This is a genomic window from Polaribacter porphyrae, from assembly GCF_002954685.1.
GTDB lineage: Bacteria > Bacteroidota > Bacteroidia > Flavobacteriales > Flavobacteriaceae > Polaribacter > Polaribacter porphyrae.
This window is the reverse complement of the sequence record NZ_MSCN01000001.1, coordinates 3,146,920-3,194,498: the sequence shown is the minus strand read 5'-3', so window position 1 is coordinate 3,194,498 and position 47,579 is coordinate 3,146,920. Positions and strand designations below refer to the sequence as shown.

Annotated in this window: 35 protein-coding genes and 1 tRNA gene; 30 read left to right on the top strand and 6 right to left on the bottom strand. The window is 29.7% G+C overall.

Translation table 11 applies throughout. The features are described 5' to 3' along the window. Positions 1-76: 76 nt before the first annotated feature. Positions 77-496, bottom strand: a complete 420-nt coding sequence (locus BTO18_RS14375) for a prepilin-type N-terminal cleavage/methylation domain-containing protein (RefSeq protein WP_105016893.1) — start codon at positions 494-496, stop codon at positions 77-79. Positions 497-588: 92 nt separating this feature from the next. Between BTO18_RS14375 and BTO18_RS14370 the strand changes: the two genes are divergently transcribed. From BTO18_RS14370 to BTO18_RS14320, 11 genes are read left to right on the top strand one after another with little or no spacing between them, the layout of a single operon-like run. After that, positions 589-942: a hypothetical protein gene (locus BTO18_RS14370; protein WP_105016892.1), complete on the top strand. Its 354-nt coding sequence runs from the start codon at positions 589-591 to the stop codon at positions 940-942. Positions 943-954: 12 nt separating this feature from the next. Then, positions 955-3,066 carry a type II secretion system protein GspD gene (locus BTO18_RS14365; RefSeq protein ID WP_226789065.1) on the top strand — a complete coding sequence of 704 codons (2,112 nt, stop codon included), beginning with the start codon at positions 955-957 and terminating at the stop codon, positions 3,064-3,066. 1 nt (position 3,067) lies between these two features. Further along, entirely contained in the window at positions 3,068-4,240 is a 1,173-nt protein-coding gene (locus BTO18_RS14360) for a hypothetical protein (protein ID WP_105016890.1), read from the top strand. Further along, complete coding sequence (locus BTO18_RS14355) at positions 4,230-4,751, top strand: hypothetical protein (RefSeq protein WP_105016889.1); 522 nt, start codon at positions 4,230-4,232, stop codon at positions 4,749-4,751. Before BTO18_RS14360 ends, BTO18_RS14355 begins: the two co-directional genes overlap by 11 nt. 6 nt (positions 4,752-4,757) lie before the next feature. Beyond that, positions 4,758-5,240, top strand: coding sequence for a prepilin peptidase (locus BTO18_RS14350; protein ID WP_105016888.1), 483 nt, complete (start codon positions 4,758-4,760; stop codon positions 5,238-5,240). After that, positions 5,240-6,646, top strand: coding sequence for a GspE/PulE family protein (locus BTO18_RS14345; RefSeq protein WP_105016887.1), 1,407 nt, complete (start codon positions 5,240-5,242; stop codon positions 6,644-6,646). Before BTO18_RS14350 ends, BTO18_RS14345 begins: the two co-directional genes overlap by 1 nt. Positions 6,647-6,658: 12 nt before the next feature. Next, entirely contained in the window at positions 6,659-7,120 is a 462-nt protein-coding gene (locus tag BTO18_RS14340) for a hypothetical protein (RefSeq protein ID WP_105016886.1), read from the top strand. Then, positions 7,121-8,395, top strand: a complete 1,275-nt coding sequence (locus tag BTO18_RS14335; protein ID WP_105016885.1) for a hypothetical protein — start codon at positions 7,121-7,123, stop codon at positions 8,393-8,395. After that, on the top strand, positions 8,383-8,742 hold the full coding sequence (locus BTO18_RS14330) for a hypothetical protein (RefSeq protein ID WP_105016884.1): 360 nt from the start codon (positions 8,383-8,385) through the stop codon (positions 8,740-8,742). Before BTO18_RS14335 ends, BTO18_RS14330 begins: the two co-directional genes overlap by 13 nt. Then, positions 8,732-9,196: a PulJ/GspJ family protein gene (locus BTO18_RS14325; protein ID WP_105016883.1), complete on the top strand. Its 465-nt coding sequence runs from the start codon at positions 8,732-8,734 to the stop codon at positions 9,194-9,196. Before BTO18_RS14330 ends, BTO18_RS14325 begins: the two co-directional genes overlap by 11 nt. Before the next feature lie 45 nt (positions 9,197-9,241). Then, complete coding sequence (locus BTO18_RS14320; RefSeq protein ID WP_105016882.1) at positions 9,242-10,369, top strand: type II secretion system F family protein; 1,128 nt, start codon at positions 9,242-9,244, stop codon at positions 10,367-10,369. Positions 10,370-10,398: 29 nt separating this feature from the next. On the opposite strand, the gene BTO18_RS14315 is transcribed toward BTO18_RS14320, so the two are convergent. Further along, entirely contained in the window at positions 10,399-11,055 is a 657-nt protein-coding gene (locus BTO18_RS14315) for an IS1 family transposase (RefSeq protein ID WP_105016881.1), read from the bottom strand. Positions 11,056-11,332: 277 nt separating this feature from the next. Here BTO18_RS14315 and BTO18_RS14310 point away from each other — a divergent pair, with 277 nt between their 5' ends. The 12 genes from BTO18_RS14310 (at position 11,333) to BTO18_RS17505 (ending at position 34,378) form a co-directional block, all read left to right on the top strand. Next, entirely contained in the window at positions 11,333-14,677 is a 3,345-nt protein-coding gene (locus tag BTO18_RS14310) for an RHS repeat domain-containing protein (protein ID WP_105016880.1), read from the top strand. Positions 14,678-14,682: 5 nt separating this feature from the next. Beyond that, positions 14,683-19,797: a DUF6443 domain-containing protein gene (locus tag BTO18_RS14305; protein ID WP_105016879.1), complete on the top strand. Its 5,115-nt coding sequence runs from the start codon at positions 14,683-14,685 to the stop codon at positions 19,795-19,797. Beyond that, positions 19,775-20,512, top strand: coding sequence for a hypothetical protein (locus BTO18_RS14300; protein WP_105016878.1), 738 nt, complete (start codon positions 19,775-19,777; stop codon positions 20,510-20,512). The genes BTO18_RS14305 and BTO18_RS14300 overlap by 23 nt, the downstream gene beginning before the upstream one ends. Before the next feature lie 358 nt (positions 20,513-20,870). Continuing rightward, positions 20,871-22,175 (top strand): DDE-type integrase/transposase/recombinase, encoded by a 1,305-nt coding sequence (locus BTO18_RS14295; RefSeq protein WP_105016877.1) that lies wholly within the window; start codon positions 20,871-20,873, stop codon positions 22,173-22,175. A gap of 292 nt (positions 22,176-22,467) precedes the next feature. Further along, complete coding sequence (locus tag BTO18_RS14290; protein ID WP_302849156.1) at positions 22,468-22,743, top strand: type II secretion system F family protein; 276 nt, start codon at positions 22,468-22,470, stop codon at positions 22,741-22,743. A gap of 146 nt (positions 22,744-22,889) precedes the next feature. Beyond that, positions 22,890-26,207: an RHS repeat domain-containing protein gene (locus BTO18_RS14285; protein ID WP_146106948.1), complete on the top strand. Its 3,318-nt coding sequence runs from the start codon at positions 22,890-22,892 to the stop codon at positions 26,205-26,207. A 5-nt stretch (positions 26,208-26,212) separates the two neighbouring features. Continuing rightward, positions 26,213-30,703 carry a DUF6443 domain-containing protein gene (locus BTO18_RS18060; protein WP_105016874.1) on the top strand — a complete coding sequence of 1,497 codons (4,491 nt, stop codon included), beginning with the start codon at positions 26,213-26,215 and terminating at the stop codon, positions 30,701-30,703. Between the two features lie 661 nt (positions 30,704-31,364). Further along, entirely contained in the window at positions 31,365-32,021 is a 657-nt protein-coding gene (locus BTO18_RS14275) for an IS1 family transposase (protein ID WP_146106947.1), read from the top strand. 28 nt (positions 32,022-32,049) lie between these two features. Then, on the top strand, positions 32,050-32,220 hold the full coding sequence (locus BTO18_RS17705) for a hypothetical protein (RefSeq protein WP_170063280.1): 171 nt from the start codon (positions 32,050-32,052) through the stop codon (positions 32,218-32,220). A 4-nt stretch (positions 32,221-32,224) separates the two neighbouring features. Continuing rightward, positions 32,225-32,662 (top strand): type II toxin-antitoxin system RelE/ParE family toxin, encoded by a 438-nt coding sequence (locus BTO18_RS14270; protein WP_105016872.1) that lies wholly within the window; start codon positions 32,225-32,227, stop codon positions 32,660-32,662. Positions 32,663-32,781: 119 nt separating this feature from the next. Beyond that, positions 32,782-33,744, top strand: a complete 963-nt coding sequence (locus tag BTO18_RS14265) for an RHS repeat-associated core domain-containing protein (RefSeq protein ID WP_105016871.1) — start codon at positions 32,782-32,784, stop codon at positions 33,742-33,744. Between the two features lie 433 nt (positions 33,745-34,177). Further along, on the top strand, positions 34,178-34,378 hold the full coding sequence (locus BTO18_RS17505; protein WP_146106946.1) for a hypothetical protein: 201 nt from the start codon (positions 34,178-34,180) through the stop codon (positions 34,376-34,378). A gap of 29 nt (positions 34,379-34,407) precedes the next feature. Here the strand turns inward: BTO18_RS17505 and BTO18_RS14260 are convergent, their stop codons facing one another. The 3 genes from BTO18_RS14260 to BTO18_RS14250 form a co-directional block, all read right to left on the bottom strand. Next, positions 34,408-34,719: a hypothetical protein gene (locus tag BTO18_RS14260; RefSeq protein ID WP_105016870.1), complete on the bottom strand. Its 312-nt coding sequence runs from the start codon at positions 34,717-34,719 to the stop codon at positions 34,408-34,410. Positions 34,720-34,723: 4 nt separating this feature from the next. Beyond that, positions 34,724-34,975, bottom strand: coding sequence for a hypothetical protein (locus tag BTO18_RS14255; RefSeq protein WP_105016869.1), 252 nt, complete (start codon positions 34,973-34,975; stop codon positions 34,724-34,726). Positions 34,976-35,227: 252 nt separating this feature from the next. Continuing rightward, positions 35,228-35,301 (bottom strand) — tRNA-Asn (locus BTO18_RS14250). A 187-nt stretch (positions 35,302-35,488) separates the two neighbouring features. Here BTO18_RS14250 and BTO18_RS14245 point away from each other — a divergent pair. Further along, a complete protein-coding gene (locus BTO18_RS14245) occupies positions 35,489-38,221 on the top strand; it encodes a 2-oxoglutarate dehydrogenase E1 component (protein WP_105016868.1) in 2,733 nt (910 codons plus the stop codon). A gap of 28 nt (positions 38,222-38,249) precedes the next feature. Next, positions 38,250-39,452 carry a 2-oxoglutarate dehydrogenase complex dihydrolipoyllysine-residue succinyltransferase gene (odhB, locus tag BTO18_RS14240; RefSeq protein ID WP_105016867.1) on the top strand — a complete coding sequence of 401 codons (1,203 nt, stop codon included), beginning with the start codon at positions 38,250-38,252 and terminating at the stop codon, positions 39,450-39,452. Between the two features lie 52 nt (positions 39,453-39,504). Here the strand turns inward: odhB and BTO18_RS14235 are convergent, their stop codons facing one another. Then, a complete protein-coding gene (locus BTO18_RS14235; RefSeq protein ID WP_105016866.1) occupies positions 39,505-40,893 on the bottom strand; it encodes a 7TM diverse intracellular signaling domain-containing protein in 1,389 nt (462 codons plus the stop codon). A gap of 166 nt (positions 40,894-41,059) precedes the next feature. Here BTO18_RS14235 and lnt point away from each other — a divergent pair, with 166 nt between their 5' ends. The 5 genes from lnt (at position 41,060) to BTO18_RS14210 (ending at position 47,507) form a co-directional block, all read left to right on the top strand. Next, positions 41,060-42,616, top strand: a complete 1,557-nt coding sequence (lnt, locus tag BTO18_RS14230; protein WP_105016865.1) for an apolipoprotein N-acyltransferase — start codon at positions 41,060-41,062, stop codon at positions 42,614-42,616. Between the two features lie 11 nt (positions 42,617-42,627). Next, positions 42,628-43,803 carry a T9SS type A sorting domain-containing protein gene (locus tag BTO18_RS14225; protein ID WP_105016864.1) on the top strand — a complete coding sequence of 392 codons (1,176 nt, stop codon included), beginning with the start codon at positions 42,628-42,630 and terminating at the stop codon, positions 43,801-43,803. 95 nt (positions 43,804-43,898) lie between these two features. After that, the gene (locus BTO18_RS14220; RefSeq protein WP_105016863.1) at positions 43,899-46,295 is read left to right on the top strand and encodes a helix-turn-helix domain-containing protein; all 2,397 of its coding nucleotides are present in this window, start codon (positions 43,899-43,901) and stop codon (positions 46,293-46,295) included. A 14-nt stretch (positions 46,296-46,309) separates the two neighbouring features. Continuing rightward, complete coding sequence (locus BTO18_RS14215) at positions 46,310-47,068, top strand: polysaccharide lyase family 7 protein (RefSeq protein ID WP_105016862.1); 759 nt, start codon at positions 46,310-46,312, stop codon at positions 47,066-47,068. Between the two features lie 67 nt (positions 47,069-47,135). Beyond that, positions 47,136-47,507: a VOC family protein gene (locus BTO18_RS14210; RefSeq protein ID WP_105016861.1), complete on the top strand. Its 372-nt coding sequence runs from the start codon at positions 47,136-47,138 to the stop codon at positions 47,505-47,507. The last annotated feature ends 72 nt before the right edge of the window (positions 47,508-47,579 follow it).

Here is a 47,579-nt window from a genome sequence, read left to right as displayed (position 1 = left end):
ATGTTTTATTATGTCTAGTCATTTTGCATCTACTTAAACTTGTATAAAATTTATGAAGAATAACAAATTTGAATCATCAATCCTTAACCACCTCCACTAACTTCTTATCTTGGTCAATCTCCCAAACATTAAAAACTCCATCACCATCAAAATCTGTAACAGCAATGGCTTTCGCCTTAAAAGAATTATTTGTTGCTTGTATTATTTCATACTCATAATTTGCAGAACCTCCATTTTTAACAGTTTTTTCAGATAGGAAATCAATGGCATTTAAATCTTTAGAATATTTAGAATACATAAAAAAGTGATTTCTTTGTAAACCATATAAATGTACCAAATGATTTTGGGCTTCTAAAGCTTTAGTTTTAGAGATTATAGGCATTAAGTTAGGCAACGCAATTAAGATTAAGATACCAATAATAACAAGAACTACAAGAAGTTCTTGCATGTTAAAGGCTTCTAATTTTTGTTTTAAATAAAGCTTTTTTTCTTTCATAAAATAGCAATACATATATTTAACTCAATCAAAAGTACTAAAATAATAATTATTTGTTATTTTTAGGTCTTATTATAATTGTTATTAAGAAAATGAAAAGATTAATTTACCCCATATTATTGCTATTTATATTCATTAGCTGTGAAGCAATTTTTATTGAAGATATTTCTGATACAAAAGTTATTCTTCTAGCTCCAACAAATAATGCTGAAGTAGTAACTGGAAGCATTCAATTTAATTGGGAAGAAGTTATAGATGCAAGCGAATATAACATTCAGATAGCATCGCCAAGCTTTAACCAAGCAAATCAAATTGTTCTAGATTCTGTAACCACATCTTCAATTATTACAAAAGAATTAGATGTAGGTTCTTATGAATGGCGTGTAAAAGCAAGTAATTCAGGTTACCAAACCAATTACACAACAAATAGTTTTACAGTTAAATAAAATATCAGTATTGTGATAAAAAAAAACCTCCTTTTATTTCTGTTTTTAATTTCTTTTTCAACTTCGTTTTTAGGTCAAGAAAAAGAAAATAGGATTGAACATTTAAAAGTAAAACTAGATAGTTTATCATCTTCGATTATTGGTTTATCCAAGAAAGTAGATTTTAGTTTAAACGATACAGAACTTCCTGTTTTTATAAGAGCAATTGCTAAAGAACATAAGCTTAATGTGAGTATTGCACCAAATTTAAGTCAGATTAGAGTTTCGCAAAACTTCTCTAACGCTACTGTAAAAAATGTATTATTACATCTATGCCAAGAATACAATTTAACTATTGAAAGTCTAGGTTCTATCTTAAGTATTAAAAAATACAATAAACCATACATACCTAGAGATATAAAAGCCATTTATGATAAAGAAAAGGATTTGTTCTCTGTAGATTTACAAAATGACACTTTATTTGTTGCCTTTAAAAAAATTACAAATATTACTGGTAAAAATTTAGTGTTTGCCCCTGGAATAGGAAATCAAAAAATCTCTTCATTTATCAAAGAAAAACCTTTTGAGAGTGCCATTGATAAAATAGCGTTTGCGAATAATCTTTCAGTTACCAAAACCAAAGACAACTATTATTTATTTGAAAGTGCCACAGCACCAAACCAAAAAGGAATTACAGACAAAAGAAGGCAAAAACCTGCACGTTATCGTAATTCTAATTTTTATTTTAAAATTCAAGATTCTTTAAAACAAATTATAGATGTTGATTTTGAAAATGTATCTATTGCATCTATTGTTAATGATATTGGTTTTGATTTAGGAATTAATATGTTTACTAGTAGCCCACTAACAGGGGCAGGGAATGCAACTGTAAAAGCATCAGATATTACTTTTGATATACTCCTTACTAAAATATTAGAAAACACAAAATTCAGTTATAAAAAAATTAATAACATCTATTATTTTGGTGATGATAAACAGGTTTCTTTAACTAGTAGTGAAACTATTCCATTGTTACATCGTTCCATAGAAATTATGAATACGCCAATTCAGAGTAATCGAAATTCATCGTTTATTGGAAATCAAGGTTTTAATACTGGTTTCAATGGGAGTCAAAATTTTAATGGAAATACTGGATTTAATCAAAATAATCAAAGTCAACGATTCAATAACAATCAGAACAATAGAAATTTAAATTCCAATACAAGAGGGAACCTTCAAAATACAAGAAATCAATCAGATGCTATTTTAGAATTGATTCCCCAAAATATTAAAGAAGGTTTAGATATCACAAGTGATGTTGAACAAAATGCTTTTCTAGTCAATGGGAACGCCCAAAAGATAGAGGCTTTTAAACGATTTTTAAAAACGATTGACAAACCTATTCCAGTAATTTTAATCGAAGTCATGATTATAGAAGTATCTAATACTACTTCTGTTACTACTGGTTTAGATTTAGGTATTGGAGATGCTCCAACAACAGATAAAGGAACAGTTTTTCCTAATGCAGACTTAACTTTAGGAGCTACAAGTATCAATAAAATTATTGGAGGGTTTAATAATTTTGGTACTTTAAACGTGGGTAAGGTTGTGCCTAACTTTTATGCTCGAATACAAGCATTGGAGTCCAATGGAAATATAAAAATTAGATCTACACCAAAATTATCCACCTTAAATGGTCACCAGGCTACTTTATCTAGAGGAGAACGCTCATTTTATGCAGTAACGCAAAGAAATACGATTGGTACACAAAATCCTGTCATTGCAGATGTAACTAATTATTTTCCCATTGATGCAGACTTATCTATAGGTATTAGACCTTTGGTTTCAGGGGATGGAAATATTACCTTAAGTATCAATGTATCTCAATCTGATTTTAACGGAGAACGAATAGATCCACAAGCTCCTCCAGGTATGAATTCAAGAGAGTTTACTTCTACCATTCGTGTAAAAGATAAAGATGTAGTCATATTAGGGGGTATTGAAGAAACCTCAAAAAATAATTCAGGTTCTGGTGTCCCTTTTTTAGCTAGAATACCTTTGATAAAATACTTGTTTAGTAAACGTGTAAGAACTGCTACAAAAAGTAAATTATCGGTATTAATTAAACCAACCATAATTTATTAAAATGATTGGGCAACTACTAAAATATGGGAATACATATACAGCCATTGAACATGCTGAACATAAAAGGTTTATTCTTTTACAACTGCAACGAAAAAAGAAAGAACTAGTACTTTTAAGAAAAAAATCTTTTCAATCTCAAGATAAAACTATCCAAGAGTTAAAAGGACAAAAGCATGTTTTTTTAGTAGTAAATAATGAACAAGTATTATCTAAAAGTATTGATTTTTTTCATGAAGATGAAAAAAGAGTAGTTAAAAATGCATATCCTAATATCAACACTAATGATTTTTATTACGAGGTTTTTAGTAAATCTAATACCTCTTTTGTTTCTATTGCAAGAAAAGATACTATAGACACTATTATTTCTGAATACCAAAAAGCAGGGATTTACGTAGTGGATTTTTCTCTTGGAAATCTAGTGATACAAAATCTTCAAAACCTACAAGATTACAATCAATTATCAACCTCTAATGCTATTGTAGCTTATGAGAATAAAGAACTTGTATCTATTAACGAAAAAGAATTAAAAAAAAACTATATCGTTAATGATTTAGATGTTGCAAATACAGAGGTTTTGTCATTGGCAGGAATAATTGCGTATTATACACAAAATGTTTCAAGCACAATTCAAAATGAGTTGTATGGTAAATACATACAAAAACGTTTTTTTGATATTGGTTTAAGAACAGGATTAGGATTTCTGTTGGTGGTCTTATTGATTAACTTTTTTGTATTTAGTCATTATAGGAATGAAGTTGGCACATTGACTGGGGAATTACAAATGAGTCTTAATTTTAAAAATCAATTAAATACACTTCAAAAACAAGTTACCCAAAAAAAACAGCTGGTTCAAAGTATGAATGCAGCTTCAAATAAAAGTATTTCAAAATATATTGATGAATTGGGTTCTTCTCTTCCAGAGAGTAATTTATTACATCAACTTACTTATCAACCCAAAGAAGGAATACAAAAGAAAGACAAACCACTTCTTTTTAAACAAAATTCAATTTCGGTTAAAGGCATCTCAAAAAATGATGTAGCATTTTCGAATTGGATATCTGCAATTGAAAAGAAAAATTGGGTTGAAGAAGTATCTATCTTAAATTATGGAAAAGGTAAAAAAAGAAGGGTTTCAGCTGATTTTGAATTCTTAATTCATACCAATGAACGATAAACAAAAAAATATCGCTTTGGTTATAGGTTTTGTGCTTCTCTTCATAATTTCCTATGTATTTTCCATTCAAAAAACTATTGATGTAAAAAAAAGTGCGAAAAGTTTGTATAAAGAAAAAGAATTACTAGAAAATGCAAGTCAACGTATCTTTTTGTTGCAGCAAGAAAACAAGTATTTAGATTCCATTTTAAAAGCTAAAGAAATTTCTATTGAAAATTCTTTTCAACAAACCTTATTACAAAAATTGAATTCTTTTCAAGCTAAAGTACCTATAGATATTATTGCTTTTAGTGAGCCTCATACTATTGAAGAAAATAGCACTCTTTTAAAAACATATTCTTTTGAAATTAAAGGCACTTTCAATGCGTTATTACAACTTTTGAACACGTTAGAAAAACAACAATTGGGTAAATTAGTTTCTGTAAAGTTTGAGAAAAAAAAGAACTACAGAAGAAATCGCGATGAATTAATAGGGCATTATTTTATTCAAAAAAGAACTCAAAGAGAATAAGAAGAGATGATTATAAGTATTGAAATCATATTTATAGTAGTGTTACTATTTCTTTTTTATCAAGATATAAAAGAGAGAAAAGTTGTGATATGGGCTTTAGTTTTAAGTTTAATTTTTGGTAGTTTCATAAATTATTTGAATCAACAACCTATTGTATTCATATCTAATATATTCATAAATGCTACATTTATAGCCTTTATTTTTGGAATATTAGGATTGTATGCAAAATTTAAAATGAAACAACGAATTTTTGATGTTTTTGGAATGGGAGATTTAGGCTTTTTTATGGTTTTAGCAGTAAGTTTACCCACATTATCTTTTTTAATGGTTTTTATCTTTTCTACTTTTTTTGCCTTGTTAGTTTTTCTTATTTTCAAGTATCGGTTTCAGCCTAAAACAGTGCCACTAGCAGGCTTACAAAGTCTTTTCCTAGCATTGGTATTGTTAGCGAATAAATTTTCATCTACTTTAAATATTTACGCTTTATAATGAAAAATCAGTTTGAAATAGCAACCAACTTATTACAATTGATTTCAAGTGAAGATGCATATCAATATCGAATTGTTCCTGTAAAAGAAACAGCTGATACTTGGGTGTTTAAAACAGATGCTACAAACCAAAAAACTTTATCTCAAGAGTTGAGTATTGTTTTTGGAAAAACTATTGAATTAGAACCAGAAGCCTCAAATGTTATTCAAAAATATTTGGAGAACAATTACAGAAGAAGAACAAAAACCAATCAGCAAAAATCACTAACCCATTCAGAAGATTTTCTGTTAAACATCATTTTTGAAGCCAAAGAAATTGGGAGTAGTGATATTCATTTTGAAATTTTTGAAAATCAAGCCAGAATACGTTTACGAATTGATGGAAAATTAATGGAACGCTATGTCATTTCTTTAGAAGAATACCCAAAGATTATTAATCGGATAAAAATAATGGCAAGTTTGGATATTTCAGAAAAAAGATTGCCACAAGATGGAAGAATTAACCTTACAACAGAAGAAGAGGATTTTGATATCAGAGTATCTTCTTTACCTACTTTACATGGAGAAAAGCTAGTCTTACGTATTCTATCTAAAAATAATGTACATGTTTTATTAGAGAATTTAGGGTTTACAAAAAATGAACTAACCACTTACAAAACAGCAGTTCAAAAACCAAATGGTATTGTATTGATTTCTGGACCAACAGGTTCTGGAAAAACAACAACGTTGTATGCCACTTTAAAGCTCTTGAATAAAAACGAAACGAATATTTTAACTATAGAAGATCCTATTGAATATACATTAGAAGGTGTAAATCAAGTGCAACTGAAACAAAATATAGGATTAGATTTTGCAAGTACATTACGTACTTTTTTACGACAAGATCCAGATGTGATTATGGTTGGTGAAATTAGAGACGTGGATACTGCAAATATGGCAATTAGAGCCTCTTTAACTGGGCACTTGGTATTGTCAACAATACATACCAATTCTGCTTGGGCAACTGTATCAAGATTAATAGATATGGGTGTTCCACCTTTTTTAATTGCAAGTACTTTAAATGTGAGCGTTGCACAACGTTTGGTTCGTAAATTATGTAACTCTTGTAAAAAAGAAACCAAAGGCCTACATCAACATAAAATTCATATAAATATATTAGATGAAATAGAAACACATTATGAAGCTGTGGGTTGTCCTAATTGTTATCAAACAGGCTATCAAGGAAGAAAGGCGGTTTATGAAATCATTCCGATTACGGAAGAATTAGTCCAAAATATTGCCAATAAAAAAATAGAAATCAATCAATATTTAAAAGACAATCATATAGCTACGTTACAAACCAATATGATAGCGCTTGTAAAAAAAGGAGTAACTTCCTTTGATGAAGTATATCCTTTTTTAATTTAATTTTGATAAAATTTGAAAAAGCAACAAAAAACATACATTTTACTTATTGCAGTGCTATTCATTTGGGGAGCAATTGGCTATCAAATCTATTCGCGTTTAAATCCTCCTACACCAGAACTCAATTTAACACAAGTTCAAAGTACATTTCAAAAGCAAAAAGTAGTAACTCAAACTCATTATGAAATTAAAGAAGAGTATAGAGATCCCTTTTTAGGAAAGTTTCCAAAAAAGAAAAAAATAATAAAAAGAAAAAAAGTAAACCCGAAGTCTAAAGTAATAATTCCTTTTCCAAATGTTGTATATAATGGTTTGGTAGAAGGAAATAAAACCAAGTCTTATATTTTAACCGTTAATAGAAAACAAGAGATTTTAAAAAAAGGAGAGACACATCAAGGGGTTAAACTTATTAGTGCTACTAAAAACGAAGCTGTGGTTCAATTCCAAAAACAGCGAAAAACTATTGTAAAGCAATAAATGAATATCTTTAAAAAAATAAAGGCAGGAGCATTACAATACGTATTGGTGATTTCTGTAATTATTGCCATTATCATTTTTGCTTTTATTTCTTTGATTTATCTTCAACAACGATTAACTATCAAACATAATTTTAGTAAAGAAGCTATTAGTAATACAATAGCCGTTTTTGATTTTATCAAAATTAAAGAGTTTCCTTATGATAAAAATAGTACGATTGAAGTTTTAGAAAACGAACATACAAATACTACTTTTCAAAAAAAGCATTGGGGTATTTTTGATATTGGTGTTGCCACTAGTACAGTAAAGAATGAATTTTTTCAAAAAGTAGCATTATTAGGCACACAAAAAAAGCAAAGAGATGCTTTGTTTCTTAAAGATAATAATACTTCACTAGTTTTAGTAGGGAAGACAAAAATTGTAGGGAATACATCTCTACCCAAACAAGGGGTAAAAACAGGAAATATTTCAGGAGTTTCTTACTATGGGAATCGTTTGATTTACGGGCAACAAAAACAAAGTAGTTCTAATTTACCAAAAATAACAAATTTAGAATCCCTCAAAACATTTTCACAACAAATACAAAGTAATGAATACGCTAATTTTGAACTAGAGGAAGGATTAAAATTACATCAATCATTTGCAAAAGAAGGATTACTATATCAAGACAATAACTCAATTTTTTTGCAAAATACAAGATTAACTGGGCAACTACTCATCGTTTCAAAATCCAAAATAATAGTGAGTGCATCAGCAACTTTAAAAAATGTTATTTTGATAGCTCCTGTTATTACCATAGAATCAAATACTAAAGGGAACTTTCAAGCGATTGCAACCAAAAAGATACTTGTTGAAGAAAATGTACATTTAGAATATCCTTCAGCATTAGTAGTTATCCATAAGGATACTCATCAAATTCAATCTCAAAGAACAAATCAAGTTAAAGAACTAAATAGTATTAAAATTCATAAAAATACAGTTGTTAAAGGAGTTTTAGTATATCAATCTGATAACATTCAAAGTAATTTTGATGCACAAATTCAAATTGCAGAAAGGGTTACTATTGTTGGTGAGGTGTATAGCTCCAAAAATATTGAGTTGCTAGGAAAAGTTTATGGTTCAGTGTATACCAATAATTTTATTATAAAAAAAAGCGGTGGTGTTTATGTAAATCATATTTATGATGGTGAAATCAACATTTCAAAACTTCCAGAGCAATATACTGGTTTGCAAATCGACCAATCTTCAAATCAAGTTGCAAAATGGGTAGATTAAAAAATACGTTTTTTCATAAAATAAAAGCATCTTCATTAACAGAAGTTATTGTAGCGACTTCTATTTTGCTGCTTGTATTTGCCATAGCTCTATTAACACTAAACAATGTAATGATGAGTACACTCCAAAAAGATACTCAAAGTATGGATACCGAAATTGAAAAACTCATTTATCAATATAAAAACCAACAACTCAAAGCACCATTATCTTATACTGAAGATGACAATACTATAACCATAGAAGAAATAATTATTGATGGAAATAAATTTATAGAATTTTCTATAAAAGATGAAATTAGAGACAAAACAAGAGCTAAAAAAATAATTGTAACTTCAAATGAAAGCTAAAAAACTAAAAGCATTTACATTAGCAGAAATGATAGTGGTATTAATTGTTGCCAGTATAGTTATTGCTATGGGTTTTTCAGTTTTAAATATGGTTCGCAAACAGGTAGTAACTATTCAAAAGAACTACCAAAAAAAACAGCAAGTGTTGTTGTTAGAATCACTTTTGCATCGTGATTTTAATTCTAATACTGCATTTTACAATATAAAAAATGATGAATTACTTCTTAAAAATACGAGAGATAGTATTACCTATACCTTTTATGAAAACTACATTATAAGGAATCAAGATACTTTTCAAATTGAGGTCCAGAATAAAGAATTATATTTAGATGGAATACAAGTAAAAGATAAAGTGATTGATGCACTAGAAATTAACTTATCAGAAAATTATGGAAGCAAGCAATTATTTGTGCAGCAAAGTAAAGATGCATCCTATTATATGAATAATGATTGAGACTTAATTTAAAACAATTAACTAAAAACTCTAAACAACAACCAATTGCCATTTCAACTAAAAAATATAGAAAAACAAAAAAAGCAAAGTGCTTCCTTTGATATTGATGCCTTATTAAAGAAGGAAATTACTTTTGGTAACTCTTTTTCGAATAAAAAAAAGGAGAATTTCTATACTGAATTGCAAGTGTTATTACATGCTGGATTAACCTTAAAAGATGCATTAGTTTTAATTTCTGAAGAACAAAAAAAAGAAAAGGATAAAAACCTATTAAAATCATTGGTAGATGAGTTAATTGATGGTAAAAATCTATCTGATGCCATAAAAAAACAAAAATCCTTTTCTTCATACGAATATCACTCTTTAAAAATTGGAGAACAAACTGGTACTTTGCAAAAAGTAACTCAAGAATTAGGTTTCTTTTACAAACGTAAAAACGAACAACGTAGAATTATTGTAAGTGCGTTATCTTATCCAATAGTAGTGCTTTGTACAGCTTTTTTAGCCATTTTGTTTATGTTGCAGTTTGTAGTACCCATGTTTGCAGATATTTTTAAGCAAAACAAGGTAGAACTCCCTTGGATTACCAAAAAAATAATGGTGGCTTCTACTCTATTTAAAGAATATTGGTGGGGCATTTTTGTGTTCATACTCTCAATAATAATATTAAAACAATTCATTCATAAAAAGGAATGGTATCTAAAATATACTTCAACAATTGTTTTAAAGCTTCCGTTAATAGGCGAGTTTATTCGAAAAGTAAAAATTGCTCAATTTACCCAAGCAATTACATTACTGACAGGTGCTAAAGTACCTTTATTAAATGGAATTCAACTCACAAAAAAAATGATTGGTTATTATCCTTTAGAAACTGCACTAGAAAAAGTGGAATCTGATATTTTACAGGGCAAAAGTTTACACCAAAGTATGAATAACTGTAAAATCTTTGATAAAAAAATGGTATCTCTTATTAAAGTGGCAGATGAAACCAATCAAAATGAAACCATTTTTAAAAGATTGACAGATCAATACAATCAAGAGATTGAATACAAATCTAAAATGATATCGGCTACTATTGAACCTTTTATCATACTAGTTTTAGGTGCAATTGTCGCTACAGTATTAATTGCTATGTATTTACCTATGTTTACATTGAGTACTGTAATATCTTAATATCTAATTACTTCTATTTTTTTAAAATTTCAACCCCAAAAATAAATTCTCAAATGAGCTTCTAAATATTCTTGATTTCTTGTAAAACAAATTGTTTTTCTAGATAATCTTTTTATGTGAGTTCTTAAATTGAGATTCATTCGCTCGATTCTATTTGTGCAATACTGAAATTGTTTGTGTATTTCTTTTGGAATTATACTAGGATATATATTCAATTTATCTGTATAAATTCTACTCGGATTTAGTAATAAAACTTTATGAACTACACTTTGTAAATTGTCTTTATTTCTGCCACCAATTCTAAAACCAATAACACTTCTCGTCTTTTGTTCTATTGCATAAATTAACCAATTCTGTTTTTTACCATTAGTAATTTTTATAAACATCTCATCAACTTCAAACTTGCATCCTAACTTATTGAAGTAAGGAACTTTAATTTGTTTACTAATCTTCAACATCCTAGATAGAACTGTATTTTTTGAAATGTTCAATACTCTAGAAATACCTCTATTACTACAACTTTCTTTTAATAAACTAACTACTAGTTTGTTTGTATTTGGTTGATATGCTTTATAAGTATAATCTGATTGAAAATACTTATTACAATTTTTACAGTAATGTCTCTGTTGGTTGTTTTGTTTACCTTTTCTAATAACATTAGAAGAAGTACACTTTGTACAATTCATAGCATTTTTTAGGTGCTAATTTAATACACTATGCGATATCAACCCCATATTTTACAGGTTCTAACAAATTTTTAATATTTCAAAGCACATAAGATACTGCTCTTTTTAGAGTGGTATATTTGTTTAACTTATTGATTTTCAATTTAAACTAGAACTCAATTTTTATAAGTGCTAATTTGATACATTACCTAAATGGGGAGAAGAAAATTTTACCATTTATGGGGATATTTATTTTAATATTTTCTTTAAATTTGGTTATTATTTAAATTTATTTGCTATGAAAAAAAAATTTTTAAGTGCTATTGCATTTTTTGTAATTAATGTGGTTTCTTCTCAAGAGATGCCTAATATTACACCTCCTTCACCAGAAGCATCAGCATTATCTAGATTTATAGAGGTTCCAGTATCTCATTATACGGGAATACCTAATATTTCTATTCCCATTTATACCATCTCTGAAAAGGGTATTCAAATTCCAATATCCTTAAGTTACCATGCAAGAGGGGTTCAAGTAGCAGATGTAGCTCCGAGTACAGGAACAGGATGGTCACTAATTTACGGAGGCAGTATTTCTAGACAAATTCGTGGAAAAGCAGATGATACAGGGTTTCCGTATGGTTATTTAGAAAACAAAAATGAATTTATGAACTATGCTAGTAGTCTTTCAGCAAGACAGGCTGTAGAGGTAAGAGAACAAGTGGATACAGGTTATGATTTTTACCCAGATCAGTTTTCCTTTAATGCTGGTGGTACAAATGGGAAGTTTATCCTGAATTATATGGATGAAGAACCATTATTGAAAACCTATGATGATGTTAAAATTAGTTATCAAAAAGGAACAGGAGGGCAACGTAATAATAAAATAGTTTCATTTAAAATTATTGATAAGAATGGAAATATCTATTATTATGGTATTTCCAAGGATGGATTTCGTGAAGGACTTGATCGTCAGGTATCAAATGGATGGACTTATTTTTACACACTTATAGATCAAGATTCTAATCAAAATGGAACTGAAACGGTTTATAGTTCTTGGAAGTTAATGGATATTGAAACTGCTTATGGAGATGTAATCAGTTATCATTATACACAGCAGTCTTTTGTAAATTACAGTAAATCTTATGATAATCATCTTGTGCCTACAGGTGCAGTAACAAATGGTGTTGGAGGAATGAATGATATAAATCAAATCTACACGAAGCTAAATAAGGTTACAAGTTACGAGAGCCATTTGGATTCTATTACTTTTAAAAGCGGTAAAGTTGAATTCACTCAAAGTTCTAATTTTCGTGATGATTACAATGGACATAGTTTAGATCGTATTACCGTGTATAATTATAATAATAAGCAAGTAAAATCTTATAAGTTAAATTACAATTACACAACTAGTTCAGAGACTTCGAATGTACTTCCTAGCATAAGATCCAATTCAACTATCTTTGCAAAATCACAAAAAAGACTGTTTTTGAGTTCCATTGAAGAAGAGGATGATATGGGTACAAAATTACCTCCTTATAATTTTACTTATAACTCAACAGTATTACCTAGCCGTTTTTCTAGTTCTCAAGATTATTGGGGGTATTATAATGGTGCCGACAATGGTCCTTTTTTACGTCTTTTTGACTATTTCCCTTTTACTTCAGATAGAAGAATTCATAAAGATAAATCAGAAGCTGGATTGCTCAAAGAAATCGAATATCCAACAGGTGGAAAAACTAAGTTTACGTACGAGAATAATATTGGATCTAGTCCAGGATATGGCTATAGTGTTTTAATACCTAATATCAATCCAAATTCAGAAAATACTATTGATTCGATTTACACAAAAAGTGATTTTGATATTACACAAGGTAGAAATTGGACAAAATCAATTACAATTCCCAAAGGTGTAGAAATTTCTTTAAGAGTGGATTGTATGCATTTTAGAGATCCAAATGATACTGTAACACCAGATTGTATATTTGAGTTTAATGCAAACGGAACTGTATTAACACCAAGTAATAACTATACTTTTTATTCACAGCATATAGGAACACCAATTGTAGGTCAGCCTAATTATGTAAATTTAAACATCAATGTAAATGCACCAACATTTCCTGGCGTATTTCCTGATTTATATTTAAACCCAGCATACGATTTTTTTATTAGATTAAAATATACTGTTAATGATGAATTACAAAGTTTGTATGCAGGTGGCAAGAGAATTAAAAGTATAGAAACTATAGATGAAAACGGAACTACAATCAAAGAATTTGAATATTCTGGAGGACAAATTGTAGGGTTACCTTCATACATTAATAAAGACAATTCAAATGGTTTTGAAGTACTTACCCATTACTTTAGTTCAGATAGTAGGTATGGTAGTTTTCAGCCTAATACAATTGGTTACACAAATGTCATAGAATATGTTGGGTCTAAAGAAGAAAACATTGGAAAAACTGAGTATTCATTTACCAATGATCCTGATAGTGGTGGAGATTATTATAATTTCCCTTACCACCCTTCTAATGATAATGAATGGATTCGTGGTAAAAACTTAAAAACCAAAATATTTAAGAACACTAATAATAACTATGAGTTAATAAAACAGATTGAAAACACCTATGATTATGGAGGGGATATTATGGTGTCTGAATTTGATAATAATTACCCAGAACATTTAGGTTTTATGGATGCTAACTTCCCTTCTGGAGCTGATTTTTTTATTGATATTCCTGTTGATCGTCGTGTTGAAAGAACAATCTCTAAACTACCCTTTTTTATGAGAGATAGAAGGCCTCTTAACGCACCTGCTAACAGTGCAGGAAGATACCGAATTTATTATGTAACAGGAGGAGTTCAAAATATTAAAACAACTACAGAGACAACTTACAATAATTCAGGTAGTTTGGATACCGAAACTACTTATCTCTACGATTACGACAATCATCATCAATTAGCAGGCTCTGAAATATTAGATAGTTATGGAGATGTACTGAAAACAGAGAATAATTATTTAATTATTGATAATGCAAACACTTTTCGCATACTTCCAACATTAATTGCTAGTTACAAAGGAAGTACAAAGCTATCAGAACAAAATACAATATATTCAAGCTTAGTGCCATTTCTTCCAGAAAAAATCCAAACCTCCAAAGGCACAAATTCTTTAGAAGATAGGATTGTTTATCATAATTATGATAGTTGGGGTAATCCTATCGAAGTAAGTAAAAAAGACGGAACACATATCGTTTACATATGGGGTTATAATCAAACCCAGCCCATTGCTAAAATAGAGAATGCAACTTTTTCGGAAGTAGAAGCTGCCGTAAATGGTTTATCCAACTCAAATTATAATTCTCTTCTAAAGATTAAAACAGTTTCGAACAATGATAACGATAGAACTATTGGTGCTTTAGGTAATGAAGGTGCTTTAAGAGCGGCATTAGAGAACTTACGAGCTTCTTTACCTGATGCTCAAGTCACTACCTTTACTTATGATCCTTTGGTGGGTGTTACGAGTATTACAGATCCAAGAGGACAAACCATCTATTATGATTACGACAACTTTAATCGCTTAAAGAATGTGAGAGATAAAGATGGAAACATCCTAACTGAAAACGAGTACCACTACAAAAACTAATTACCATGAAAAAGAGAATATATCGAACACTAGCAACAAGTTTTGTACTTGTGCTATTTTTATTGCCTAATGTATTATCGGGACAAACGACCACAGAGAACTATGTAAAGACCAAGACCTATAAAGTAAAAAGTACCACTTCAATAGTTAAACCTACCAAAGAACAGGTCTCAATCAGCATCAATTATTTTGATGGTTTGGGTAGAGCTAAACAAAGTGTTCTTGTCGAAGGTGGGGGCATCGTTCGTCAACAAAATGAAGCACAATACGATTGGACGATGAATAATATGGGGTCTACTGATTTTTACAACCAGAATGGAACTACTTCAGAAAATCAAATTGTAAACGGAACTACACCATTTGGTGATACCGATTTATTGTGGGAGTGTAAACCAGATGCTACTAGTGGAGCTGATGGGGGTTGGAATTCAGATGATTTTACAGTTGATACTAACAAAATGTATCGATATAGCGTTTGGGTAAAGCGTACAGGTAGTCAAGATGGGCAAACTTACCATGGTACAGAAGTAGTGAATAATTTAGATGGTAGTTATAATTCTAATCCTTATTTTTTATCTGGCATTGATTTACCACAGTTAGATACTTGGTATCTAATGGTTGGTATAATACACCCTAGAGACTATACAGGTAGCGATTCTGATGTTAGTGGTGTCTATGATACTAATGGGGTAAAGGTACTAGATGGTTCAGAGTTCAAATGGACAACCACATACAATACAACAAGAATAAGGAGTTATTTATTTTACACTACTGATACAAATGTTCGCCAATACTTTTGGAGTCCTTTGTTTCAAGAGATTAATGAGACCTCATTAACCATTAATGACATCGTAAATACAGATGAGGTCATTTTACCCAATGCCTTGAGTGCTAAAGATATCGTGACTCATTATGAGTACGATGAATTTGGTAGACAAAGCAAAGAATTCCTCCCTTATACATCCACTAGTAATGGAGGTAACTTTAGAAATGGAGATATTGCTACCACTACCAAAGACTACTATCAAACCAAATATACAGAAGATTTTGCAGGGGTGAATTTACCAGATGTTACTGCTTATTCTGAAAAAACATTAGAGAGTTCACCTCTCAATAGAGTATTTGAACAAGGGGCACCAGGTGATGATTGGAAAATCAACACTACATCATATTCTTCGAAAGGCTATTCTAATAATAGTCATACCATAAAGTTTGAATACGATACCAATGCTGCTAATGAGGTTAAACTATTTAGTGTTAATACTACGTATGCAAATTATACCTATACACCAAGCTTACAGGGAGGTGCAAACAGTTATGCTGCAGGTGAACTGACCAAAACCATTACCAAAGACGAGAATTGGGATGCGAATCAAACACATCCAAAAGACCATACTACAGAAGAGTTTAAAAACAAACAAGGGCAGGTAATCTTAAAGAGAACCTATGGAGAATCAAAAGTTAATGGGGTTGTACAATCATCTGTGGCACATGATACTTTCTATGTCTATGATAACTTTGGAAACTTAACTTATGTCTTACCTCCCAAAATAGATGCCCAAACAAGCACTTTAGCAACAGTAGTGAGCAAACTAAATGATTTAGGATATCAGTATAAATATGACCATAGAAACCGATTGGTGGAAAAGAAAATTCCTGGTAAAGGTTGGGAGTATATTGTCTACAATAGGTTGGATCAACCCATTATTACCCAAGATGCCAATCAGCGATTAAATAACGAGTGGTTATTTACAAAATATGACGCACTAGGAAGAGTTGTTTATACTGGTCTATGGATAAATTCACAATCTTTGTCAGCAACTCACGGACATGCTAGAAATACTTTTTACAAAAATGTAGAAGAATTAAGCAGTATAGCTAACGTTGCAGGTACTAATATTTACTATTCTAGAAATGGTCTTCCTGGATCAAATATTCAAAAGATTTACACCATTAACTATTATGATATTTATACAGATTTGCCATCAGGTTTTACAGCCCCAACAAGTGTTTATAGTTTGAGTCCAAATATCACTTCCAATACCAAAGGTTTACCAACTGTAAATAAAGTTAGAATTTTAGGAACAGACGATTGGATAACAACGGTTACCTATTATGATGAAAAGGCACGTCCTATTTATGTGTATTCTAAAAATGATTATCTAAACACTACTGATATAATAGAGAGTAAATTAGATGATTTTACAGGCAAAGTTTTAGAAACTAAAACTACCCACTCAAAGACAGGAAGTTCTACAATTGTAACCATAGATCGTTTTGAATACGACCATATGGATAGACTCATCAGTCAATCACAACAAATCAATGACCAAGTCTCTGAACGAATTGTAAAAAACAATTACGATGATATGGGACAATTGGATAGTAAAATTGTTGGAAATGGTACTAAAAGCGGGTATAAAGATGTGACTAGTGGGATATCTGTTAATGGAAATGAAATTATCAAGACTGGTCAAGGTGAATGGGAAGCTGGTTTAGCAACATTAGGGGCAATACAAGGTGATGGCTATATCGAATTCAAAGCTGATGGGCCTATTAACAAAGTTTATAAGGTTGGATTATCTAGTACTAATGCAAATGCACATTATAATACAATTGATTATGCTATTTATATAAGTTTTTATGACGAAGTTTATATTATTGAGTCTGGCTCTAACAAAGGACAAAAAACAACCTATTCTTTAGGAGATAGGTTCAAAGTTGAGCGTATTGGAGATCAAATATATTATAAGAAAAACGACGTTACCTTTTATACATCTTCAAGCAACTCTTCAGGTAGATTAATTGGTGATTTGAGTATGCGTCATAATGGTGCAATAATCAAAGATTTTAAAATTGTAGACAACGAAAACGGATTACAAAAAGTAGATTATAATTACAATGTAAGAGGTTGGCTCACCAAAATTAACGATACTGAAAATATTGGTGCGGACCTATTTAGCTTTAAACTGAATTATAATCAACCAGAACTATCATTGATAGCAAATGGAAATAATTTAACCACTAAATTATATAATGGTAATATCAGCGAGACCTTATGGAAAACAGCTAATGATATATCCAATAGTAGTTCGTTTGTTCGTGGTTACAGTTATAATTATGATGCACTTAACAGAATAAATAGTGCTTGGAATAAAAACAATAATAATGGAAGTGGTAGCTTTCTTGATTATTCTTTACATGGTGTTACATATGATAAGAATGGAAATATTGAAGGTTTAGAAAGAAAATCAAATTACGGGTATAATTCAATCGATAATTTAGATTATTTCTATGATAATGGTAATAAATTATTAAAAGTAGAAGATAATGCTCCTAGCAGTTATAAATCAGAAGGTTTCAAAGACGGCATAAATTCTGGCAATGATTACACCTATGATGCCAATGGAAATATGTTAACGGATGCTAATAAAGGAATTACATCCAATATAACTTATAATCATTTAAATTTACCTAAAACAATTGGTTTTTATCCAAGTCAATTAGCAACAATATATTATCATTATGATGCTACAGGAAATAAGTTAAAAAAGTATGTTACAGGTCAAGGTATTGGTTCTACTACAACAGAATATGCTGGAAATTATATTTATGAAAATGGTGCTTTGCAATTCTTCAACCACCCAGAAGGCTATGTAAAAGTAGATAATGGTGTTTACAATTATGTATATCAATATAAAGATCATCTAGGGAATGTTCGTTTATCTTATACAGACAATACCAAGAGTTACGAAAATATTATTGACAGTGATTTTGAAGATAGTTTTGATGGTTGGCTTCAAAATGGTTCTGTAAACTATACTTTAGAAAATGGAAGATTAAAGGCAAATGTAATGACTTCATGGGAAGGGATTCGTTATGAATATGATAACATTACAGGAGGCGAGGATTATACATTTAAAATTAAATTTGATAAAGCTAATACACAATCTGTTGTGCGTTTTTATGTTTCTGAATATGATGCTAATAATAACCATATTGGCTATAAAGGCTTAAACTATAATTTACAAACTGGAGAATATACGTATAACTACTCTGCAAGTAGTAATGCAAAAAATATTAGAATACATCTAGACAAAGACAATAACAATCTTACCACTGAAACCCAATTCTACGTAGATTATATTACCTTTACCAAAAGTTCTTTAGATATTATTGAAGAAAGTAACTACTATCCCTTTGGCTTAAAACATAAAGGGTATAATAACGTAACTTCACCGAATGGAAATTCCGTGGCGAACAAATATGGATACGGAGGAAAAGAAAAACAAGATGAACTTGGACTGGATTGGCACGACTTTGGAGCAAGAAATTACGATGCGTCTTTAGGACGATGGATGAACCTTGACCCTTTGGCAGAAATCAATCAAATGCAATTTAGTCCATATCATTATGTTAAAAATAATCCTATTAAATTTACTGACCCAGATGGTTTAATATGGAAAGACCCATCAGAAGCTGATAGATTGAAAAAGAACATAAGGTCTAGAAAAGCTAGTATTCAAAGGAGTATTAATAGGATTCAAGGAAAGTTAAAGAACCAAAAAAATATGTCTAAAGATGAAAGGGCTAGAAAGCAAAAGAGAATTGCTAATAAAAAAATAGCTCAAGGTAGATTAGATAGTTCTATAAAAGACGTTGATGCTTTAGGCGCAGATCAAAATCATACTTACGATTTAGTTTCTGGAGGTGAAGTGAATTTTGTAAAAAAAGGTAAAGATGGTGTTATTAATATTCAAGGCCCAAATAGTGCTCTTCATATCCACGAAATAAAACACGTGTCATTATCTCTAAAATCAAGCAGTGGTTTAATGTTTGATAAAAAAGGGTTATTAAAACCTGCACTTAATAATAATGGTATGCAGGACGAGATTCAAGCTTATGGTGCACAATGGGCTTATAGTCCTGGTTCTGTCCCTGGTTCTGTTAGCGATTCTGGTAATATTAACTGGACAACTTTAGCTCATTTAAAAAATGAAGACGGTGTTTATGTTTATCCAGCTCTAAGAACAAGGTATGTTAGATGGCAAAAGCAAAAGAAGATAAATAAAAAACTAAAAAGACAAAGAGAACGAGATGCAAAAAAAAATAATCAATAGTATATTAATTTCAATTTTAATTTTTGTTTTTATTTCTTGTAATACAAATAAGTTTATATTAGAAAAAATACAAGGAACTTACATTCAAAAAGAAAATAAAAGAATAGCACTTAATTTTAAAGATAAAAATTTTGTTATCGTAGATAATTTTGAACCAACTCATTTAGCTATCCAAGAGTATAAATGTTGTGATACTATTGCTTATGGAGATTGGTCATTAATTAAAAATCAAAATTTTATATCTTTAAAAACTAATGAAGTACTAGATACTTTTTATCTTAACATAGATGTTGAGGAAAAAAACACTAATGAAAAAGATATTACTTTTATTATAGATAATCCAATTGAAAAAGGATATAAAAATTTAAATAGTACTAAAGAGCTTTTGTACTCTATTAGTATTACTAAACAAGATGGGGAGATTGTAGAGAAAACATCAACTAACAAAATTATTTCTATAAGTAATGTTAATGAGATTAGTATGTTTGAAATTACTATTTACCCTAAATGTAATATTCCATTGAGGCACTTATCGGCTAAAGTAGTTTACACAATGCCCTATACTGTTAAAGCAAACAACTCTAATGTATTTAAGGTAAATATATCTGATTTAACTTATAAGTATTTAACTTTAAAAAGAATGAATAAAGATTATGTCAGAGTGAGAAATAACAACAAACTTATATGGGATGGTAAAGAATATATTAAGAAATAAGAAGTAGCGTAAATTGCGAAATAGTATAGGGTAATGGTACAGAATGGTAATGGTACAGATTAGTTGATAAAGAATTTTTGAAATTTAAAATATTGTAAAACAATAAATTATCGGATTAATTATAGTAAAAAAAAGATGAGCATATAGCTCATCTTTTTGTTGCAGAGTGAATTTAGAAGGGCTCCCCCTATTACCTGGCTCCCCCTCATGCGCTACTATCGAACCAATTCTATTTGAATATCAAAGAGTTAGTGTAGTTTAGAACCCCTTTTACACATCGAACCACACTATTTTTGAGAATGTTTTTCAAATTTTCGAAAAGCCTAAAAAAATGAAACAATTTTGTTTTTGATTAAAAATGACCTTTATTAGTAAAATGAAAAAGTACAATTCTTATCATTCTTCAGTAAAAATTTGCTACGCTTTAGGTATTCAAAATCATTTGTTGCCAGATAATTTTACATCTACAATAAAACCCTCAACAGCTCATTATTGGAAAAATGACAATCCGCATAAATATTTGGGAAGTGAATTTTCATCAAGTATCAATAATAATATTGATGATTTACAAATTATTTATAATCAAAAAGTAGAACAATTAAAAAAGATGTTTGTTACTTTTTGTAAAGTTTATATCACTATTCTAAATTTTATTGGACAAAAAGAATTTAAAGCAATCATTAAAAAGAATAGAAATACAATTGTTAATCTTATCGAAAATATTACTAATGATAATAAAGAGAAAAATCTGATTTGTAAATTCCTAAAAATCACCCCTCATTCTTTTCAAACTTGGAAACGCTATCAAAATTATCATTGTGAATTTTCATTAATTAATTTATGTTTTAAGAAAGTTCCACAACAAATTTCACGAAATGAGATTGATGTTCTCAAGAAGTTTATGAACAATAAACGATTTTACCATTGGTCAATCGCATCAGTTTGGGGATTAGCTTTTAAGCAAGGAAAAACTTCTATGGCTAGAGGTACTTGGTATCGTTATTCCAAAATTTTGGGATTAAGCAAAAAGAGAAATCAATACAAGAAGAAACGAAAGCGTATTTCAACAAGAGCTAATATTCCTAATGAAATCTGGCATATGGATGTTACTTATTATAAAACTATTGATAATATTCAGTATTATATTTATACAATTGTAGACAACTTTTCAAGAAAGATTATAGCTTATGATGTCTCAAAAAAACTATCAGCAAATATTCGGTTAGAAAGTTTGAAAAGAGCCATCAAAAATGAGTTTGATATTTCAGTAGGGAAGTCGAATATAGATTTGATTGTTGACGGAGGTTCAGAGAATAATAATCATACGATTCACGAATTTATCAAAAATCAGCAAGTTCAAATAACAAAGAAGATTGCATTGAAAGATGTTAAATTTTCAAATTCAATAATAGAAGGAACTTACAGAATATTGAAAAGTAAATATTTTCAAGATAAACCGATATTATCGACTTCAATACATCAAGAAGTAGATTTCTATGTAAATGATTATAATAATGTAAGACCACATTATGAACATAAGATTTATACTCCTAATGAGGTTTTTAAAACACCATCATTAAAACAAATAAAACCCATACTAGAAAAGTCATACAAAAGTCGATTACAAGCAAATCAATTAAATTCTTGTGAGAATAATTGTTAAAAGAGAAGTAATAGTCAAGATTTGAATTAAAAAACTCTTTTCTTAAGGCAAAAACCAAAATTCAAAAAATATTAATAGAAGAAAACTAAAATTAATAATTAGAAAATTAGATTTTAGACCAATTTTATTCAGAAAAGAAAAAGTGGTTTTTCTTAAGGTTGTAATTCGAAAATTCGAATAAACTGATTAGGAAGTATTTATATTCTTTAATCCTTTTAATAGTAAGACTTTTCTTGTCGTTTGTTAATTCTGTTTTCTCAAAGTTTTATGTTTTGACTCATGAGATGGAGCCATTTTACAGGGCAAAAGTTTACACCAAAGTATGAATAACTATAAAATCTTTGATAAAAAAATGGTATCTCTTATTAAAGTGGCAGATGAAACCAATCAAAATGAAACCATTTTTAAAAGATTGACAGATCAATACAATCAAGAGATTGAATACAAATCTAAAATGATATCGGCTACTATTGAACCTTTTATCATTCTTATTTGGGGTGCTATTGTGGCTACCATTTTAATTGCTATGTATTTACCTATGTTTAAATTGAGTACAGTTATTTCTTAAAAAATACAAATAAGGTTAACAATTTGTTAATTATTAAGGTTTTGCTATTTTTTACATATAAGAATAAATTTATTTACTTTCCTTTGTAAAAAACTGCTCCCAAAATGAAATCTACTTCATTTTCCGTATTTACAAAATTTATTTCTATGAAAAATTTATTTTATAGCATTGTATTGCTATTCCCATTAGTTTCTATTTCTCAAGATTTGCCTACCATTATTCCGCCATCACCAGAGGCAACTTCATTAGCGAAATTCACAGAAATACCCGTAGGTCATTACACTGGACTTCCAACAATTAATGTACCAATCTATGAGATTAATTTAGATGGATTAACCGTTCCAATTGGTTTATCTTATCACGCCAGAGGAATCAAAGTGGAAGAGATTGCTTCTAGAGTTGGTATTGGTTGGGCACTTAATGCAGGAGGAGCAATTACCAGACAAATAAGGGGGAAAAATGACTTTTTAGGTACATATAGTTACTTTAATGGAAGTTTTTATGGAGATTTCGAATCAAATTCTTCAACAAGACAGAATGTATATACAGCTGGTATAAATGACGAGTTAGACTTAATACCTGATCAGTTTAGTTTTAATTTTGCAGGTTATTCAGGTAAATTTATTTTTGATCAACAAACTAAAGAACCTATTTTACAAAGCTATGACGACTTAAGAATAGAAAGAATTGGTACTAATGATAGTTCCCTTCACTTTATTATTAGTACAAAAGATGGCTTTCAATTTTATTTTGGGAATCCTGAAATTACCAATACTACAAGAGAAGCAAAAAGCAAAGATCTAATAAATACTCCACATGTGTTAACTACTAATGTGACTACTAGTACTTCTTCAGCCAATACAGTAAATACTTGGCATTTGATAGATATTGTAAGTCCAAATGGAAAAAAAATACATTTTAATTATGAGATAGAAAATTCTGAGTTCTACAGAAGATCTTATGACCAAAAAAGTAGTGGAGGGATTATAAGTTCTCATTTTTCTAGAATTACACAAGAGCAGTATCAAATCAAAGAAATTGTTTTCGATAAAGGTAAAGTAAAATTCATTAAAGATATCAATAATGAACGAGATGATCTGAAAGGTGGCTATGTGTTAAACTCTATTGAAATTGAAAATAACTATCAGCGAGTTAAAAAATATAATTTTAATTACAGCTACAGTAATCCTTCTAATACCAATGATGGTAATATAAATTATTATTTATTTAATGATACTGAAGCTAGAACAAAACTGTTTTTAGATAGTATCGAAAGCGTTGATAATAACAACATTTCAGGATTATATCGTGGATTTGAGTATACGAATAAAAATTTGGTACCCAACCGTTTTTCTAATTCTCAAGATTTATGGGGATATTATAATGGAGAGAATAATGGTTCATTTCTGACGGATTTTGGCTATGGTAGTCAATCCGTAAGTAGAGAAGTAGATACCATAAAAGCGCAAACAGGTTTAATAAAGAAGATGATCTATCCTACTGGAGGTTATACGAATTATACTTTTGAGGCAAATAAGGCCATTATCCCTGACTATTTTAAAGATTTATATTATGCAAATCCAAATCCTGCAGGTCAAAACAAATCGGCCTATCTTTCAAAGAGTACAATTACTCTAGTATCTAGTACCTCTCAAAAAAACACCTATGAGAGTAGTTCTTTCGATGTTTTAAGCACTGATGTTGGACCAATTAATGTGCAAGTATATCTTAATGGAAATGCTGTTAATTGTGAATTGGATCAGGGAGGTAATCAAAATTCTAGTTGTAACTATGTGTTTAGTGTAGTAGATAGCAATGGGCAAGTTGTTTACGTAAATGGTACTCCATTGCTTTTATATAAAGCACATAACAGCGTTTCATATGATATGGCTATAGAGCCTTTACAAACTGGGAATTATAAAATAAGAGCAGAAGTTTATGGAGCAAATGATGATCCTAATGACAGAGATAATAGTTTTATTGTTACTCTAAACTGGGGTAGTATTATCAACTCAAATCAACCAGACTTAATTTATAGTGGTGGCTATCGTATCCAAAAAATAGAAAACTATAGTGCAGATAATGGAACAATAACTAGAACTTATGATTACCTTAAACCAGATGGTTCAAGTAGTGGATTGGTATTTTCTTTACCAAGCTATTACTATATCGAAGATACCCTAACGCTTTCTAATGGAGTAGTAGTACCTCGAATAAATACTCAATATGGAGCACGACCAGGTAGTCCTCTTTCTTATGAACAGGGAAATCATGTAGGATATAGTCATGTAACAGAGTATATTGATTCAGGTAACTTACAAGGAAAAGGAGGAAAAACAGAATACGAATTTACAGCATTTCCAGACGGAGGAAAATTTTATAAGTTCCCTTATACATTAGCGGTTAATAACGAATGGCTTAGAGGAAAACCAATTTTAATAGAGTACTACAAGAAAGGTGAAAATTCTTCTAATGACTTCGATATTGTTAAAAAAGAAGAATTTACTTATAAATATGCAGATTCATTTTCTTTTGGGGATTTAACAGATCCTTATAATCTTAGATTTGAACCAGATAATGTTATTCCTAGTATGAATTATATTAAGAACAGATTAAAGTTTTACAGACCATTAATTAAGTTTAAAATAGATAATAATGATGGTAGTACTGCAGGTCCAAACAACTATAAAGTCTACTATTTAACAAGTGGTGTACAAAAACTCTTTGAAAAAAAGAAAACAATATATAATACTAATGGTACACTTTTTATCTCAACAAAATACAACTATGATTACGACAATCATTATCAATTAGCAGGCTCTGAAATATTAAATAGTCATGGAGATGTACTGAAAACAGAGAATGATTATTCAATTATTGATAATTCAAATACTTTCCACATACTTATAAATAAAACAACAAGTTATAAAGGAAGTACTAAATTATCAGAACAAAATACAATATATTCAAGTTTAGCCCCATTTCTTCCACAAAAAATCCAAACCTCCAAAGGCACAAATTCTTTAGAGGATAAGATAGTTTACCATGATTATGATAATAAAGGCAATCCAAAAGAAGTAAGTAAAAAAGACGGAACCCATATCGTCTATATTTGGGGATATCATAAATCACAACCCATAGCCAAAATAGAAAACGCCACTTATGCTCAAGTTCAAAGCCAAGTAGCTAATTTACAGATACTATCAAATTCTGATAACGATAGAACTATTGGTGCTTTAGGTAATGAAGGCACTTTAAGAGCAGCATTAGAGAGTTTAAGAAATTCCTTACCCAATGCACAAGTAACAACCTTTACTTACGATCCATTGATAGGAGTAACAAGTATTACAGATCCAAGAGGGCAAACCATCTATTATGATTACGACAACTTTAATCGCTTAAAAAATGTAAAAGATAAAGACGGAAACATCTTGAGTGAGAACGAGTACAACTATAAAAACTAATTGCCATGAAAAAGAGAATATATCAAAAACTAGCTACAAGTTTTGTACTTGTGCTATTTTTATTACCTAGTCTTATAATAAGTCAAACTACCACAGAGAACTATGTAAAAACAACTACTTATAAAAAGAAAACAACTGATGGTACTTATGATGCTGTAAGTGGGGTAACATTAACCAATGATGATAAATCAGTAAGCATTAATTATTTTGATGGTTTAGGTAGAGCTAAACAAAGTTTGGTTTTAGGTGCTGGAGGAAATAAGCAGGATTTAGTAACACATTTTAGTTATGATGAATTTGGAAGGCAAGTTAAAGAGTATTTGCCTTATGTAACTAATAGTAGTTATTATTCATATAATAGAACTGGTAATGTAATAGAAACTACCAACCAATATTATCAAAACAAATACCCAGATGACTTTTTAAATCAACCACTTTCAGAGGTAAATGCATATTCAGAAAAAGTATATGAAAATTCACCATTAAACAGAGTTTTAGAACAAGCAGCCCCTGGTAAAGATTGGAAAGTTGGTAATGGGCATACCATAAAATTTGAGTATGATACAAACAAAGCAAATGAAGTTTTACAATTTGAGGTAGAATTTGATAATGGAAATACACAAGCACCAAAATTGAAATTAGAAGGTTCTTATTACAATGCTGGGGAATTGTACAAAACCATTACCAAGGACGAAAACTGGAGGACATATGATGGAAAAGACAGAACGACTGAAGAATTCAAAAATAAACAGGGTCAAGTTGTCTTAAAAAGAACTTATAACAATGGTAAACCTCACGATACATATTATGTCTATGATGATTTTGGAAATCTAACCTATGTATTGCCTCCTTTAGCAGCTGAAAAAACAAAAATTTATGAAGTACAAAGTATCACAATATCTAGTTCTAGTTTATACATATCTGGTGGTGGTGGTGGTACCTCTAATGTAACCGTAGGTATTCGAATGGTATCACCAGGGAATTTTGAAATCTATTCCAGTATCTATATCTCTCCATCTCCAATTTCTAATATAAAGACTGGTGATATTGCAGATATACCTTTTATGGACGGGCTTTATTTGAGTATTGCATCCAGTAGTACTTATAATGACCCATATTATCAGTCAACTTCCTACTATATTTCAAATAACAAATTGCAATGTTCATCATACGGTACTTCAGGCGCCTATACGTATATAGGCAATACGAATAATACGATTAGTCTTCCTCAAAACTTACAAGGGTACAGTGCAGCTCAAACTCAAGTAGAAGTTAGCAATATGCTAAATAAGTTATGCTATCAATACAAATATGATTCTAGAAATCGATTAGTAGAAAAAAAGATTCCAGGCAAAGATTGGGAATATATTATTTATGATAATTTAGACAGACCTGTACTAACACAAGATGCTAATCAAAGAAGCAACAATAAAAGAGAATGGCTTTTTACAAAATATGATAAATTAGGTAGAGTTATTTATACTGGAATTTACACGCACTCTTCCAGTTTAAATCAGTCGCAAATGCAAAATCATTTTAATATAGCGCCTACACAATCATCATCACAAAAACTAAACTATGAAACAAAATCTTCTTCCGAATTTGGAAGTACTTATGTAAGTCATCATTACACAAATCTACAGTTCCCTTTCAACAATATTGAAATACTCACGTTAAATTATTACGACGATTATGTTTTTAATAGAGCAGGTTCTGCCACAGTCGTTTCTACAAAATACAATACAAACTCAATAACACAGACAAGAAATTCAACTACTAATGTAAAAGGACTGGCCACAGGGTCAAAAGTTAAAGTATTAGATGAAAGCCCAGAAAAATGGATAACTACGGTTAATTATTATGATGAGAAAGCGAGACCAGTTTATGTATTTACAAAGAATGAACTTTTAGGAACAACAGATATTATAAAGTCAGAATTAGATGATTTTACAGGTAGATTGGTAAGTACTGAAAGTATCCATCAAAAAACAGGCAAAACAGATATCACTACTATAGATAAATTTACGTATGACCACGCAGATCGATTGTTAACACAAAAACAAACTATTAACAGTCAGGCAGAAGAGTTAATTGTAAAAAATACTTACGGTGAGCTTGGTCAGTTAGAAAACAAAAAAGTAGGAGAAGCAGAAAATAATGAACTTCAACAAATAAATTACCAATATAATGTTAGAGGTTGGCTCACCAATATTAATGATCCACAACAAGGTCTGGGTAGTGACTTGTTTTCAATGGAGTTAAAATACAATGATGATGGTACAAGACTATACAATGGTAATATCTCAAAAATATACTGGAGAACATCGGGGGATAATAGTCGAAGATATTATAACTTTTATTATGATGATTTAAATCGAATAAAAAGCGGATATTATTACAGCTGGAATCAAGGAAATAAGTTTAGTTTAAGTAATGTGAATTACGATAAAAATGGAAATATCTTAAATTTACAAAGAAGGGGGGCAATAGTAGCACAACCCAATGCACACACCCATAGTGATTATGGTTTAATGGACAACTTAAGTTATTCCTATGATGGCAATCAACTATTTAGTGTAGAAGATTCAGCAAATCCAGATTTTGGATTTAAAGATGACGACAACACAATCCCTATAACAGACTATGCATATGACCAAAATGGTAATATGATACGAGATGTTAACAAGGGAATTTCAAGTATATCTTACAATCATTTGAATTTGCCGACAATAGTATCAAAAACTTGGGGTTCAGAAACAGGTAATATCACCTATGTATATGATGCCACAGGTGTAAAACTAAAGAAAACTGTGAGCACTGGAGCTACAACAGAATATGCAGGAAATTATATTTATGAAAATAATAACTTGCAATTTTTCAATACATCAGAAGGCTATGCAACACCACAAAATTCATCAGATTATAGCCAAGGTTTTGATTATATTTACCAGCACAAAGATCACCTTGGGAATGTGAGAGTAAGCTTTACAGAAAATAAAAATGCTGTCCCATCTACAACTATTTTTACAGATGGTTTTGAGAGTGGGAGTATGCCTAACTGGGACAAGAGCGAGAACTCATTTGGTTGGGCATTAACAGAAATAGATACCAGTAAGAAAAAAACAGGAAATTCTTCTGGAAGGATAGACTCAAATTATCCATCTGTTTGGGGTACATATGTATATAGTGATATTTGGACGCCAATCAATAACACTGAGGATACGTACTATACAGTTTCTTGTTGGATATATGTAGAAGATACTGGGAATAATAGTTCAAGAATCTTCCTATCAGGAAGAGAAGCAGGAGAAACTGGATATCCAAGTAAAAATTATAGCAGTACAACTTTAACGACAAGAGGACAATGGGAATATATGGAGAGGTCTGTATTAGTACCAAAAGAAATAAAAGAATTAAATGTTAGGATAGACAATAATGTAGAGGGTAAGGTTTGGTTTGATGATGTAAAGATTGTAAAAGGTAATACATCAAGAACCATTGTAGTTGAAGAATCTAACTATTATCCTTTTGGACTCAAACACAACGGGTATAATGACGTGAAAATTCTAGGTGCTGGTAATCCACTAGCACAGAATTGGAAATACAATGGTGTTGAGTACAATGAAAGTTTAGGACTGAATTTGTATGAAATGGATTTGCGTATGTATGACCCTGCTATTGGTCGTTTTAATGGAATTGACCCAGTTGTACATCATTCAATGTCAACTTACACAGCATTTGATAATAATCCTGCATTTTGGGCTGACCCAAGTGGAGCAGATGCACAAACTATGAGGATACAAGATTTAGATGGTAATTGGCATAGATTAACAGAAGGCAAAGATTATACAACGGTATACCAGGCGAGCGATGATTCTGAGCAAAAACCTGATGATGATGTAACTGTTAACTCTAATGGAATAGTTACGAAAGTTGTAAAAAATAATAAACCTAACAGATATTTTGACGAGAATGGGAATGAAATTTCTTTTCATGATGCTAACGATGTAGATAAAGATTACGCTAATGGATCTTGGCAAGTGGGAGATAGATTATATACTCAAATAACCGTTAAGCAAATGAATCAAGCTATAATTGATAGAGGTATTATTTTTGAAAGATATTACGCATATTTTGCAGGCTTTTTTGCTGCTAGTTGGTTTAAAGCAGCTATCAAGGGTCATGGTGATTATGATTTTGCAGAAGGTTGGCTTATTGATTTAGCAGAACATAAAATATTTGCTGATGATAATTTAAGATCTAGAAGTAGAGCAACTTATACAGATGATTCAGGTTTTTTTAGATTTGGAAATACTAATAATATATATAATTTGTATGATGCAGGAAATTTTATGTGGGGTAGAGCTATGGGAATATCAGGTTTTAGTTATGGTGAAATAAAATTTGGCTCACAGGCAAATGAAGTATTTACAGATACTGCTGCTGACCAAAAAGCAATTAAAAATGGATTTAACTCAAAAAAGAAGAAAAAATGATTAATAAATTAAAAAAACAAACTTTTTTTTCATTATTTTTTTTATCTATTGTCTTGGTTATATATTTTATACCTAACATTTTGGATAGAGATTATTATAGAAAAATTCTGGGGTTAATAACAATATATGTATTTTATCCTTTTCTTTTTTTATCAGTATTTTTTTCGATTAAAAATTTGATTCTAATAAATTCTAATAAAAAAAAAATTTCAAAAAGGAAATGGATTATAGTTAATTCTTTAAGTATCATTTTTATCCTTTTCTTTATTGTTAAAATAATTTGGGTAATGTTAGGGGTAGTGTAGTAAATTAGCACTTTTATGATTTTAGAAATTATCACTACTGAAGGTAGTGTCCTAAACTGGTAATGTCCTAAACTGGCACTTTTGAAAAATGATTAAAAATAAACACTGATAATCAGTTGGTTAAAATATGAATAAGTCTCTTAATTGAGGCTTATTTACGTTGGTAGTGTAGTAAATTGGCACTTTTATGATTTTAGAAATTAAAATTTCTTAATATCAGTTAGTTAATAAAAAGATACTGATCTAAAAAGGACAGTATCTTATGTTCTTTGAAATATTAAAATTCGTTAGAGCTTATAAAATATAGGTTTGTATAAGCTTAATGTAGTAAATTGGCGCTTGAAAAAGTAAGTGCTATGGAATGTAAAAAATGTAATTCAAAGAATTATATCAAAAAAGGGTTACGAGATAATAAACAACGGTTCTATTGTAAAAACTGTCAGCGTTATTTTCAATCAGATTATACTTATCAAGCTTATAAATCAGAAACAAACAAATTCATTTCTACTTTATTGAAAGAAAGTTGTGGAGTAAGAAGTATTGCTAGAATATTAAATATTTCTAATAAAACTGTTTTATCAAGGATGCTAAAGATTAGTAAACAAATTAAAATTCCATATTTTAATAAGTTTGGCTGTAAATTTGAAGTTGATGAGATATTTATAAGAATTGGAAATAAGGATGTTAGAAATTATTTGACCTATGCTATCGAACAAAACACCAAAAATGTGATTAGTTTTACAGTTGGTAGTAGGAATACAGAAAATTTAAGATTTGTTATAGATAAAATACTTCTACTTCATCCTAAAAGAATTTATACAGATAAATTGAATATTTATCCAACTATAATTCCGAAAGAAATTCATAAGAGATTTCAATATTGTACAAACAGAATTGAGAGAATGAATTTGAATTTACGAACTCACATAAAACGATTATCAAGAAAGACAATTTGTTTTACAAGAAATCAAAAATATTTGGAAGCTCATTTGAAAATTTATTTTTGGGGATAGAAATTGAAAATTATGTTATATTTAGATTATGAGTGATAAATATTATAACGGAGATAAAGAAGTTTCCAAAGAAGAATTTGATAAAGAACGTCAGCGAGTTATTGCTCAACGAATTAAAGATGCAGAAAATGAAGAGAATTTAATTGATGATGAAGATTTAGAATTTTATTTAGAGGAATTACAAAAAATGGAATCATAAAAAGTTGGATTATAAAATTAAATACACAAAGGAATCAATTTCAGAATTAAACAAGGCTTTTACTTTTTATAGGTCTAAAGAATTAGATTTAGGTCAACGATTTAAAAAATCCTTTCAAAAAATAAAACTTGAATTAAAAGAAAACCCAAAACTATTTAAGCAAGTAGAAAATAATCATAGAAGAGCTATTTTAAGTTCTTCTTTTCCATTTACAGTTCATTATTTAGTAAACGAAAAAACACGAATTGTAAAAATTATTGGAGTATTTCATCAGAGTAGAAATCTTGAATTAGTTAAAGAGAAAATTAAGATTCGAAAAATTCATGAACTTAAACATGAAATGAAGATGAAGAATCGAATGAAAGAACTTGAAAAAACGCGAAAAAGAAAAGAATTAGAAAAAGGTAAAGGAATAGATAGATCAAGATTTAGAAGTAGATAATAAAATAAAGAATGGATAATAATTCTAAATTGAAAATTATTATCAAAAGTATAAGTTCTTTGAAAATACCGTATTAAAACCTAGATAAAGGTTGTAAAAATTGTTAAAAGGTCAAAAAAATGACCTTAGATGACTATCCATTCGGCTTAAAACATAAAGGGTATAATAACGTAACTACGAGTAATGGAAATTCTTTGGCGCAGAAGTTTGGCTACAATGGGATGGAGTTAAATGACGAACTTGGACTAGAATGGCACGACTTCGGTGCTCGTAATTATGATGCCGCACTTGGAAGATGGATGAATCTTGACCCCTTGGCTGAGCAAATGCGTAGGCATTCTCCTTATAATTATGCTTTTAACAATCCTATATATTTTATTGACCCCGATGGTATGGCTCCAGTTGATTGGTATCTTGATGCAAAAACAGGAAAATTATTAGGTGAAGACGGTGCAGCATCTAACAACATAAGAGTTATCCATAAAGAAGATTTTAACGATATAAAATCTGGAAATGGTGGTTCTACCAAATCACTAAAAGCTACAGCACAACTCCAGTCTTCTAGTAGTGTTGTAACTATAGATAATAAAACAATTAGATCTAGTATAGACGATGTAAATAATGAAACTGTTTCAGATCAAACTGCAGAAAGACAAACTTATATAGTTTTAAAAACAGATCCTTACAGTGAAGGAAATCCTACAGCAGAAGTTACAGCTATTAGAGGAAATGATGGTGTAGACGGAGAGACAACAATGTCAGTAGATACCAAAGCTAATGGAGTTCAAACTGTAAAAGGAGGTAAGAATATATTACTAGGTCAAGTACATTCTCATAATTTAACTTCTGATCCAGGTAAAGTTAACACTCCAGGAACCTCAACAAAAGATCTTAATGCCTCAAATAGTTTTAATGTTCCTATTTATGCAATTGATTCATATAAGGGTAAATTGTCAATAGGTTTTAGTGGACCTGATATGCATAAAGTATCGAATGGTAAAAAAACTAATTTTATAGGTACAACTGCGACATCAAATATTGGTAAAGATGCTTTGAATACTTTTTTGAAAGCTCAATTTTAAGTTTAAATAGTTATGAAAAAAATAGAATTATTAAGAGTATTACTTTATTGCACTATTTTGTTGTTTATGTCTTGTAAATCGGATATATCAAAAGAAGAAAGGATATCGACAGCGATTCTTTTACCTATGAAATTGTTGATGCCAATGAGTTTCAAGAATTAGAGAATAGTATCAATTCAGCACTCAATTTCTGTATTGAAAAAATGGAGTCGCAGACCTCTTTAAGTAAAGAAACAAAGTGATTTTTACCTAGCTGTCGGGCTTCCCGACCGCCAGAGTTCGCCATTTTAAAAGTGGCGAGGGTAAAACTCAATAAATCAAACAGTTGTAAGTACCTCGCCACAAAAACTAAAAACACAAGCAAGGTCGAGAGGCTCGACACCCAATACATAGAAAATCAACAAAAAGATACTGAAATAAGTTCAGCATAAAAATGAAGAAACTACTGCTAAAAAGCACCTCATTTATCACATTGATAGAAAGCTATACCGAATGGTTAGATGTGCTTGGTTATGCTTCTTCTGTAGAAAATCACAATGAACTTAAGGAGTCAATAAAAAAATTAAGAGAAGATTTTTACTTCTTTAAAAAATCTTTAGAAAAAGGAAGTGTGAATTTTGAAGGTATTAAATAAAGTAAAAAATAATGGAGAGATATAATCTATTATTTTTTATAATTTAAAAATCTTTTTAGGTCTTTAGGGTTGTCTTTATTATTCCAGAATAAAAGAAGTTCAATAGTTTGAGTGTCTTCAAAAATATCAAAATATAAAGTCGTCTGCTTAGAAATAACAAAAGACCTCATATTAGTTTTTTCTGAAATTTTACCTTGAATAATACCAGATTCAAGTTTGTCAACAAAATTGTCAACTAAATCCATAAAGTTAATGATTTGAGTAATAGTCCACTTATCACTAATCTTTTTTAATTCTTTTGCATAGGATAATTCAGCAGAGGGAGTCCAAATAACATTCATATTACTATCCAGTAATTCCGTATTGTTTACGGAAGTCAGCCATCACTTTTTTGTGAGGTCGAACTTTTCCTTGGCGAGCTTGTAATCTGCTTTCCATAAGTAAATCTTGAATTTCTGCAGGAAGTTCATCATAAAAATCTGATGATTTTTCTTCAGAGGAATAACTGATATGTAAAGCATTTACCATACGCAAAAACTTATCATCTGATGAGTTAATAATATCAACTAATTTATTTTTTAATTCAACTGTTCCCATAATTATAAATGATTACTCTAACAAATATACACAAATTATAACACAATTTGTGTGATATTAGTACAACATAAATCATTCCAAACCATATTTTCTAAATAAATATTAGGTGGTTTGAGAACAAAAAAGTAGCTTTGGTTTTAAGCTATGCCGCTTCTTTGAATGAACTGATAGCGATAATTGTTAGTAAACATAAGGGTTTCCGAAGATTGGAAATAAAAAAACCTCACCAAAATGGTGAGGTGTCTAGAAAAGCTCCCCCTCTTGGACTCGAACCAAGGACCCTCTGATTAACAGTCAGATGCTCTAACCAACTGAGCTAAGGAGGAATTTGCATCCCATGCTTGGGTTTTGCGAGTGCAAATATATATTTTTTTAAAATATTGCCAAATACTTTTTAAAACTTTTTTTAATAAAAGTTTAAGTCTTTTTATTATTAAAAATAAACAAGTCTTTATTGTTAAAATTGTATTTTTGCTGTAATAATTAGCTTATATAAAAAGCATAAACTATTGTATGGATAAATTTTCGTTCCTAAACGCAGCACATACTGGCTTTATAGCCGATTTATATGACCAATATTTAATTAATCCAGATTCTGTTGAACCTAGTTGGAGAAGTTTTTTTCAAGGTTATGATTTAGCCAATGAAAATTATTCTCTCACAGATAATGATAATTCAACTGCAGAAATACCTTTAGAAGTTCGTAAAGAGTTTTTAGTGATAGATTTAATTAACGGTTATAGAACTCGAGGTCATTTATTTACAAAAACAAATCCAGTTAGAGAAAGAAGGCAATATCAACCTACTTTAGCTATCGAAAATTTTGGTTTATCCGAAAACGATTTAGATAAAGAATTTTCTGCTGGAGAAATTCTAGGGCTTGGAAAAACTTCCCTCTCAAATATCATAGAAAACTTAAAGAGAATATATTGCGATTCAATTGGAGTTGAATATATGTATATGCGTAATCCTGAAAAGTTAAAGTGGTGGCAAAATCGTTTAAATGATAATGATAATCACCCTAAATACTCTGTAGATTCTAAAAAGTACATTTTATCAAAATTAAATCAAGCTGTTACTTTTGAAAGTTTTTTACAAACAAAGTATGTTGGTCAAAAACGTTTTTCATTAGAAGGTGGAGAAACACTAATTCCTGGAATTAGTGTTATGTTAAGAGAAGCTGCTGAAAAATTTGGTGTTAAAGAATGTGTTTTAGGAATGGCTCACAGAGGTCGTTTAAATACTTTAGTAAATATCTTTAAAAAACCTGTTAGAGATCTTTTTAGTGAATTTGAAGGTAAAGATTTTGAAGATGAAGATATAGATGGTGATGTAAAATATCATTTAGGCTTAACATTGAGCAAAACCTATAGAGATGGTAATGAAATCAAAATGAATTTGGTTCCAAACCCATCACATTTAGAAACTGTTGCAGCTGTTGCAGAAGGAATTACAAGAGCAAAAATTGATAGAAAATATGATGGCGATTCAAGTAAAATTTTACCAATTGTAATACATGGAGATGCAGCTATTGCTGGGCAAGGAATTGCTTATGAAATAGTACAAATGGCAAAACTAAATGGTTATAAAACTGGAGGAACAGTTCATATTGTGGTAAATAATCAAATAGGATTTACTACCAACTATTTAGATGCACGTTCAAGCACTTATTGCACAGATGTTGGTAAAGTAACCCTCTCCCCTGTTTTACATGTTAATGCTGATGATACAGAAGCTGTATGCCATGCAATGCAAATGGCTCTAGAATTTAGAATGAAGTTTAAAACCGATATTTTTATTGATTTATTAGGATATAGAAAATATGGACATAATGAAGGTGATGAGCCTCGTTTTACACAACCAAAATTATATAAGGCAATTTCAAAACATAAAAATCCAAAAGCCATCTATGCAGAAAAATTGATAAAAGAAGGCTCTATTGATAAAGATTATGTTGAAGAAATTACCAATGAGTTTAAAGAAATGCTAAACCATGAATTTGATAAATCTAAAGAAGATAAAACTTCAAAGGTTAAAGAATTCATGAAATCTACTTGGGAAGGTTTTGAAAGAGAAGACCAAGAAGCTATGTTAACTTCTTTGGATACAACATACCCTGTTGATAAATTAAAAGGTATTGCTAAAGTGGTATCAACAGTTCCTGAAGGTGCAAATTTTGTAAGAAAAGCAGAACGTATCTTAAAAGGTAGAACTAAAATGGTTTTTGAAACCAACGAATTAGATTGGGGAATGGCAGAAAATTTAGCCTATGGTTCTTTAATGGAAGAAGGTTTTAATGTTCGTATTTCTGGGCAAGATGTTGAAAGGGGAACTTTTTCTCACAGACACGCTATTTTACGTGATGAAAAAACTGAAGAAAGAATTAACCTGTTAAATACAAACCCAAATAATAAAGGAGAAATGACAATTTACAATTCGTTATTATCTGAATATGGAGTTTTAGGTTTCGATTATGGTTATGCAATGGCCAATCCAAATACTTTAACTATTTGGGAAGCTCAATTTGGAGATTTTTCAAACGGAGCTCAAATAATGTTTGATCAATATATTTCTGCTGCTGAAGATAAATGGAAAGTTCAAAATGGAATTGTAGTTCTATTACCTCATGGATATGAAGGGCAAGGCTCAGAGCATTCATCTGCAAGGATTGAGCGTTATTTGCAATTATGTGCAGAAGATAATATGACTGTTGCAAATTGTACAACTCCTGCAAATTTCTATCATTTATTGCGTCGCCAAATGAAACGTGATTACAGAAAACCTTTAATTGTGTTCACACCAAAAAGTTTATTACGTCATCCAAAAGCCATTAATTCTATAGAAGAGTTAGCAACAGGTGAATTCCAAGAGGTTATAGATGATACACTAAACATTGATGGAGTTAAGAAAATGGTGTTCTGTATGGGTAAATTTTATTATGATTTACTAGCAGAAAGAGAAGAACTAAATAGAGAAGATATTGCCTTAATTCGAATTGAGCAATTATTCCCTTTGCATAAAGAAAAGATTCAAAAGATTATAGACAGGTATCCAAATGTAGAAGAGTACATTTGGGCACAAGAAGAACCAAGAAACATGGGAGCTTGGAGTTACATGTTGCAACGTTTTGAATTGAAAAATTTAAGTGTTCGTTCTCGTAAATATTATGCTGTACCAGCTGCAGGCTCTAGTACACGTTTTAAAAAGCGTCACAGAGCAGTTATCGATAGTGTTTTTAATAGTTAGAAAAATTTCAGAATAAAAATAAAGAAACATGAGTGTTTTAGAAATGAAAGTTCCTTCACCAGGAGAATCAATTACAGAAGTAGAAATTGCAACTTGGCTAGTTGAAGATGGAGATTATGTTGAAAAAGATCAACCTATTGCAGAAGTAGATTCAGACAAAGCAACCCTAGAATTACCAGCAGAAGAAAGTGGAATCATCACTTTAAAAGCAGAAGAAGGTGATGCTGTTGCAGTTGGTGAAGTAGTGTGTTTAATAGATACAAGTGCTGCAAAACCAGAAGGAGATACAGCAACCAAAAAAGAAGAAGCACCTAAAGAAGAAGTTAAGGAAGCTCCAAAAGCGGCTACTTATGCTACAGGAACAGCTTCTCCAGCAGCTAAAAAAGTATTGGCAGAAAAAGGTATAGACACTTCTTCTGTAAAAGGAACAGGAAAAGATGGTAGAATTACGAAAGAAGATGCTGTAAAGGCAATCCCATCTATGGGAACTCAACCTGCTAACGGAACTCGTGGAACAGAGCGTAAGAAAATGTCTATGTTACGTAGAAAAGTAGCAGAACGTTTAGTTGCTGTAAAAAGTGAAACAGCCATGTTAACTACGTTTAACGAAGTAAATATGCAACCTATTTTTGATTTACGTAAACAATTTAAAGAAGACTTTAAAGCGAAACATGGAGTTGGTTTAGGCTTTATGTCTTTCTTCACGTTAGCAGTTGTAAGAGCTTTAAAAATGTATCCAGATGTAAACTCTATGATTGACGGAGATTTTCAAATAAAACATGATTTTCAAGATATTTCTATTGCAGTTTCTGGTCCTAAAGGATTAATGGTACCTGTAATTAGAAATGCAGAAAACTTATCTTTTAGAGGAGTAGAAAGTGAAGTAAAACGTTTGGCTTTACGTGCAAGAGATGGTCAAATCACTATTGATGAAATGACAGGAGGAACATTCACAATTACTAATGGTGGCGTATTTGGTTCTATGTTATCTACACCAATCATAAATCCTCCACAAAGTGGAATTTTAGGGATGCACAATATTGTAAACAGACCTATTGCTGTTGATGGTGCTGTAACTATTGCTCCTATTATGTATGTGGCTTTATCTTACGATCATAGAATTATTGATGGTCGTGAATCTGTTGGTTTTTTAGTGGCTGTTAAAGAAGCGTTAGAAAATCCTGTAGAATTGTTAATGGATAATAACCCAGCAAAAGCGTTGGAAATGTAAAATTGTTAGAATTTTAGACAATTAGATTTTTAAATATATAGATCCCAAGTTTTTACTTGGGATTTTTTATTTTAGCTACAATATCAATTGCTTCATTTTTAGTATTAATATTTAATTTCTGATAAATATTTCTGATATGGTATTTTACAGTATTTAAAGTAATAAACAATTCATCTCCTATTCTTTGATTTGTATATCCTTTAAAAATTAACAACAACACATCTGCTTCTCTATCTGATAAATTATTTTCACGAATTAAACTTTCAATATTTGTTTCTTCAGAATTATTACTTTTAAATGCGTTTATTTTAGTTAAATATTCTTTAATCTCTTCTTTAAATTTTTCGTTTTCTTTATGCAACATTTTTATTCTATAAGTAATAGCGTATGTTAAAATTAACATTTCGAATATTGCTCCAAACTTTACAGTATTTAGAGAAATATTTTGTGTTTTAAAACCTAAATCAACAGGGACTACAAAAAAGATTGCAGAAAATAATATTAAAGAATAACCAAATACAAAAAAGATTGCAAATTGATGTTTCTTTAAAATAATTACGGCAAGTACCCAATAGTAGAATAGAATAAATAATGAAATAGTATTTGCTATTGCTATAAAAACATATTTATGAGTAGGAATAAATAAGAAAAAAGTAAGTACAGCTATAAAGAGTAAAACCAGTCCAATTCTATTGCTTTTTGGCAAAAAGTAGGCTAGATTCAAAAAACGATTTGCAAACAGTGCTCCAAAAATTGGAATTAAAGGATGTGTTAAAACTGTACTATATTTCAAAAGAGAAGAAGGTATTATCACTTTTAATAACCCTTCATAATCTGAAATACTTAAATTGATAGCAATTAAAAATAAACAATAATATAAGAAAGTTTTATCTTTTAATGAAAAGAAAAAAAACACATTCACAATAAGAACCATCAAAACAAACCCATAATAGATTCCGTTTGTAAAAAAAGCATATTTCTCTTTTAATTGACTTCTTTTAAATTCTTTTATTTTTAATGGAAAGTGAACTTGATTTTTAAAATGAACCTTAAAATAGTAAGTAAATTCTTTTTTATGATTATCTATTGCCAAAGAAAAATGAGTCTCTTCAATATTACTATATGGTATAATTTCAAAATTTCTATAAACAATTATATCAGCAATTGTACTTTCTTTTATGTCAAAAATAATTGTCTTGTAATCTTTTTTATCTAATAAATTTATTTTAAACCAATAAATACCGTTTTGAAACCCAATTTTAGGATTTTCTAACACTAACATTTTTTTATTAGTTATAGAATGTATTGTTTCAGCCTCTTGCAGATCTTTAAAATAAGAAATTGAAAATTTTAAATTATTACTATTATTTTCTTGAAAGATACAAGAAACAAAAAAGAAGAGTAAAATTATTAATAAAGTAGGTTTAATGATTTTTCTCAAGATATAAGACGTTTATTTTTTTTCAAAAATACAAAATCTAATATCTATTAAAATAAATTAATTTTCTGTTTTTACTATTAAAAAATAGGCTTTTTTAACAAAACCACCTCTTTTGGGTGGGCGATAATTAAAGCATATATATCATTTTTGTAATCAAAATTAATAAATGATATTTTTAAAGAGAACTCCCTTGTGGTTGATTTCTGGTGTATTATATGGCTTATCTTGGCCTATATTTCAACAAGTAAATTTATCTTTTTTAGCTTGGTTTGCTTTTGTACCCTTGTTTCTTTTTTTAGAAAAGAACACAGATAATTTTACCAAAAGCATAACGTCAAGTTTTGGCACTGTGGTAATTTTTGAAATGATAGCTGCAGGATGGCTTTTTAATTTTCCAACAACTACTTTAAATGTATTACTAATGTTCTTTTTAGAAGACATTTGGTTTTTCTTCCCTTTCTTTATTTTTTATTTCTTTCAAAAAAAATTTACATTTCAAAAATCCATCTGGTTATTTCCCTTTATTTGGATGATTTGGGAATGGATTTATCTAGAGCTAGAGTTTACAATGGGTACGCATCTTTCTGCGTATTCCCAAAGCAGTAATCTTTGGCTTATTCAATATATAGATATTACTGGAATGTGGGGAATATCTTTTTGGTTACTTTTTTTTAACGTTCTAACTTTTAAAGCATATAAAAACTGTAATGAGGAGTTATTTTCGTTATCATTCTTAAAAAAAATCAGTTTTATTGCTTTACTAATGCTAGGTATACCGCTTATATATGGTATGTATAGTGCCAACAAATACAAAGATTTAAAAGGTAAAAATTTAAATGTTACTGTTGTTCCCACTCAATTTACCGCAAAAGAACTATTAAATCCCGAAAATTACTATTGGATAATAGAAAATACTTTAAAAAAAACAGATTCTTTAGCTCTTCGTATGAAAGATAAAGGAATATATAGTGATTTGTATGTATGGCCAGAATCTGGATTAGTATATTCATTACAGGAATCAAATTTAGAGGCTATACTTTTTGAAGCTGTTACTGATTGGAAATCTGCATTAATAACAGGAGGAAGAAGTATAAAAGACACAATAAGAGAAGAAGAAAATGGTGGAAATTACGTTTCAGGAATTTTAATTTCACATAAAGATAGAAAGCCTAGTTATCATCATAAAACAGTTTTATCTCCAGGTCAAGAAGGTATTCCTTACCATTCTTTACTTGCTAAAATACCTAATTTTCCGATAAAAGAAAATGACCCTCGTTTTTTTAATAAAGGAAAGCACTCTAAACCCATAGAGTTAATCACAAAAAATAATACTTCTTTTTTAATAGGAGTTTCTCTGTGTTTTGAGCAATGGTATCCAAAACATTGGGCAGAATTATCAAAAAATGGAGCAGAAATTTATACCCATTTGGCTGCAGAAGGTTGGTATGGTGATGTTGGTTTTATGACTTTTATGGCTAATGTATCTAGAATACGTTCCATAGAAAATAGAAAGCAAACTGTACGTTCTGCAAATATTGGAATTTCTTGTTTTATAGACCAATTTGGAAGAACAACAAAAATAAATGATAAACCTTATCTACCTGTAAACAAAACGCTAATAGCTTCTAATAGCACTACTTTTTATGCAAAAAATCCTAATTTTTTTCCATTTTTGGTAGGTCTAATTTTTTTAATAGTAACAATAAAACAATCTTTAACTTAAAATAATATATTATGAGAAAACATCTACCCATTTTATCATTACTCTTTTTTCTATTAATGATAAACTCAATACAAGCAATCGTATTAGCTATTGGATCTAGTAATCTTAAAAGTGCAAACCTATCAAAACCAAAATATTTTAAGAGAACATATAACCATTTTGAAGTTAATAAAAATGCTAATATTGTTAAAAAAGAAGATGATATTGAAATAACATTCGAAGATTTTACCAATCATTTTGAAATAGGAAAACAAAGAATTGTTTCTGTTACTAGTGGTTCAGTTTCTATGGATATAGGTAAAATTTCTTCTGGAGTAAAAGAAACATGGGTTTTACCAAATCTTTCTTCAGTTAACGGGTATAAAGCTTTTACTGTTGAACAAGAAAGCGCAATTGGTACAAAACTTTATAATATTGCTGAGTATGGAACACATCACTTATCATCTACTAGTTCAAATACTAAAGAACTTTATGATTTAACGACAGGAGATTTATTTTTTATTGGATATAGTACTATTGAAGATGGAGATTTTGTAGCATACCAATATGATCAAACAAAAGCACCAATACCAATAAAAATAGGTTTAGAATTTAAATCAATTGTAAAACTTGAAGACGATGATAATTCGTCAAATTATGTTCAATACACAGATACTTATTATGTAATTGGTCAAGGCACATTACAAACCTTTGATGATGGTGATGCTGAAGCTATGAAAATGATTTATAGAGAGGAAGAAAAAGAATTTGAGAACAACATAGAGATCTCACACAGAGAGCGTTATAAATTGGTTTTTTACAGTAAAAAAGGACATTATGTTACTGCTGAAATTACTGATCCTTGGAATTCAGAAGATACTGTAAATTTAGAAAATATGATATATCAAAAATTAGCAGGTAAAACAGCTTCTGTAAATGATGAATTACTAACAGATATTACCATTTTCCCAAACCCTATTGCTACAGGTGCAACGCTTACAATCGATTCTAAAATTTCACTAAAAAATCATATTGTAGATATTTACAACACAAACGGACAAAAAGTAAGCAGTCTTCCGTTTGCTGAAAAAAATAGTAATCAGTATGAAACTACAATTTCTAACAATTTAGCAGAAGGAATTTATTTTTATAAAATTCATGATAAAAAGGGGAGTTTTATAAAAAACGGAAAACTTTTAATCAAATAATAAAATTTAATCAATTTTAACACAATCCCAAGCAAATGCTTGGGATTTTTTTATTTCATCTAAATTGATTTTATATCTTGCAATAAAAAGCTCAAATGCCAAAAAATCCTGAACTAGAACTTGCTTTCGATTTTATCAATAAAACCGATAGAAACCTTTTTATAACAGGAAAAGCTGGTACTGGTAAAACAACTTTTTTACATAAAATAAAAAATGAATCTTTAAAAAGAATGGTCATTGTTGCTCCAACAGGTGTTGCAGCCATAAATGCAAAAGGAGTAACTATTCATTCTTTTTTTCAAATGCCTTTTGGTCCTATTTTACCAAATCAGACTAATAACCAGCAACAACGTAGATTTTCCAAAACAAAAATTGATATTATAAAATCGTTAGATTTAGTAATCATTGATGAAATTTCTATGGTTAGAGCAGATTTGTTAGATGGTATAGACCAAGTAATGAGACGTTATAAAAACCGAAATAAAGTTTTTGGTGGAGCTCAAGTTTTAATGATTGGAGATTTACAACAGTTAGCTCCAGTAGTAAAACCTAATGAGTGGAGTTTACTGCAACAATATTATAATACAGTATATTTTTTTAGTTCTAAAGCTTATCAAGAAGCCAATGTGGTTTCAATAGAATTGAAACATATTTATCGTCAAAAAAATGAAGATTTTATTAAAATATTAAATGAAATTAGAAACGATAGTTTATCCTCGGAATCAGAGAAAGTATTAAATAGAAGATACAATCCAGATTTTTCACCTACAAAAGAAGAAGGTTACATTACTTTAACAACACATAATAGAAGAGCTAATGCAATCAACGAATCTGAACTCAATAAACTAAAAAATAGCACTTATTTTTTTGATGCAGAAGTTAAAGGAAAGTTTAACGAAAACGCTTATCCAAATGACGAAAAGCTAGCATTAAAAATTGGAGCTCAAGTAATGTTTATCAAAAATGATTCATCATTAGAAAAAAGATATTTTAACGGTAAAATAGGAATTATTACAGATATTTCTAGAGAAACAGTAACAGTACAGTGCCCTAATGAAGTAGAAGAAATTGTTACAGAACATGAAATGTGGGACAATGTAAATTATTCTATTAATGAAGAAACTAAAGCAATAAAAGAAGACATTATTGGCTCTTTTAAACAAATTCCTTTACGTTTGGCTTGGGCAATTACCATTCATAAAAGTCAAGGGTTAACGTTTGAAAAAGCTATTATTGATGCTGAAGCTTCTTTTGCTCATGGGCAAACTTATGTAGCTTTAAGTAGATGTACTTCTTTAGAAGGTTTGGTTTTAAAAACCCCAATTTCTAGCAATGCAATTATTAATGATGCTACTGTAAGTTCGTTTAATGAAACTGTGGAAGAAAATCATCCTGATGAAAGAGAGCTATTAGATTCTGAAAAACAGTTTCAATTGAATTTAATTTCAGAATTATTTGATTACCAACCGTTTTTGTATCCTATAACTAGAATGATTGATATTTTTTACAGAAATCAAACTTCTATTAAAGGCGATATTATAGATCATTTACAAACGATTAAAGATGATGGAGTTGTAGCTTTGATGAAGGTTTCAAACGAATTTAAAAATCAGTTAAATAAAATTTCAGAGACTAATATCCTCCCTGAAAATAGTAGTCAAATTCAAGAACGATTTACAAAAGGCGTAGATTATTTTTTAACAGAAACCATTAATAAAATAGTAACTCCTTTATCAAAAATTGAATTTTCGTCTGATAATAAAGCTGTAAAAAAAGACTTCACAAAACAGTTTGATAATTTACAAGAAAAGTTATCAGAAAAGGTTTTTGCTCTTAAAAAAATGACAGAAGGTTTTAAAATAAAAGATTATTTAAAAGTGAGAGCTGACGCTGTTTTACAAAAAACAGCACCTAAAAAAAAGAAAAAATTATCAACTAGAAAAGATCCTTTATTGGCATTAAAATTGCGTGAATTACGTGATGAAATTAGAATTGCAGAAAATATACCAGCGTTTCAAATTTTTACGCAAGAGACCTTATATGCTATATGTGATGCTTTACCCAGAACAGAAAAAGAGCTTTTAAAAGTAAATGGAATGGGTAAAATTCGCGTAAAAAAATACGGAGAAGAAATTTTAGAAGTTATTGAAACGTATTGCAAAGAAAACGGAATTAATAAATTTAACGAACAAAAAAAAGAAGATAAAAAATCTACGAAACAAATTACTTTTGAACTATTTAAATCTGGTTTATCACCTAAAGAAATAGCTAAAGAACGTAGCCTAACTTTAAATACAATTCAAAGTCATTTAATGTCATTTATACCAACAGGAGATGTTGATATTTTAGAGTTAATCCCTTTAAAAAAGTATAAAAAAATTATTAAAGAAATAGAAGAAGTTGAGTTTAAAAACTTAACAGAACTTAAAGAAAAGGTAGATAAATCATTTACTTTTATGGAACTACGAATGGTATTATTATCTATGAATTAAAAAAAATTAAGAACATGTTACAAAACTCATATAAATTTTTATTAATAATCATACTTTTTATAGGTAGCTCTAGTAATAGGTTAAATGAAGAGATACTTTATAAAAAATCTTTAGAGGGTAAATCAGATTTAAACAACTCAAAAGCAGTAGATTTTGGAGAACTAGTTGTAGAAACTAGTTGGATATCTAAAGATAAAAGAAATAGAGATACTTTTAAAGCAAGTGAAATAGATGATAAAGAGTGGATGGATGTTTATGATAATGGAATTGTAAAAATGACCTGTCTTGCTCCAAAAAGTCATAGAACAGAATTAAAAGAAAATGCTGGAGTTGAATCATCTTTAAACACTTTTAAAAAGATGGAATATACAGCTACCTTAAAAAACATACCTTATAATGGTGTAACTATAGCACAAATTCATAATAGAGGTGGTGTAAAAAGACCTTGGATTCGTGTTTATGTAGATGATGATAGACACATAAAAATTAAAGCAACAGAAACCACACCAGATGAAAAAAAATCTACTTATAGCACTTATGTAGGTCCCTTATACACTGCTGAAAGTGAATTTTCTATAAACATTACAACACAAAATGGTTTGGCTACTTTTGAAATAAAAAATGAAGGGACTTCTTTTAGCAAAACCTTATCTCCAAGTTCAGATTGGAATAAATATAAAAATAATTATTACTTAAAAGCAGGTGTTTATACAGAAGGCAATGATGTTGAACCAATTCTAGAAATTAGTGCTTTTTCTATACTATACAAATAAGTAATGAAAAATGTAGATTTATTCCTTTTTTGTTAACTTTATAACATCAATCAAAAACTTTTTAAATATGAAATTAGGTGCAATGTCCATCAGTTTAGCAGTAAAAGATATTCATAAATCAAGAGATTTTTATGAAAAACTAGGGTTTACTGTTTTTGCAGGCGAAATCGAAAAGAATTATTTAATCTTAAAAAACGGAAACGCTTTAGTAGGTTTATTTCAAGGAATGTTTGAAAATAATATTCTAACTTTTAATCCTGGTTGGGATGAATCTGCCAATAAATTAGAAGATTTTGATGATGTAAGAACCATTCAACAACATTTAAAAAGTGAAGGTGTAAAACTAGAAACAGAAGCAGATGAAACGACTTCTGGACCTGCAAGTTTTGTGGTTTTAGATCCTGATGGAAATGCTGTTTTGATTGATCAGCACGTTTAGTTTTTTTTAAATATTTTGAATTTGTCATTTCGAAATGAGCTTTTTCAGCGATTGAGGAATTTTATAAATAGA

Excerpts from the sequence above, each read along its gene's own strand:
- BTO18_RS17705 (WP_170063280.1), top strand. The coding sequence starts at position 32,050 with ATGAGTGATAAATATTATAACGGAGATAAAGAAGTTTCCAAAGAAGAA.
- BTO18_RS14310 (WP_105016880.1), top strand. The coding sequence starts at position 11,333 with ATGAAAAAAAAATTTTTAAGTGCTATTGCATTTTTTGTAATTAATGTG.
- BTO18_RS14255 (WP_105016869.1), bottom strand. The coding sequence starts at position 34,975 with ATGGGAACAGTTGAATTAAAAAATAAATTAGTTGATATTATTAACTCA.
- BTO18_RS14345 (WP_105016887.1), top strand. The coding sequence starts at position 5,240 with ATGAAAAATCAGTTTGAAATAGCAACCAACTTATTACAATTGATTTCA.
- BTO18_RS14220 (WP_105016863.1), top strand. The coding sequence starts at position 43,899 with ATGCCAAAAAATCCTGAACTAGAACTTGCTTTCGATTTTATCAATAAA.
- BTO18_RS14325 (WP_105016883.1), top strand. The coding sequence starts at position 8,732 with ATGAAAGCTAAAAAACTAAAAGCATTTACATTAGCAGAAATGATAGTG.
- BTO18_RS14275 (WP_146106947.1), top strand. The coding sequence starts at position 31,365 with ATGGAATGTAAAAAATGTAATTCAAAGAATTATATCAAAAAAGGGTTA.
- BTO18_RS14295 (WP_105016877.1), top strand. The coding sequence starts at position 20,871 with ATGACCTTTATTAGTAAAATGAAAAAGTACAATTCTTATCATTCTTCA.
- BTO18_RS14245 (WP_105016868.1), top strand. The coding sequence starts at position 35,489 with ATGGATAAATTTTCGTTCCTAAACGCAGCACATACTGGCTTTATAGCC.
- odhB (WP_105016867.1), top strand. The coding sequence starts at position 38,250 with ATGAGTGTTTTAGAAATGAAAGTTCCTTCACCAGGAGAATCAATTACA.
- BTO18_RS14265 (WP_105016871.1), top strand. The coding sequence starts at position 32,782 with ATGACCTTAGATGACTATCCATTCGGCTTAAAACATAAAGGGTATAAT.
- BTO18_RS18060 (WP_105016874.1), top strand. The coding sequence starts at position 26,213 with ATGAAAAAGAGAATATATCAAAAACTAGCTACAAGTTTTGTACTTGTG.
- BTO18_RS14305 (WP_105016879.1), top strand. The coding sequence starts at position 14,683 with ATGAAAAAGAGAATATATCGAACACTAGCAACAAGTTTTGTACTTGTG.
- BTO18_RS14375 (WP_105016893.1), bottom strand. The coding sequence starts at position 496 with ATGAAAGAAAAAAAGCTTTATTTAAAACAAAAATTAGAAGCCTTTAAC.
- BTO18_RS14370 (WP_105016892.1), top strand. The coding sequence starts at position 589 with ATGAAAAGATTAATTTACCCCATATTATTGCTATTTATATTCATTAGC.
- BTO18_RS14300 (WP_105016878.1), top strand. The coding sequence starts at position 19,775 with ATGCAAAAAAAAATAATCAATAGTATATTAATTTCAATTTTAATTTTT.
- BTO18_RS14360 (WP_105016890.1), top strand. The coding sequence starts at position 3,068 with ATGATTGGGCAACTACTAAAATATGGGAATACATATACAGCCATTGAA.
- BTO18_RS14330 (WP_105016884.1), top strand. The coding sequence starts at position 8,383 with ATGGGTAGATTAAAAAATACGTTTTTTCATAAAATAAAAGCATCTTCA.
- lnt (WP_105016865.1), top strand. The coding sequence starts at position 41,060 with ATGATATTTTTAAAGAGAACTCCCTTGTGGTTGATTTCTGGTGTATTA.
- BTO18_RS14215 (WP_105016862.1), top strand. The coding sequence starts at position 46,310 with ATGTTACAAAACTCATATAAATTTTTATTAATAATCATACTTTTTATA.
- BTO18_RS14335 (WP_105016885.1), top strand. The coding sequence starts at position 7,121 with ATGAATATCTTTAAAAAAATAAAGGCAGGAGCATTACAATACGTATTG.
- BTO18_RS14225 (WP_105016864.1), top strand. The coding sequence starts at position 42,628 with ATGAGAAAACATCTACCCATTTTATCATTACTCTTTTTTCTATTAATG.
- BTO18_RS14355 (WP_105016889.1), top strand. The coding sequence starts at position 4,230 with ATGAACGATAAACAAAAAAATATCGCTTTGGTTATAGGTTTTGTGCTT.
- BTO18_RS14315 (WP_105016881.1), bottom strand. The coding sequence starts at position 11,055 with ATGAATTGTACAAAGTGTACTTCTTCTAATGTTATTAGAAAAGGTAAA.
- BTO18_RS14260 (WP_105016870.1), bottom strand. The coding sequence starts at position 34,719 with ATGAATGTTATTTGGACTCCCTCTGCTGAATTATCCTATGCAAAAGAA.
- BTO18_RS14350 (WP_105016888.1), top strand. The coding sequence starts at position 4,758 with ATGATTATAAGTATTGAAATCATATTTATAGTAGTGTTACTATTTCTT.
- BTO18_RS14285 (WP_146106948.1), top strand. The coding sequence starts at position 22,890 with ATGAAAAATTTATTTTATAGCATTGTATTGCTATTCCCATTAGTTTCT.
- BTO18_RS14210 (WP_105016861.1), top strand. The coding sequence starts at position 47,136 with ATGAAATTAGGTGCAATGTCCATCAGTTTAGCAGTAAAAGATATTCAT.
- BTO18_RS17505 (WP_146106946.1), top strand. The coding sequence starts at position 34,178 with ATGAAGAAACTACTGCTAAAAAGCACCTCATTTATCACATTGATAGAA.